This window comes from Lacrimispora sp., assembly GCF_036758025.1.
Classification (GTDB): Bacteria; Bacillota; Clostridia; order Lachnospirales; family Lachnospiraceae; genus Lacrimispora.
Window position 1 is genome coordinate 1 of record NZ_DAIOXM010000009.1, and the last position, 57,671, is coordinate 57,671.

A 57,671-nucleotide genomic window follows, 5' to 3' on the forward strand; every position below is an offset into this window, starting at 1 on the left:
AAGGGAGTCCATGGCACGCTACCTCCGTTCAGCAGCCCCTGACCCTGAATACAGAAGGGGCAGTTCCACATTTTCCAGAAGAGTTAATCTGGGGAGCAGGTTATACTGCTGAAATATAAAACCGATCATCTTATTGCGTATCCGGGCCAGCTGGTTATCGGACATCTCTTCAACCTCCTCACCTCCCAGAAGATATTCCCCTGAGGTAGGCACATCCAGAGCTCCTATAATATTCATAAGGGTGGACTTTCCGCTTCCTGACTTTCCCACAATTGCTACAAACTCTCCCCGGCAGATAGTTAAGGAAATTCCGTCATTTGCCCGCACCTCTTCTTCTCCCATCCGGTATATCTTATAAATATCTCTCAATTCAATTAAAGGCTCTGCCACATCTTTACCTCCTGCTTCCATCAGGGGCGGGAGAAACCGCCGCCGGTTCCTCCGGTTCTGCCGCCTCCGCCGCTGTTTCCTCCTCCGGCTCCGCCGCTTCCTCCTGTCCGGACTCGGACCTCACCGCCAGGGCCCATGCCGCCCGGCATCATCACATTCTGGGACGAGGTTACGGTGGACTGGGCCACATAAACCTCCTGGCCTTCTTCCAGCCCTGACGTAATCTCCACATAATCCCCGCTGATCAGTCCTGTGGTGACTTCAATGGCCCGGAAACCTGCCGGAATATTTCCCTGGGCCTCTTTTACGGTTTCGTCTTTTACATAAACCTGATTTCCACGTATGAGGGCATCGGCGGGAACAGCCAGCACATCCTTGGCCTCAGCCAGAATGATCACTCCGTCCACGTTCATGCCCGGAAGCAAATCTTCCATTCCGTCATTTAAGGCCACTGTCACCGGATAATTGGTCACTCCGTTGGAGGTGGAGCTTTGCAGGCTCACATTGGTAACTATGCCGGAGAAGGTCTTTCCCTCCACCGCATCGGCTGTTACGGCCACGCTCTGGCCCACTTCAACGGATTTTACATCTAGCTCATCCACGGACATCTCAAAGGTATAATGAGACATATCGTAGATGACTGCCAAAGTGGTAGTTCCTCCGGAACTTTTGGCAATCTTATCACCTGCCTTTACAGACTTTGTAATAACCCTTCCGGAAATGGGGGCCGTAATGGTATAGTTGCCGTAAGTATCCTGGGTGCTTTCCAGTCTGCTCTTTGCCGATTCCAAAGACTCCTGGGCTTTATCCAGGGCTTCCTTATAGGTACGCAGCAGCTTCTCTGCCGACTTCTCTTCCATGCGGAAAACAGGGGTTCCCTTTGCCACGTAATCACCTTCATGAACCAAAAGACTTCCCACCTCCACGCCGGAGGACAAATCTGCCTTCATGGTGGTTTCCAGCTTTGGTTCAAAGGTGGCCTCCATGGTGCATACAAAGTCCCCCACCGATGCTGTAGCGGCGGTTTCCGTGGTAAGGCCTCCCGGATTGGCAACTTCTATGGTGACATAGCGGACAATCCTGCCTCCGGTTAAGGTCACATCCATACTGCTGACAGAGGAAACCACGCCGGGAAGCTGTTCTCCGGTGTCCGTAAGGGTTAAAACCGCCCCATTTCCGGCCGTCATAGCGGCTGCCTCTCCCGACAGAAAGGGAACCTTAATCCTCATGGTCTGATCGTCATAGATGGAGGCGATTTCCGTATTGCTGCTGACTTTATCCCCTTCTTTTATGGAAAGGGATTTTATGTAGCCGTTTTCCGTGGATTTATAGGTATTTCCACTGTAATCCTTTAAGGCTGTATTGTAATTATCCAGTGCGATTTCATAGCTTTCCTGGGCTCTTTCCAGGGAATTGCTCACTGATGTCATTTCCGATTCCATGGAAGAGGTGTCGATCTGGTAAAGGATCTGCCCCTTTTCCACCTCATCTCCCTCTTCAAATTCCGCGGCTATGACTTCCCCTTCTGCCAGGGAAGTGATTTCGTAGGTATCTTTTGGAGAAATGGTTCCTGTGGAGGAAAGCTCGGACCTGATATCCTGCTTCGTCACACTGGCTGTTCTGACGCTTTTATTTTCAGCAGAGGCTTCCTTTGATTTTTTCAGGCTCACCCCTGTTATGGCAGCCGCAATCACTCCAACAACGGCAATCAGCAGAAGAAGGGTCCTTTTCTTCTTTGAAAATAATTTCCGGATTATCTTTTTCATTTCCATCTCCCCTGCTAATCCTCAATATAATCAATGACTGTCCGCGTTTCATTTCCTTCTTGATCCATTGCCACCGTATAAACCAGTGTCACCGAATCACCCACCCGTAAATCTCCGTAGGTGGAAAATGCGAACTGCATCTCCGTGCCCTCAAGCTCATAGGTGATGCCGTCATCCAGGATAATGGCGCTTGGAGTCATTAAATCAGCAGAATTATAAACCACGTTTTCAATTTCCCCTGATACGGCGGAACGTCCGTTTTCATTTTCGGTTCCAATAGTGTAAAGCCATACGGTTTTCGACAGACTGTGATAATAAACCAGCACCCCATCTCCGCTTTCCAGTGCAACCGAAACCCTCTCACTGGAATCAGAAACCGGGTCCCCGTCTATATAAACATTAGCCAGCTTGAGTTTAAAGGGAAGATAAGATTCCAGACCGCTTTCGCTTCTTACAATTTTCGGTCCTTTTAAACTGTTATCCACCATGGTAAAGGGATTAATCTCCCCATCTGCTGTCAGTTCGCAGTCCAGACTTTTTCCAAACATGGTTCCTGATTTGGTATCCGTCTTTAACAAGTTGTAAAAGAGACTTATGCAGTCCTTCTTCTGCAGGATATCCATGGCCTCTTTATTGACGCCCTCATTGAGTTCCAGAAAATAGTACTTGGAAAGCCTGGAGCCTGACTGGTCTCCGGTAAAATCAGAGTTAACATATTCCAAAAGAGCCAGAACGCCCTTTACCCCATCCTGAAGGGTAATATATTCCTCTGGCTTAAAATTCCCTCCCAGATACCCGTTCATCCAGCCCTGTTCTGCCGCAATGCGGATCTGTGAAGCATACTCTTGGTTTCTTGGTACATCGGCAAAAACAGAAGTGTTGCTGGTTCCGCTTACTGTGCTCCGGTAAGAAGAAGCATTTACCAGCATGGAGGCGAATTCCCCCCGTGTGACCCAGGCCCCGTCATTGGAGGTATTCATGATACCTGACAGCCCTATCACCTTTTTCTGTAAATCAAAATTAACTGCGGCCTCCGCCATCATAGGAGCTATTGCCTCTGCAGCCAGCACAACAGCCAGGGAAGCCGCTATTTTTCGTCCATTCATCCAGATTTCTCCTCTCGTCATTCCTATCTGCCGCCTATTTTATCAGGTTCCTATGTCCGTTTTGTGACAGTTAGCTGAAATTAGTCTGAAATGCATTCCCGGTTGCCTAAAAAGCCGGTTCAATTTATAATAACTATCAGATGAGTTCATCATAAGGGTAAGGAGATGAAAAAAAGTGAAAATATTGATTGTAGAAGATGAAATCAGGCTGGCTGAAGCCTTGGGACAGATCATGAAGGAACAGCAGTACCAGGCTGATCTTGTGTATGACGGAAGCAAGGGCTTAAGCTGCGGCCTTTCCGGCAGCTATGATGTGATCATTTTAGATGTAATGCTTCCGGGAATGGATGGATTTCAGGTGGTGAAAAACTTAAGGGAAGCCCATATCCAGACTCCGGTTCTCATGCTCACTGCCAGGGATGAAATCTGCGACAAGGTGAAGGGGCTTGACCAGGGGGCCGATGACTACATGACAAAACCCTTTGTTCCCGAAGAGCTTTTAGCCCGCATCCGTGCCCTTTCCCGCCGTCAGGGAGAAGGAACTTCTGAGGAAATGAGATTCGGGGACCTGGTCTTAAACCTGTCTGCCAATGATTTATGCTGCGGTTCCAAATCCATTCATTTGGGCTACAAGGAATCAGAGGTGTTAAAAATCCTCATGGGCAGCTCCGGAAAAATCATTTCCAAGGATACTCTCATATCCAGAGTATGGGGAAACGATTCTGATGCAGAGGACAATAACGTGGAAGCCTATATCTCCTTTCTCCGCAAAAAGCTGTTCTTTGTAGGTTCGGCGGTAGAGATCGGCACCATCCGCAAGGTGGGATACCGTCTGGAGGAAATGGCATGATTAAACGGCTTAGAGGGAAGTTTATCTTAATCAATATGGCTTTTGTGATCAGCATTCTCATTGCAGTCCTTGGCATCTTTTATTATTCCAATGTAAGGCGCATGGAACGTTTGTCTGAAATGGTTCTCATTCAGGCCATTGACCGGGACAGGATGAACCTGGCTCACACCAGGATCATATTCGGACCAAGGCCAAGGAGTGACTCCACTCCCTTTACTCCTGTCTTTGTGGTGACCTTAAATCAGGATCATTCCATCGTGAATATACGGAAAAGCAACATCACTGTCACGGAAGAGCTGGCACAGACCCTTATTCAGTTGACGGAGGACTCCGGACTTTACCGCGGTGTTTTAAAAGACTACTCCCTCCGCTATCTTAAGGTCAAGACTTCGGAAGGCATGAAAATCGCATTTGCAGACCAGAGCTATGAATGGAACAGCTTAAAAGCCCTGCTGGTCAACTGTCTGCTGATTTTCTCTGTGGCGGTCATTTTATTCCTGATTTTAAGCCTGTTTCTTTCCCGCCTGGCTTTAAAGCCTGTGGAAATTGCCTGGAAGCAGCAAAACCAGTTTATTGCAGACGCCTCTCATGAGTTAAAGACGCCCCTGACCGTAATCCTGGCTAATTTACAAATCCTCTCTTCCCACAAAGACCAGACCATCCGGGACCAGGAAAAATGGCTGGATAATACCAAGGAGGAAGTTCGGCGGATGAAACAATTGGTGGAGGAGCTTCTCTTTCTGGCCCGTTCCGATGCAAAGGCCGTCCAGGCGGACCATACAAAAAAAGAACCCCTGGATTTCAGCGACACGGTGCTGAACGGAGTTCTTCTCTTTGAATCCATTGCATTTGAAAATAAGGTGGATTTAAAACATGATATAGAAACCGATATTCCTTTGGAAGGCTGCAGGGACCAGCTAAAGCAATTGGTCACCATACTGCTGGATAACGGGTGCAAGTATGCAGGGAAAAACGGATCTGTCTCCGTGGAATTAAAAAAAGTCTCCCATCATGCCGTTTTAAAGGTTCAGAATACGGGAGAGCTTATTTCTCAGGAGGAACAAAAGCGCATTTTCGAGCGTTTTTACCGGACGGACAAGTCCAGAGCCCGCAAAAGCGGAGGCTACGGCCTGGGTCTTTCCATTGCCAAGACCATTGCAGAATACCACAAAGGAAAGATCGGCGTATCCAGCAGCCCGGAGACGGGAACTGTCTTTACTGTCACTCTGCCTCTGCCCTCGTAATTTACGGGCAGAGGCAGAGGATTTTTTTATGCCTTTTCAGCAGCCGAAACAGCTTCATCAAGCCATGGGGATTCCAGATATTCCGCCAAGCCTCCATCCACTGATTCCGCAATCTTAGGATCAATGGGAATTCTGGCTAATACTTCCAGCCCATGCTCCTGGGCCACCTGATCAATACGGCTCTCTCCGAATACGGAAATCTTTTTGCCGCAGTCTGGACATGACAAATAGCTCATGTTTTCAATTAGACCGAGGATGGGAATATTCATCTTCTTTGCCATGTTGACCGCCTTGGCAACGATCATGGATACCAGTTCCTGAGGAGATGTCACGATGATGATTCCGTCAAGAGGCAGGGACTGAAATACGGTCAGGGGCACATCGCCGGTTCCCGGAGGCATATCCACAAACATGTAATCGATATTTTCCCAGAGAACCTCCTGCCAGAACTGCTTTACAACGCCTGCAACGACAGGGCCTCTCCAGATGACAGGATCTGTTTCGTGATCCAGAATCAGGTTTGATGACATGACTTCAATTCCCGTAGCTGTTGTTGCAGGAATCATAAGATTGTTTGGCGTCACTCCAATGCCCGCAGCCGTAATTCCCAGTGCCTTTGGAATGGAAGGGCCTGTAATATCCCCATCCAGAATGGCAGTCTTATATCCCTTTGCCTGCATGCGCACTGCCATCATGGTGGTGACCAGGGATTTACCCACACCGCCCTTTCCGCTCACCACGCCAATCACTTTTTTCACTGTGCTGACAGGGTTTAAAGGCTCTAAAAAGCTGGTCTGGTCCTCCTGTCTGCTGCCGCAGGTTTCCCCGCAGGTATTGCAGTTATGGGTACAGTTTACATCACTCATTTTCATTCCTCCTATAAAATCTCAAAATTTTAAGGCTTTCATTTTATCCCTGCCGCAGGGCTTTTGCCAATAATTTTAAAGACTCCCATGGTTTCCAGGGTCTTTGTCAGAGTGTAAAAAATCATGGAGTCAATAGGCCACATAATCACATTCTTCAGCGCCCTGGCCGGGAGAAGAACCATGAACCCCTTTCCGTACAGTATGGACAGGCACAAGGTGTTGAGCACCATGTTGCAGACCACTATAACCAAGAGTTTGGTAAGAAACACCCTTTTAAGGGTAATGGGTCTCTTGTAATACATGGTTCCATAGATGATGCCGGATAAAATGGTCACCAGAGTAAAGCCCGGGAAAAAGGCTCCGGTGGGCTTTATCAGATATTTCAAAATATCCAGGCCTCCGGAAAAAAGCCCTCCTACTGCCGGGCCGAACAAATAGGCCATCATTTCATTGGGAATGCCGGAAAATCCAATCCTGATGTAATTTCCCACATCAATGGAAAACACACGGAGGATGATCCCTATTGCGGCAAACATGGCGGCGGCCGTGATGGTTCTTACAGACTTCAGTTCTTCGTAAGAATCGGTGAACAAAGTAACGAATTTTTTCATAAAAAAACCTCCTTTGCAGACCTCATACTACAACGGAGATAAAATGCCTATCTTCTGATGCAGCGGGATGCGACTCGTGTACCGCAAGAAAATCTTTTCGTCCAGCTGACAACTCCCTGTTCAGCCGGCACTTAACGCACACAAGTCTACTCTGCTTAATGTATTTTGTTTTGTAACGCCCTCAGTATAACACAGTTTCAGGAGAAAGCAAACATTTTTTCAGCCGGTCCTTCTCCTCTCCACTGCCCAATGGACAAGGAAGGCAATCAGAGTGCCTAAAATCAGGCCTCCTAAAATATCCGTGGGAAAATGAACAAATAAGTACATTCTGGAAAAGGCAATCAAAGCCGCCAGAACCAGGGCCAAAGTTCCCCATTTCCGGTTATAAAGCCAGATGCTGACCGCTCCCTCAAAGCTTGCAAGGGTGTGGCCTGAGGGGAAGGAATAGTCTTTGGGGTTTTGAATCAGAAGGAGGACGCTGTCATCCAGCCAGATGGGCCTGTCTCTGGCAATGAAATTTTTCAAAAATATATTTCCAATGACGTAGCCTGCTGCCAGGGAAAGCAGTATGCACAGACCTATAAACCTTGTCTTTTTTATGCACAGCAGTCCGATTCCAATTACAATCCAGATAAATCCATGATCTCCCAGACTGGTTATTGTCTTCATGAACAGATCCAGCCATGGAGTGTGTAAGGACTGCAAAAAATACAGGAACTCAAATTCGATTCCAGACATTATATCGTTCAGCTCCTTTTTATTTAATAATGCCATTATACTTCCTTATACAGAAAATTCCAATATTAAAAAAACGGTTTCATAAAATAATTGACAAGTCTTAAAATTAAGTTTAGGATGGGTTTCAGTAAAACACAGATAAAACAGCAGGAGGCTTTGCGATGAAATACATACGTCAATTCAGCATCATTCTTTTCATTTCTTTGATAGGTGAAATTATGCGTCTGGCTATTCCTCTTCCAATCCCCGCAAGCATTTACGGGCTGGTGCTTATGCTGATCGGACTAAGCACAAAGCTCATTCCTTTGGAAGCCGTTGAAGAGACCAGCACATTTCTCATAGAAATTATGCCTGTCATGTTCATTCCGGCCGCTGTAGGGCTTCTGGAATCCTGGGATTCTCTCCGCCCTATTTTGGTTCCGTTTCTGGTCATTAATTTACTTTCCACAGTGGTGGTCATGATCCTGACTGGAAAAGTAACCCAGTCTTTTATGAGGAAACAGAAAAAGGAGGAACAATCATGAACAGTACGGCAGGTGATTTTCTGTTCTTCGGAGCGGTGATCAGTCTTTTGGGATATGAACTGGGGCTTCGCATCAAAAAGCGGTTAAAACTTCCTGTATTTAATCCTCTTTTAATATCCATTGCTATTGTGATGGTATTTTTATCTGTATTCCGTATCGATTACAGTTCATATATTGTCAGCGCCAAATACATCAGCTATCTCCTCACTCCTGCCACCGTCTCTCTGGCCGTTCCCCTTTACCGCCAGTTTGATCTGCTTAAAAAGCACTCCAGAGCCATTGCGGCAGGAACTCTGACAGGCGTTCTCACCACCATGATCACAGTGTTTTTGCTGTCCCTCATTTTTAGCCTCAACCACCAGGAATACGTTACATTTCTGCCTAAATCCATCACTACAGCGATTGCCATGGGAATAACGGAAGAAATGAAGGGGTTTGTGACCATCACAGTTGCAAGCATCGTTGTTACAGGAATTCAGGGAAGTATTATTGCGGAGACTGTATGCAGAATATTTAAAATCACAGAACCGGTTGCCAAGGGACTTGCCATTGGCGCCTCTGCCCATGCCATGGGAACAGCCAAAGCCATGGAAATAGGAGAAATTGAAGGCGCCATGAGCGGTCTTGCCATTGCAACCTCCGGGCTTTGCACCGTTGTGTTTGCTTCTATTTTTGCTAATTTTATTTGAAAACAGATTAGACGGCATAAAAAAAAGAGATCCTGGGATCTCTTTTTTGTTTTATAACTATTTACAGCTCAATGACCACATCCAGTTCTTTTACGTCCTTCCCAGTATGGCATACCATATCGGGGAACTCCTGGTGGTTGCAGATGATGACCGGAGTGACCACTTCGTATCCGGCACTTTTAATGGCTTCTATATCAAATTCTAAAAGCAGATCTCCCGCTTTTACACGATCTCCCTGTTTCTTATGGGAAGTATAATGTTCTCCATTTAATCTGACTGTATCCAGTCCTACATGGATGATAATCTCAGCACCCTTGTCCGTGGTAACGCTGACCGCATGCTTTGTCTCAAACACAACTGTAAGCACACCATCTGCAGGTGCTACAATTTGTCCCTTAGCAGGAAGAATAGCTACCCCTTTTCCAAGTATTTCCTGGCTGAAAGCAGGATCATTGACCTGGCTGAGAGGAATGACAGTTCCTTCTAAAGGAGCTAATATCTTTTCACCCTTTTCTTCATTTCCTCCGCCGAACATTTTTTTCAATGATTGAAACATATGACATTCTCCCTTCTTTTGCTCTCTGAATTTCTTGACAGAAAATCCTCTGCATGGGAATAGTATGCCCTATAAGCTTTTCCATGTCAATAAAAACCAATTTCAAAAGTGAAAAATGTTTTTGCTTCAAATAATCTGCTTATATTCCATCAAATACCTTTCTGCTTCCTCGCACCACACATTCCGGTTCCTGCTGCATATTTCCGCCAGCCCGCGAAACAGCGGATCTTCTTTTCCCAGTTTCCCGAAGTCTGCAATGGCTGTCAGTTCCATATCAATATGAGGATAAATCAGCTTTTTTCCACCGGGAATACTCGGCAGATTCAAAATGGTTTCCGGCACCGCATCCAGTCCCCCGATATGAGTTACCATAAAAGAGGGATTGATTTTCCCGCTGGAGGACAACTCAAGGGACTCCAGCATATCGCCGGTGGACCCCCCTGATGTGCCTGCCAGATGGGTGCTTTCATAATGCACATTATAGAAATTAAAGGGAACCTTAAACCTGTTATCCGTAGGACCTGCAAAGAAATTGAAACAGCCGTCATTGCCTAAAATATCGTCGCCAAGCACCATCAGACCAGAAACGGCTGCAAAAACAAAGACATCATCATATCCCTGGCCTTTTGTCAGCGCCAGTAAAACAGCTGCCCCATCCTGTCCGGAGGTATTTAAATACTGAAGCGTAATTCCCTTGGCCTTGGCATCTTCTACCGTAATCAGCTCAGAAGCCCTTTTAAGGCGTTCTCCGTCAATATCCACCACAACAACCAGGGAGGGATTTACAGGCCCGTTTATGGCATACTCAATAGCTCCCAGTCCCATTGGTCCCGCACAGCCTAAAAGCGCCATTCTGCCGCCTGGCTTGATTCCCATCTGATGCTCATAAACATAAGGTGTGGTATGATAGCTGGCATGAAAAGCTCCGATAATACAGGACATAGGCTCTGCCAGAGAGGCGTCGGCAAAATAAGTTCCATGATAAGGCAATACACAGCCCAAATCAATGGCGATTTTGGGAATGATACAATAGGTGGCGTTTCCGCCAAAGTATTCATAGCTGTACCCTGCCGAATAGCCGGATTCCAGCCCCATGGCCGGCTGCAGGACAAATTTCTGTCCTGCCTGATACCGCCCTTTTAAATTTTCTCCCACCTCTTCTATGATGCCGGCAAATTCATGTCCGGTGATTACCGGGTGCTCGGCCAAATCAGCCGGCACTCTTTTATGTTCTTCTCCCCTGATTGCCGCCTTATAAGTAGACAGACATTTGCTGTTGGATATGATTTTTACCAAAAGCTCATCCTCTGTGATGGGAGGCAGTTCAAATTCCCTGATCATAACCTTCTTTTTACCTGCTAATACTGCTGCTCTTGCCTTCATTTATGCTCCTTATTGTTCTGATTCTGAATTTCTTCCAGTAAACCCTCGATTTGCTCATCTTTCATAAAATTATCTATGGTGACAATTCTTTTATCCGGCCAGGCCATCCTGGTTCTTTTTTCAAGGCTCTTATGAGTCACAATCACGTCAACCGTTTTCGGCACTTTTTCAATGGCATAGTTATCGACTTCCACATCCAATGATTGCTTTTCCAGCCTCTTTTTAAAAGCATTTGCTCCCATTGCACTGCTCCCAAGCCCTGCATCGCATGCGAAAGCAACAAAACGGATCTTTTTCTCAGGGATTTCCCCTTGAGGTACGGAAGCCCCCAGTTTTGAGGATAGAACTGCTTTTCCCTCTGCCTTCATACTCCTGGATTTTTCAATGGATTCTTCCAGGTCATCTTCACTTTCCGTCTTGGAATTTTTCAGTATCAGTGAACTTACCACAAAGCTTACCAGGGCTGCTCCCAAAACTCCGGCAATTACACCCAGGAAATTTCCCTTGGGGGTCAGCATCAGATAGGAGAAAATAGAACCTGGGCTGGGCCCTGCTGTTAATCCCACACCGAACAGGCTGAAAATTAAAGTTCCTGTCCCTCCTCCTAAAATCATACTGATAATAAGAATTGGTTTCATCAATACATAAGGAAAATAAATCTCATGGATACCGCCTAAAAAGTGGATAATAATCGCACCTGGAGCCGTCTTTTTTGATGCCCCTTTTCCAAACATGGTGTATGCCAGCAGCAGTCCAAGGCCGGAGCCTGGATTTGACGCAACCATGAAGTAAATGGATTTCCCCGCTTTCAGCGCATCCTGCATGCCAAGAGGATAATAGATTCCCTGGTCAATCACATTATTCAAAAACAGCACCTTGGCCGGTTCATTAATCAGAGATAACAAAGGTAAAAACCCGGTTTTCACCAATCCCTCGATCATGACGGTAATTCCGTTATTCGCCTGCTGGATTACCGGCCCGATCAGTCCATAGGAGGCCAGGCTCAGTGCCAGTCCGATAAGACCAAGAGAAAAATTGTTTATCACCATCTCAAAGCCCACCGGTATCTTTCCATCAATCATTTTGTCAAATTTGTTTATGATCCAGGCACTTAAAGGTCCCATAATCATGGCTCCCAGGAACATAGGAATATCCGAACCCACAATCAATCCGAAGGTACCGATGGTTCCCACAATTGCGCCCCTTTCTCCGCCTGCCAGCTTGCCCCCGGAATATGCCAAAAGAAGAGGGAGCAAATAGATCACCATCGGTGAAACCATGCTGCCGAAGGCTTCATTTGGAATCCAGCCTGTCGGAATAAATAATGCTGTTAAAAACCCCCATGCAATAAACGCACCCATATTCGGAATAACAATACCTGTTAAAAATCCCCCAAATGCCTGTAATTTGGCCCTATAATTTCTCTCCATTCCAATCTCCTTCTACGGTGTACTCTCCGTTTTCCTGCAGATGAAGCAGTAAATCAGGCTTAAGACGGGAAGAAAGTGCACGGCGGATATTTTTTCCGTCACTTCTTTCATAAAAATCCTCTGCCTGCCGGGCTGTCAGTCCGCCGGTTATTTTGCGCGCAATCAGGCGTTCCTTCAGCATCCTTTCTTCTGCAGTAATAAAAATACTAAAATCAGAATCACAGATGAGTTCTCTCCACCCATCTTCATCAAGGAGAATCCAATTCCCCTCAATTAAAATAATATCCTTTGTTACCAGAAGCGCATCCGGCACCACATCATGCAGAGTCCGGTCGTAAATTGGCCATTTTACGTCACTTCTTTGTAATGCATGAACACTCTTCCTTACTTTTTCTATATCAAAGGTCTCCGGAGACCCCTTAATATCCTTCATGAGAACAAGCTTACCGTCCTTTTTTATTTCATGGGAATCTAAATAGTCCTGGGAATAATGGAATCCATCCAGTCCAATGGCCTGGACTCCCGCCATGCCCCGGATGGAGCCGGATAAATGCTCCAGAAACTGAACCAGTGTTGTCTTACCGGTACCGGGAGGCGCCGCCAGATACACAATCAATCTGCTCCCCTTCTGCAAAAACCGGCGGTTTAACTCAGCCAGAAGGGGAATAAATATCTGCTCAATGTTTTTCTCATCATACTCTGCCTCAACCGGCAGCCCATTTACATGAAATGAAAACCTCTTTTTCTCCATCACAACAGCTCCATAATCTCTTCTGGGACCTTTGCCGCCAGAATTCCATTGACAATATCATCCTCCATCAACACATCTGCCAATTCAGAAATCAGCTCCATGTGCCGGTCAGAATCCTTTGCTGCCAGTATAATCAGCAGCCGGACTTCTATGGATCCCGGAAACACCACACAATTTGAAAGTTTAAGCATGGACAGCCCTGTTTTCAATACTCCGTTTTCCGGCCGGGCATGGGGAATTGCGATCTGAGGCAGGATCACAATGTAAGGACCGTTTTCCTGTACACTGTTAATCATTGCATTTACATATTCCCCCTGAATAAACTGCTCCTCCAGAAGCGGACCCGCTGCAATGCGTATGGCTTCCTGCCATCCCCCCGCCTGATCCATAACCGTAATTTTATTTTTCAGCATTTCTTTTAACATGCTGTCTCCTCTCCACCGCCTTAATCAGGCCAAAATTTATTACCTTTAGTTATCAACTTCATTCACTTTATCCTGAAGATAGGTTCTTAAAAGCTTCTCCGTATATTTTTTGACCGGCTCTTTCCGCCCGGCCCTGATATTGTCAAAAAACATGTCATTTTCAAACAATGCATGGCTGATCACGGATACTGCCAGTGTTTCTCTGGGATCATCATTTGGAATGAGCATAACCACAACCACAGCGGACTCCATAAAATGAGGTTCTGAAAATATGCCTGTTTCCGGACAGATAATAAAGAACTTTGAATTGCTGACTCCCCTTGTCTTTGCATGCAGTAACGTAAACCGTAATTCCGGTATTACCTGAGTGGATAACGCCTCGCGCCTCATTAGATCCTCATAAATCACATTGCTTAAGCCGTCCGTTTCATCAGCGATTTCTGCCGCAAATCTAACCATATCCTGAAAAAATATAGAAGAATGCACCCGGTATATATCCAAACTCTTTAGAATAGAGCGTATTTCCTTGCTGATTAACTCAATTTCATCAATTTTAGAAAAGATATCTTTACCCGCTTCATCCGGACCGGCCGGCAGTATTTTTGTTATGGAATCAATTCCCTCTGAGATAGCGGAAATATCCGCTTCCGTCAGCATAGGGTTTACCCTCAGATATTTATAGGCTGCATCCGGAATTTCAAAAGAAGACACCAGCAGTTCAATATCATTAGGAATGCCTTTTGCTATATTTCCAAGAGTCAGGCTTTTTACCTTTACCTTTCCATGAAACGCCTGGGATATCCTGGAGGCCATAAGTGTGGAAATACCGATTCCGCTGGCACATATAACCCCTACGGCAATTTTTTTCATCAGCTTTTCCCGATTCCCAAGCCTCACCTGCGCTCCTCCGAAATGCAGGGCCAAAAGCCCGGTTTCTTCCGGCGGCACTTCCAATCCCAAGGTATCTTCCAACACCCTGACTGCATTTTCCGTCTTTCGGTAAACCTCCGGATATTCGGACATCACTTCATCCTGGAATGGATTATGAATTCCGATTTCGTATTGTATCCGCACAATCGTAGGGCGCAGATGTGCCAGCAGACCCTTTATTAAAATTTCGTCGTGCTTTAGCTGAAAAGCGATTCCCTGATCGTACTGGTGTATCATTTGAAATATCAGGCATTCCAAGTCGTAAAAACTGCTTTCTGAAATATCATCATTCATGTGCTGGGGCTTTATCCCTTTTAGATAAATATATAAGTGGGTCAGCTCCGGTTCCGAAATTTCAATCTGGAACGTCTGGCTTAAAACTTCTATCAGCCGGATTGCGAGGCTGAAATCCGAAGACTGCCGGTCCTCTTTGGTAAGCAAAACTGCGGAGAGGATGCTCTGATCCCTTCGAATGCGATGTATCATAATACAGAAATAGATCATTAAGTCCGTACAGGAGATTTTTGCCATGTTATTTAGCTTGGCACTGTCTGCCTTCTGTATAGAAGCAGATACTTTTTCAGGGATGTCTTCATCTACAAGATCGCATAGTGTGGAAAAAGGATCATCCATGTTTTGAAAAATATATCTCATACAGGCCTTGCGGTAATCCGGTTCTTCATACTCCAAATAAATGCCCACACCTGCTTTTTTTATAATCGTGATGTGGTTCTTTTGAAACCATGGCTCTGCTCTTTCCAAGTCTTTGCTGATAGTCGTATCACTGACCTGAAACTTGGCTGCATAGGCGTATAGCTTATTTGGCTCTTCCTGCCATAAAAGCTCCTGGATCAACTGATTGCAGCGTTCTTCCCGGTTTTGCGGAACTTTGATTCCAGACCTTTCCAGGCGATCCAACAGTCTCTTTTTTCCCGCTTCCTCTCCCATGATACAGATCCCCTTTTTCGATCTCGTATCCAGGATCAGCCCATAGGCGGCCAACTGCCGGTCTATATAGCTCAGTTCACGGAAAACCGTCCTTTTGCTGCTCTGAATATGCTTTGCAAGGGTTGCCGCCGGGATATGTTCTTCCGTATTAATGAGCAAAAATAATATTTGAATAAGTCTGGGTGAAAATTGCATATCTCTCTTCCTTCCGATATTATGGAGCTCTTTCAACCAATTCCTGAGATTCTGCGCTTAGTATCAACTGATGTGGAATCCCATTATGATATTCCAGGTTGATTTCTCCTTGGATTAATGGATACATATACTCAATCAGCCTTTCCTCCACATCATTCCCCTGCCCGTTAATCCATATTTGAGGCACTTTTCTTTCACTGTTAGCCACGTTCTCTATGGGAACCGAGGTATATGCCACCTCATAGCCGGATTTCTCTCTCCTGCAGAGAGAAGCCATTTCCCCGCTTCTTCCTTCCAGAGCCAGTTGGAGGGCCTTCATACCCAGCATTTCGGACTCTGATAAGTCTGTTTCACTTGCCACATGCATGGCGGATCTCTGCATTAAGTTCAATTCAATGGAACGTACCTTGCAGCCAATCTCATTACGAATGCTCTCTTCCAGAACCTTTGAAGCACCGGCAATGCAGGAATGGCCGAACATGTCGGCAGCACCCTTTGATATGGCGGAAGAAATATAATCCCCATCCTCATTTTTAATCCCCTCGCTGACTGCTATCAGCAGACTTTTTTCTCTGCTTAACTTATTCCCCAAATCATTTAAAAAGGATTCCATATGAAATGGATGTTCACAGAGATAGATGAAGTCAGGTCCTTTGCCACCATTGACCCGTGCCAGGGAAGAGGCCGCCGTCAGCCAGCCGGCATTTCTGCCCATAACCTCTACAATGGTTATGGCCGGTGTATCATACACCATAATATCACGTTCCAGTTCCGCAAAGGTTGTGGCAATATATTTGGCCGCAGAGCCGAATCCCGGTGTATGGTCAATTCCTGCCAAATCATTATCAATCGTTTTCGGCGCTCCGATGATATGGATATCGGTTATATGATTTTCCTTTATATACCGGTCCAATTTCATCACCGTATCCATGGAATCATTACCTCCTATGTAAATAAAATAGGTAATTCCGTAGCGCCGGAAAATGTCAATTACTTTTTCAGAATCCTCCCTGCTGCCAGACTCAAGCTTGTAACGGCAGGAACCCAGAGCTGCTCCTGGTGTATAGGCCAGATGCTTCATGACATTTACATTTTTCATAAGAGGCTGTAAATCCATCAATTGTTCATTTAAGACTCCTTCAATTCCATTTCTTGCCCCATATACCTTCTTCACCTGCCTGGTTACCGCAGCCACCCGGAGAATCCCTGACAAAGTTGCATTGATCGCCGCCGTAGGTCCGCCGGATTGGGCTATTAAAAGATTTCCACTCATAATTATACAACCTTCTTTTTGCTGATGTATTTCCTTCATGGTTTTATTATAAAGGCATTTCCTTCTGAAACTCAAGGAAAAGAAAAAAACTCTTGTCACCTTAAAAAGATGACAAGAGTAATGATTTATCTCTTGCTGTAAGAACCGCAAACCTTGCATATTATCTGGACAACCGGACTTCTACCTGATACTTCATCCCCTTTTCATTTGGAAGAAATTCTGACTCCCATGTTTCCCCGTTGACAGTCATGGTTCTGATGCTGTTACAGCCTCCTTCTTCCTGAATAAACCGAATTTCATAAACGGAACCCCGGAACTCCTTTACTACCGAGCATTCCCTCCAGTCCTTTGGCAGGCATGGTTCCAGCTTAAGTCCGGGCAGTTCCGCCTTCAGCCCCAGCACATACTGCAAAAGGGCTTTGGTCAGCCATGCGCCAGTCGCGCTTCTCCAGGTCTGGCCCGCAGTGCCCAGTCTGTATCCGGTCTCTTCATTGAAATAGGAGTTGCACATAATATAGGGTTCGCACTTTTTCTCATGATATTCATGGTGAAAGGGAAGGATCTTCTTTAAACCCATTTCCACCTTGTCATTGTCCTTCATCATGCTGTCAACAGCCAGCTTCCAGCAGCATGGATGGAGGTATACGCCTCCGTTTTCATGGACTCCTGCCGGTTTCTGGGTCATCTGGCCGATGGTTGGAATGTAATTGTGGTAAGCAGGCCAGGAAACCAGGGTTCCTAAATCAGTTTCCAGATATTTGTCCACTGCCTTTAAGATACTTTCTTTTCTCTCCTCATCGGCCACATCTGCCATGACAGCCCAAAGCTGGGGAATTAAGTATATTTTCCCTTCCTCGCATTCTGAGGAGCCAAGACGCTCTCCCTGATCGTTGATGGCACAGATATAATATTCTCCATCCCACCCAAATTCGTTGATAACAGCCTTCATCTCCTGTCCCCTGAGCCGGGAAAAGAACAAATCTTCCTGTTTTCCCAGAGCTTCCGCCAGAAGGCCAAACTGCCTGTTTGCCTGACACCAGGCAATGGACAGCCACACGCTGACGCCTTTTCCCTCCAGACCCGCCTGGTTCATCATATCATTCCAGTCGCCGCCCCAAAGCTTGATCAGTCCATGTACCCCTTTAAAATTCCAGAGAAATTCTACGGCCCGTTTCACGTGTTCGTATACGCTGGCAGAGGTTTTATCATTGAATTCTACTTTTTCTTCCAGAAAGGAGGGATCGCCCAGTTCCTTTATAATAGAGGCGGCTGCCATGGGAATCCATACGGCACAGTCTGCAAAGTTATTATCCCGGATTTCTCCATCCAACCAGGTTCTTGGGGCATATCCGCTGCCGTATTGATAAGTCAACGCCCGTTTAAACCGTTCCCAGGCCAGTCTGGGGTTGATGGCCGCCAGACACTCACTGTCGCTTACCATGTCCCTGTATCCGTTATGGCGGACTCTGGCCCATCTGCTTCCCATATTAGTCTGGTGCTTTGTCCAGGCATTAATCAGGAAATTCAAGGATTCATCCGGTGTATGAATGGTGACCCCTTTTTCTTCCTCCTCATACTGCTTTTTCACAGCCTCCAGACGTTCCTCTGTCTTTCCTCCGCTGATGCGTTTTGCAGCCTGCTCCAGTTCCTCCGGATGAAGGGCGATTCCAAGAGCATAATGAAATTCTGCCTCTTCTCCCGGCTCCAGGGTCACTGTGTTTTCCAGAACCAGACAGATTTTTTCCGCATTGCATTCGCTTCCTGTACAGCCTCCCAGGTACATGGCATCCGGGTCCTGTTCATTTCCATAGGTTCCTATAAATGCATTTTTCCTGGTGTCATATCCAGTGACTTTCTTATCCCCAAGGAAATAAGCCGATACCTCCTGAAACTGGTTGCTCTCTATCTTTGCATAGGATCTGGTGGCAATACCGTTGTATTCCTCTCTTAAACCGGCTGTATCAACATTGTATCCCTGGGCGCGGTAAGCGCCGTCTGCTTCTGTTTTAGCATAAGGGATGACCTTGACGGTTCTCCGGCGCTGGGAACAGTTTTTCACCTTGACGGTCCAGATTTCTTCCGGTGTCTCCTGGGGAACAAACAGACGCCAGCTTGTGGCTATCCCCTGGAATTGGGAGGATATTTCCGTATACCCGATTCCATGGATGCATTTAAAACTTTCATACTGCTTTCTTAAGGGAAGTCCGTTGGCCGTCCAGAACTCCCTTGTCTCAGCATCGGAAATATACACCTGGCGGCTGTCTACCAGCATGATTCTCCTTCCTAAATATCCCTGGACAATTCCTTCTCCAAATCCCACCTGGGAAGTAAAGGTGATATACTGATCGTTAAACAGATAATTGTACCAATGCCTGGGTGTGTCAGGAGTGGTGATGACAAATTCCCTTCCCTCTTTCTGAAAATATCCGTATTCGCTCATGGCTTCCTCCTTAACCTTTCACTGCTCCTGCTGTAATTCCTTCAATAAAGTAACGGTTCAAAAACAGATAGACCACCAAAATAGGCGCAATAGACATTACCGTTCCTGCCAGCATGGTGCTCCATGCGGCAACGCCGTCTCCCTGGTCCTTTAAAAGCACCACGCCTACAGTTAAGGGGCGCAGTTCTGACCGGGATAAAGTAAAGGCCAGGGGCATCATATAGTTATTCCATGCATCCCGGAAAGCCAGAATTCCCGTGGTAGCCAGAATAGGTTTCATAATGGGAAGCATGATGGTGGTGTATACCTTAAAAAAGCTGGCTCCGTCAATGATGGCAGCTTCATCAATTTCCTTGGAAATGCCGTTGCAGTATCCTAAAACCAGAATACAGAAAAATGGCTGCGCCGTCGCCACCTGGGTGATGACCATTCCCCATACAGAGTCCAAAAGCCCCAGCTTGCGGCACAACTGGAAAATAGGAAACAGGGTTACGGCACCGATAAGAAACATCATAAAGCCAAAGGTTCCGGCCAATAAACTTTTTCCAGGAAAATTACACCGGGACATGGTGTACCCGGTCATGGAAGTGGTGACCATGATTCCCAGCACAGAAGCTGCGGCAAAGAATACGCTGTTAAAGGTATATCTGGCAAAGTTGGCCTGCTTCCACGCCTTTCCGTAATTTTCCGGATGCCAGATCTCCGGAAACACTTTCATGCCGCCTAATAGAAATTCTTCCGTGGATTTAAAAGAACCTCCCACAGCATAAATCAGCGGAAACACCAGCAAACAGATGATTATGGCCAGTCCTGCATAAAGCAGGAACATATTTCTTGTACGATTTGCTTTTCTTGACATTTTTTCCTCCTTGCAAATAAGGCTTAAAGCTTAATAATTCATCTTTCGGGTGCTTCTGATATAAATAAGGGTAACCAGCATGACCAGAACCGTTGACAGGATGCTGACTGCAGAAGCATATCCCTGCTGGGATGTTCCCATGGTCTCAAAAAAATACCGGTAAATATACATGGTCATAACCTCCGTGGAATTTCCCGGTCCTCCGTTGGTCAGCGCCTTTACGGAGTCAAATAATTTCAAGGCATTCATGATGCACAAAGCTGTAATCGTCTGAAACATGCTTCCCATCATAGGAATGGTGATGCGAAAGAATGTCTGGACTCCGTTTGCCCCGTCCACTTTGGAGCTTTCGTATACCTCAGAGGGAATGCTTTGAAGGGCGGATAAAAACAGCACCATATAAAATCCCACTCCGCTCCAGGTACAGAACAGGACAATGACGATTTTTGCCATCAGCCCGTTTCCAAACCATTCAATAGCCTTGTCAATAAGGCCCAGCTTCATCAAAACGCCGTTTACGATTCCGTTATAAGAAGCGAACATGAAGTAAAAAACAATAGCCATAATGGCCGTACTGGTAATATTAGGCACAAAGATTACGGCTCTGGCAAGGCTCTGGCCTCTGAACCGTTTATTCAGCAGTACAGCCAGAAGCAGGGAACATGGAATCTGAACCAGTGGGATGGCAATTCCCATCTGCAGTGTGTTAATGACTGAATTCCAGTAGGTCCCATCGTTGAAAATGCGGATATAATTTCTTAAACCGACAAAGATTGCCGGAGAGAATCCATCGTATTTAAAAAAGCTGTAATAAAACACATAGATAAGGGGGTATATGCCAAACAGCATTACCAAGATTATTGTGGGCAGCATCATCAGATATGGCTGCTTATACGTTCCAAGAGAGGCTAAAAAGCCTTTTTTCCTGTTATTGGTTTTCACTTTACTCACCTTTCCATTTCTGATCCGATCCTATATGTAATACTCCCTGATAAGGCATAAAAACTGCTGCAAAACTGTCCGATCTCACATAAGATTTCTTTTCGTTTTGCAGCAGCTTGATTGTTTTGATTATTTCACACTGCTTTCTGCAATGGAGCCTCCTGAAACCGCATCCTCCAGGCCCTGAGTGTAACGCTTATTCAGATCTTCAATAGCCTCATCCAGGGAGGCGGAAATATCAGCGCCTTCTGCTGCCTTGGCAAAGAGATTGGTAAATACGGCATTTCTGTCGTCTCCTTCCAGGCTGATGAATTTGTGAGGTTCGAATTTCGGAATATCCAGATCATCGGTCTTAAAGCTGTATTCCACGCCCTGCAGGTTCAAATCTTCAATTCCTAAAGCTTCCAGCTCATTGGCTCTGTTGTCATTTCTGGGAACAGGCATGTATTTGTTAGCAATGGTCTGATTGGAGAGCCAGAAGGTATAGAATTTCTTTGCGGCTTCCACGTTCTTGCCGTTGGTAACGACCCAGTTCACGCCGCCTTCTGCCCAATACTTGTCTGCCTTATCTCCTTCAAATACCGGAAGGGGAGCTGCATCCCAGTTGCATTTTGTATCCATCTGAGTGGCATAGCTGCCTGGCATCCAGTTTCCGTCAATATACATTCCAATGGTTCCTGCTGCAAAGTTAGCTCTTAAGGTGTCAATTCCCAGAGTTAAATATCCGGGGAATAAGGAACCGTCTTTCATCAGGTCTGTGTAGTATTCAAAATATCTCTTGTTTGCGCCGAAGTCATAGGACTTGGTTCCCACGTTCCAGCCGTACCGCTGAACATCGCTGGTCGCATAGGAAATAGGATCAATGACACGCTCCCAAATCTGGGCCACACCTAATGGAAGTCCAAAGCCATAGGCTTCTCCGCCTCCTGCTTCTGTGATCTTTTTGGCATATTCCTGCATTTCCTCCAGGGTCTTTGGCGGAGCTGCAGGGTCTAATCCGGCCTTTTCAAAAAGATCTTTATTATAGAGAAGACGATATGCGCTCACTCTTACAGGTACGGAATACTGCTTTCCATCAAGGTAAAATTCCTCAGGGGTGAAGGCGCTGGGATTGTAATTTTCCTTTATCTCATCGGTTAAACAGTCCTCAATGGGAGCCAGCTTTCCCTGCTTTGCCAGAGTCTGAACCGTGATTCCCCCGCTGCACTCCAAGATATCAGGAGCAGAATCACCGGATATAGCCATCTGAACCACGCTGGCATAATTCTCTCCATAATATTCATAGCTTACATGAACCTCGTCCTGAGACTCGTTAAAGGCTTCAATCAGCTTCTGGATTCCCTGGTCAGGGCCGCTGGCCTTGGTCCAGATGCGGATTTCTGTGGTTTCCCCTGACTCTGCGGCAGCAGAGCTTCCTGCCTTTGTCTCTGTCCCTGAAGAGGAAGTTCCCCCGCAGCCCACTGCAGATAACACCATACTGCCTGCCAGAGCACATGCGGCAATTTGTTTCACCTTTTTCATAAATACATCTCTCCTTTATTGTTAGTAGCATCATTATACCCGATTCCCGATTCTTTTTGTGAACCTCCCGTTATGCCTGTATTAACTTTTTGTTAGGTTATAAAAAAAACGCTGCTATATTGCAGCGGCCTTAGACTGTAGATAAATGATTCTCTTTGCTTATCTCTTATTATTTAAATCTTATACAATAGTCCGATATTTGTATAATAATAGCCGTAGGATTGTTCCTACGGCTATTATTATGTAAGTCAGTAAATATCAGTTTTATTAATCGTAATGATTTTGCCACTTGTTTCTTATCCAGCCTTCCTTTAAAATTATGTTATACTTAAATTGGATGTAAGTAAGAAGGAGGGCTATTTTTATGAATATTGGAATCTTTGGAATTTTAACCATTTTAAACGTATTTTTAGTTATAGCAATACCCGTTGGTATTTTTGTCCTTATATATTTCATAATTAAAAGGGCTGTTAAAAATGGTATTTTAGAAGCTTATAACGAAATTCACAAAAAACAGTAATCAAATGTTGGGCTGCTAATTTATTCCATGCAGCCCAAGTAAATCCTGAGTTAATGGAATAGTTCTCTGTTTGCCGGGGGGCATATATCTCCGGCAAATCTTCGTTTACCTGATTTATGGCAATAAAAAAACAAACTACTGAATATTGATAGTTGGTTTAATTTTTATTTATTAAAAATAATCACTTTGAAATTTTTCTTAATATCATCAGGTTTTGGATTTTCGAAGTCTTCCTTTCTCAAAAACTTCCAGTGTACTTCCTTTGACGCTTGATGTAAAATATTCTAAAACATATTAGGAGAATATATCATGTTAAATTCAAATAACAATACTTACAACCAAAACGGTTTGGCTATCGGTGTATGCCTGGGTTTAATACTTGCTTCCATGTTAAATAATCTGGGAATAGGTTTAATATTTGGCTTGTTATTGGGCTTGTTATTAGAAAAAGGATATTTTAATAAAAATAATTGATACATATTAAATCTTAGTTTGTTGGTTACTTATATTCAGCCGGAACAGGAATATCAAACCTCTCGCACAATAGTTTTACATCATGCTCATCATTTTCATCATGCTCATAGCCCAAATGAAATAATACTTGATTTTCAGCATTAATACATCTTACCACTTTATCACTTACTTTGCCAATACCACTAAACACGTCCGGGGGATATGCTTCTCCCTCAAAAACAATGTATCCTTGTTCGTTGAATTTAAATATATGAAGATCAATTATCCTGCCTTTAGTATCCTTCCAAACCGTGTGAAATGTGGTTGTATATGCTTCTGTAAATTCAAAAAAGCCTTTTTCTTTTAATAATTCTATAAACTTTTTACTGTTTCCTGCTTCCACAAATAAATCAATATCGTTGTGTGTCCTTGTCTCCTGCTCTAATAGTGCATCTACACCCCAACCGCCGTCTATCCAAATGTTAATTTCATTTTCTTCGACATATCCTATTATCTCAATGACATCTGTTTTATTTACCATGCAATCCCTCCATTCAAATTTATCTTTCTGATTCTAACATGGCATATTCCAATTCATCTTCCCATATTGTATTGCCATCCTTAATATACTTACATTTTTGTATAAAATGTGCTTCTCTACGCATATTGCATTTTTCTAAAACTCTCCATGAACCGATATTTTCAGGGTGGCATAACGCACAAACTCTATGTACATTTAATACATCAAAACTATAATCAATTAACGCCCTTGTCATTTCTGTTGCATAACCTTTACCCCAATCTTTTTTTAATAGTAACCAGCCAATCATTGCTGTGTCATTTTCATAATCCAAATGAATTCTGGAACGGCCAATTTTTTTCTGATTACACTTTAAAATTACTGCCATTTCAAAATTCAATTGTGGTTTCTCTTCCCAATCACGTATAACATTATTTAAATGCTTTTGAGCTCCCTCCACGTTCATGACATCATTTGGCATATATCTCATTATTTCTTCACTAGAATAAAGACCCATAATAATGTCCAAGTCATCTTCATGAAATGGTCTCATGATTAATCTTTCTGTTTCAATCATTACAATTACACCTCGCCTCTGCAAATTCAAATCTGCTATGGTACAGTATGGCTTTATGCAGTAAATTACAGACTAAAATCATTTATTAGAACCATACTTTGCTAACTCTAATTCCATAACAATTTCATCTTCCTCGATTTCACCCGTTTCTATGAATCCTATGCTTTCGTATAAATGTTTTCCTGCAGCATTGCCAGGAACATAATCCAGCGACACATAATCAAACTTTCCGGTTTCTTTTATCATATTAAGCGTATAGTCTAACACCTTTCTGCCATATCCCTTACCTTGTTGATGCTCTGCTATCATCAATCTCCATATACCGCATTTACGCTCTTTTTCATTCCAATCCAGCATAATAAACCCTATTACCTCTTCATCATTATAAATAGCGTAGGGTTTTGCTATTTCAGAATAAAGCCATGCTTCCGCTAATGAATAGACATTTGAGGCTACATACTTACTTTGTTCCTCATTTAATTTCATCCCCACAATTGTCCTAAAATTGCTCTCATTAATTTCTTTTAAAGATACCATTTTATCCCCTGCTATAATTTTATATTCTTTTCGTTATTATTATTTTCCATCCATCATACCATATCTTTGAGGTGATACAATGAAAAAAACTTATCAAAACTACTTTTTAAAAGTCCCCACACCAGATGTCCCTTTATAACACTTCCAATATAATTACAGATAATGTCACACGAATTTCTTCTTATACTCCACAGGCAGAAACCCCGTATACTTTTTAAATGTTCTGGTGAAATGCTGGTTCGAGGTGTAACCCACCAATTCTGCAATGTGATGAATCTTATAGCTGGTTTCCTCCAGCATTTTCTTCGCTTCTTCCATACGGATGCGGGTCATATATTCTGTAAATACTTCCCCTGTCTCCGCTTTAAATAATTGACTTAAATAAGAAGGATTGAGGAAAAAGTAATCCGCAACATTCTGTCTGGTGGCTGTTCGGTAATTTTTAGAAATATAAAATTTAATCCGGTCAATCAGGTCCGAGGATTCTGAAGGCTCTTTCTTTAGAAATTCCATTACCTGAGCGGTGACCGTTTCAAACCAGCTTTGCAGCTCTTTTCCTAATTTAAACTGGTAAAGATATTCCGGCTGAAGCACCTGGAGATTTTCATAGGTTCCCTTCTGGCTCTGGTGATTGAGAAGGATTCCCTGATACCCCATTAAAAGCCGCTTCACTTCATTATAGATATCTTCCAATTCCATGGATGAACCCAGCATCAGATGAAAAATCCGCCTCAAGTACATCTGAACCATCTTTTCCTCCTGGCTGCTGACGCCGTTTAAAAGCTTTTCTCCGCACTCCCGCAGTTCTTTAAAAGAGACTTCCGTTCTGACCACAGCTCCCTTGTAAATATGCATGGAAACGGACTCGTAAAACCGTTTTTCCAAAGCCTGAACGGCCTCCCCATAGGCTTCCTTTACGTCGGAAGGAAAGGGATGAGCCGAGCTGATGCCTGCCGACATCCGGATTTTGCAAAACTGTTCTACTGTTTCCTGTATTTTACCGATAACAATAGCCGCTTCCCTCTCCCCGCCATCTTGACCGCACATCATAAATATGGCGGAGTGCTCGTCTCCCAAAGAAACGCTTTCCAGGTTTTCAGACATGCCGCAGATCTCTTCAATAATATTGTCAATGGCAAATTTGATGACAGAGCCTCCTGCATCCTGCAAAGGAGTATCCGCCCCCAGGACGATTGCAGTCACGTATTCTTCGGGTCTGCACAGCTTCATTCCCTCCCACATCTTTTTGATGTAGGCATCAGACATCTTCTCTTTGATCAGCTTTCTGAGAAAGTTCTCCCTCGCTCCCCGTTCCATCTGATAAAGGCGGACTGTGATTTCTTCCTCTTCCTGCTTTTTCTGTCTTTTTTCTTCCAGCTTTTTTACAGCCTGGGCCAGCCTCTCTGTCAATTCCTTTTCCAGCACCGGCTTTAACATATAGCAGGCAGCCCCTTTTTCCAGAGCTTGATGGGCGTATTCGAAGTCGCTGTATCCGCTCATAATCATGATGACAATATGGGGAAACCGCTCTTTTACATAATCCAGCATTTCCAGCCCATTCATAGCAGGCATCCGGATGTCCGTGATCAAGATATGGGGCTCGACCTCATTGACAATGTCAAGAGCTTCATCCCCGTCATAGGCAACGCCCGCCACCTCACATCCAAGAGACTGCCAATCCACCAGCTTCTGCATTCCTTCAATGATCAATTCTTCATCATCCACTAAAACCACTTTATACATCGTTTCCTCCGATCCTGCCGGAGCTTTGTCTGGGCAGATGCAGGGTCAGCTTTGTTCCTGCATTTTCTTCGCTGTCAATGGTAAGCCCATACTCTTTTCCGTAGTGCAATTTCAGCCTTATGTTAATATTGTTCAGTCCGATATGTTCACTCTCCTGCATCTGAGGATCTTCCAGGGTTTTTCGGATTTCCTGGAGCCGTTCCAGGCTGATTCCCTGGCCGTTGTCATATACGATAATGCGGACAGCTTCCTCTGTCAGCTCCGAACTGATGCGGATTTGACGGTCTATTTTCCTCTTTTCCAGGCCATGATGAACGGCATTTTCAATCAAGGGCTGGAGAGAAAACTTGGGAATCACCAGCTTGCTGACTTCCTCCGAAATATCTGTAATGAGCTGGAACTTATACCGGAAGCGGAGGTTTTGCAAATCAATATAGGAATTGACATACTCCAGTTCCTCCCTGACCGTCACTTCCTCTGTCTTTAAATCTGTGGTTCTCCGCAGCAGAACACTGAGCTTTTCAATCATTTCAGCGGCCTCGTGATCCTGATTCAGCAGGGCCTTCATGCGGATTCCATCCAGGGTGTTGTACAGGAAATGAGGCCGTATCTGCCTCTGAAGCATCATCATTTCCGCTTCCTTCCTCTTTACCTCAATCTGGGACTTTTCTTCCATTAATATTTTGATCCGTTTGACCATGTGGTTGAGCCCCCCGGCGATGGTGCGTATTTCATCATTGCTTTCCACCTCAATCTCTACATCCAGGTTTCCAGCTTCAATGGCCTGCATTCCCTGCATCACCTTGCCCACGCCCCTGCTCATCACACGGGAGGCACCCACTGCCAGACCAATGCCTGCACTTCCTCCCAGAAAAAGGAGGAGTACGGCAATCCGGTTCAAATCATTGAGACCGCTCATCAAAACATTCTGAGGGACAACGTATACAATGTACATATCCAAATATTCGGAATAATTTAAGCTGATATTCAGGGCTTTCCTGCCACCTAAAACTTGAAAGTTTCCATTTTCCGGAGACAGTTTCTTTGTGATTTCCGTTATTTCTCTCTCATCCGGTTTTTCACCGGACACATAAAACAGTGCCTTATCCCTGTCAAACAGCAGTACGCTGTTCTGATTTAATCTGGTCTTATTGCATATTTCATCAAGAAGCCTCTTTTTCATGTCAATGCAGACAATACCATTTACCTTCATTTCTTCATAGCTTCTCAATTTTCTCGCAATGGAGAATACCTCCATAGCATTGGTTTTCCTTAATGGCATAATCTGAAACATCTTCTCTGACTCTAAAAATTCCTGATACCATTTTTCCTTTGAAATGTTGGCACCGTCACTATAGGAAGCATTGGGTCCTCCGGCTATTACTCTTCCAAAGGAATCCACAATAAGAATCCCTTCCATATCGATCCTGATGTTCAGCATCTGTTCAATGGAATACCGGACCCTTCTATAGTAATCCCCATATTCCGGAAGTTCCTTTGGTATCCCCTTCCCCAGATCCCGGATCATGTCATTCTGCAGCAGAAAAGTCATGCTCAGACGGTCTATTTCCTGGATCATATTTGTAATGGAGCTGCTGATGCTGTCCACATATATTTCTGAATAAGCGATCATATTTTTTCGGATCATGGTTCTGGAAATATTATAATAGGCCGCATAAATTGCGCCGAATAAACATGTAATTCCCAGAAATATCCCCAGTAGCTTTACCTGAAAACTAAGCCTTCGGTACTTTTTCATATTATCCTGCCCTTTCCGTTGGGTCTGACCTTTACCAGGATTCAGTATAACATAAATTATTCTTGAACAGTAGTATTTTATTTTGCATAGCACCCCTGTTCCAAAGGGTCAGTTTATTAGATTTTTTATTCTAACGCCAGAAACTTCTGCCATAACCCCAGTCACGCCAACGACCGTCATCACGGCCATGCCTGCAATCTCTGCCGCCAGGACCGCAGCGGTCTCTGTCACGGTCTCGTCTGCAATTCCATCCGTCAGGGCCGCAGCGGCCTCTATCTCGGTCATGTCTGCAATTCCAGCCATCAGGACCGCAGCGGCCTCTGTCATCCCACCTGTTATAACTCATATATTACACTTCCTTTCAATTATATTCATACTGTATAATATAGGAAATACAGACAAGATGTGAAAATACGGGCAGAAATCCCCACCGCTTTGGTAAAAGCAATGCAAATAAAAAAGCAAAGACAGTTGCCCGTCCTTGCTTTTTTATAGTCTAAATCTATCTGCAAAGCTTATTAAATTCATCTGCCACAAACTGTACCTGTGTTCCCACAACTACCTGAACACTGGTTTTTCCCGGTCTGATTACGCCGGCCACACCGGCTGATTTGATCTTCTTCTCATCTACCAGACTATAATCCTTGATTTCAAGTCTTAATCTTGTAATACAGTTATCAACACTGGTAATGTTGTCTTTTCCGCCCAGACCCTCTAAAATAATGGAAGCAACCTGAGTATAGTCACTGTTGGCAAGAGTGACAATTGATTCATCTGCGTCGTCATCCTCGCGTCCGGGAGTCTTGAAGTCAAACAACTTAATTGCCAAACGGAATACAACGTAATAAATGATTGCGTAAGCACTGCCCAGGGGAATAATAAGCAGAGGATTTACAGCCATTGGAGCTTTAAAACTTAAAAACCAGTCAACAAATCCTGCGCTGAAGTTGAATCCTACACGTACCGGAAGCAGAGCGCAAACGGTCAAAGAGATACCTGTCAAAATTGCATGAATTAAGTAAAGTCCCGGTGCAAGGAACATAAATGCGAATTCCAGGGGTTCTGTTACTCCTGTAAAGAAGGAGCAGACTGCTGCCGCCAGTAACAGACCGTATGCATTTTTCTTTTTGCCCGGCTTTGCCGTGTGATACATGGCAAGGCTGGCTGCCGGAAGTCCGAACATCATTACCGGGAAGAAGCCTGTCATATACTGACCGGTTTGGCCCAGAACTCCTGTACCTGCCCAGAAGTTTCCAAGGTCATTCACACCTGCAACATCGAACCAGAATACAGAGTTCAAAGCATGATGAAGCCCAACCGGAATCAGAAGACGGTTGAAGAGGCCATAAATACCTGCTCCTATGGCGCCTAAGCCTAAGATTCCCTTTCCAAATGCAACCAGTGCGGAATATACCACCGGCCATATAAAGAATAAAACAAGACAAGCGACCAGGGAAATCAGGGTGGTTACAATGGCTACGGAACGTTTTCCGCTAAAAAAGGCCAGAGCATCCGGAAGCTTGGTGTTCTTAAATCTGTTATAACAGGAAGAACCAATGACACCGGATAAGATACCGATAAACTGATTGCTGATCTTTCCAAAAGCAGCATTTACTTCACTGACATCAACACCCTTTAACATGGCGACCACACCTGGAGATAGAATTGTCTGAATCATCAACCAGGAAACAATTGCTGCCAGAGCAGAAGTACCTTCATGATCATCTGCCATTCCCACACCTACACCGATGGCAAAGAGAATTGCCATATTGTCAATGATGGCTCCTCCTGCCTTGATCAAAAAGGCTGCAATGGCGCTGTTGGCTCCCCAGCCTGTGGGATCGATCCAGTATCCGATTCCCATCAAAATTCCCGCTGCCGGAAGACACGCTACCGGAAGCATCAATGATTTCCCCAATTTCTGCAAATACTTCATCATAATAAAGAAACCCCTTTCTCTTTGTCCTGCGGACATTCTTATCCATTCCTGCGAAAATGCAGGTTCAGATCAAATAATTTTTCAACTCCTTCATTCAGCCGGCTGCAGTTCAATGACCGGGTCAAGCTCTTTCACCTGCACCCCTGTATGGCACAGCATATCCGGAAAGTTCTGGACATTGCAGACCAGAACCGGTGTGATCACCTCATATCCTGCTTCCTTGATTGCCTCTATATCAAATTCCAGAAGAAGGTCTCCTGCCTTCACCCGCTCCCCCTGTTTTATATGGGCGGTGTAATATTCGCCCTTTAAATTGACCGTATCCAACCCCACATGTACAATAATCTCGGCTCCTTTGTCTGTGGTAACGCTGACCGCATGCTTTGTCTCAAACAAAACCGTAACCACTCCGTCAGCCGGTGCCACAACCCTTCCCTTTTCAGGAATGATGGCAACCCCTTTTCCGAGAATTTCCTGGCTGAAAGCCGGGTCATTGACCTCACTTAAAGGTACTGCCCTTCCTTCTATTGGCGCCAGAATCTGCTCTCTCCCCTTCTCACTGCCTTTTCCCAGCATCTTTTTCCATGAGTGAAACATACTCATCACCTCTCCTTTTTTCTACATTCTCAGCCTCTTGATGTGAACCGCCAGGTATGCGGTCTCTTCCTCCGTTACGCTATAATGGTAGGTCTCAATGATATAATCCCTGACCTTTAAGCTGCATTGATACTCCTCCGGATACATTCCAGATATTAAACTGTTAAATTCCGCATTTTCATTATCCAGCATCTTCCCTGAAACAATCCTCTGAGCAAGAAACTTCAAATGAGTGGCAAACCGCTGGTAATTCAAAGAAGTTTCATCCGGTTCCATAGTGAAATACTCCTTCACGATTTTTACCACGTTCTGAATCAGATTGGTAATGTCAATGGTATCCCGCATCACGTTGTTTAGCTCTGCATTTACAATATGAAGGGCTATAAATCCCGCCTCATCCACCGGAAGGGTCACACCCACCCTCCGCTCAATCAGAGCCACTGCATATTCACCCACCAGATACTCTTCCTTATAAAAAGTCTTTATCTCATTGAGGAGAGGATTCCTGAATATGGTCTTTTGCTTAAAGCGGTGAATAGCAAAACTAATATGGTCTGTCAGCGTGATGTAGATATTCTGGTTAAGACTTCTGTTTAAAACCAGATTGGCGTAATTAATGATTTCCGTTGAAACCTGGATGTGCTCCAGGGGCAGATTTACCAACAGCTCCTTAAATTTATCCATGCTGTTCTGACTATCCAGACGGAACACCTTTTCGATTTTGCTCTCGGGAATTTCCTTTCCCGCTTTTGCACCAAACCCGATTCCTCTGCCCATGATGACCACTTCTTTTCCATCCGGCTCCAGCGCACTTACAATATTATTATTGATGATCTTATCAATCTTCATATCACCCACCCTGCAAATAAAAAAACCAATCCTGATTTTGAAATAATATATTATTTCTTCAATCAAAATTGGTTTTGCCTGCTTTCCAGTAACAATCCATGTGTTATTAACTTATAGACACTATATCAGCTTTTCAGAAAAAAGTCAATAGAATTTCATACTTTTTATACATTTTTTATAAATAACTTTAATCTCTTATAAGAACCTGTGCTAATTGAATAAAAAATACCAAAGTTCGCAGGAAAAACACACACCCTGCAATCAAATGAATCCAGGGAATGTTTAAAGCTCCCAGCGCCCACAAAAACAGCAGCACAACAGCAGCATCCCCCATATACCGCCCAAACAAAACACCTGCTTTTTCTTCCTTAGGCGACAGGCACGGCTCAGTGCTTATGAGCCGGTGACGCCTGGGAGAAGAAAAAACAAAAGATAAGGAAGCAAAAAGCAAAATTCCTAAAATCATCAGATCAATCCGCTTTCTTTCAAGAACTCTCTGGCCACATCAGCGGGGGATTGCTGAAGTTCATCTACTCTATAATTCAGTTCAGCCATAACATCATCGGTTAAAACCGGTGCCAGTTCTTCTAAAACCACCGCAATTTCCGGATATTCTTCCAAAGTATCTGCCCGGACAACGGGAATGGCATAATAAGGCGGAAAGAATCCCTTATCATCTTCCAGTGTTTTTAAACCGAATTTTTTAAGAAGTCCGTCGGTTGCAAAAGCATCAACAATATTGATCTCTCCGTTTTTCAAAGCCGTATATCGGGGAGAACCGTCCAGAGTAATATTTTCTTTCATCTGAAAACCGTATGTTTTCAAAAGCCCGGGCAATCCATCCTCCCGGTTGGAGAACTCAAAGGTAGTGCCTGAAACCAGAGTATCAGCAATTCTGGAAAGATCACTCATTTTCTCCAGGTTGTTTTCCGCTGCCATCTCCTGGGTGACTGCCAGTGTATACGTATTATTAAAGCTCATCTGTTTAAGCACTTCCAAGTCAAACTGATCCTTTAGCTCAGCCTTGGCTGTCTGGTATACCAGCTCTACATCACTGATAGGCGTATGCTTAAGAACATCGCTGTATACCGTTCCGGTGTAATCAATATAAAGGTCAATATCTCCTGTCTGTATAGCACCGAAGCACACCTGGGACCCACCCAGACTCAGCCTTCTGTTTACAGAAATATCAGTTCTGTCTTCGATTAAATCCGCCACCAGATTACCCAGAATCTCCTGCTCGGTAAAGTCTTTGGAACCGATTGAGACAGTACGTGTATTTTGTGCGGTACCGCCTACTGAGGTTAAAACAAAGACCACTGCAAGAAGCCCTGCAGCCCCTGCAAGCGTTATCTTCTGGGCTTTCCGTCTTTTTTTCTTTAGAGAATTATCGCCCTTTTGAAGGCTGATAGGCGTTACCAGTTTTTCAACCAGACCAAGGATAAAGTCTACCATCAGTGCCAGCACGCAGGCAGGAATGGCTCCCGCCAGGATCTGATTGTTATTGACCGTACGTATACCGGAAAAGACCAGATAGCCCAGACCGCCTGCACCGATAAATGCAGCCATGGTCATCAATCCAACTGCCGTTACAGAAGCAATTCTCACACCGGCCATAATAACGGGAAGGGCAAGAGGAATCTGTACCTTGGTCAGCACCTGAAAAGGTGTTAAGCCGATTCCCTTGGCAGCCTCAAGAGTCTGGGGGTTGATATTTTCAATTCCTGTATAAGTATTCTTAATAATAGGAAGCAGAGAATAAAGCACAACTGCAACAATGGCAGGAACAATACCGATACCCAGTAAAGGAATCATGGCGCCGAGAAGAGCCATGCTGGGAATGGCCTGAATGATATTGGCAACCGACAAAACAGGCTTGCTGGATTTGGCCGCATAAGAAATAAGAATACCAAGGGGTACACCGATTAAAATAGCCAGACCTACAGATACTGCGGTCAACTTCAAATGGTCAACCAGCAGTGAAAGAATCTGTGGATAATTACCTGATATATAATTTAAAAATTTCATTCTGTCTCTCCTCCTTCATAGTCAAAATACTGCTGACTTAAAGTGGTCACCAGACTGCTTCGTGTTATAAGGCCCATAAGCCGCCTTTGATCGTCCACAACCGGAACTGTGGACACTTGATTTTCCGTCACAATTTTTAAGGCATCCAGAATGCACTGTTCCGGCAAAAGAGTCGGAAAGTCCTCATACATATACTTCTCTGCCAACTGAGTCCTGTCTTCCACGCCCCTGAGCTTGCCTGCCTTGACAATCCCTGCCAGACGCCTGCTGTCCCGCTCCACGATGAGAAGGCTGTCAACCTTATTCTGGCGCATCTTGTCAATGCATTTCAGTACTGATAAGTCTCTGGAAGCAGTGACCGGCCGGTCAATCATGATATCGGATACCTTAATAAATTCCGGCGATGACCATATCCTGTTTTTTCCTACGAAATTGGAAACAAATTCATCCACCGGATTGTTTAAGATATTTTCCGGTGTATCGTATTGGAGGATATCTCCATCTTTCATAATGCAGATCATATCTGCGATCTTAATGGCTTCATCCATATCATGTGTCACAAAAACGATGGTCTTTTTCAGCTTTGCCTGGAGCTGCACCAGCTCATCCTGAAGATCTGATCTCGTTATAGGGTCCAGAGCAGAGAACGGTTCATCCATCAGAATAATGTCCGGATCAGTGGCAAAGGCTCTGGCCACCCCTACACGCTGCTGCTGTCCTCCACTGAGCTCCGTTGGGTAGCGATGTAAAAACTCATCGCAGTCAAGTCCCACCATCTGCATCAGCTTCCTGGTGTTGTCTTCCATTTCACTGGGAGACATGTTTTCAAGCTTTGAAATCAGTTCAATATTTTCTTTGACCGTCATGTGAGGAAACAGACCTGTCTGCTGGATTACATATCCTATTTTCCTTCGCAAAGCCACTTCATCCATGGTGCTGATGTCTTTATCGTCAATATAAATCTTACCTGATGTTGGCTTAATTAAACGGTTGACCATTTTTAAGAGCGTTGTCTTTCCACATCCGCTCTCACCAATAATAGCAACTAAGCTTCCATCTTTTATCGAAAATGTAACTTGATTCAAAACCTTTTTTGTCTTATAAGATTTTGAAATCTGTTCAAAATGTATCATGTTTTATCCCTCCTTTTACCAAAGTAACAACTTAATTATATTGCAAAGTTGTCACTTTGTCAAATTTTTAAAAAAATAACGCCTGAAGCCAATGGGCTTTAAGCGTTATTTTGAAGTTCCTATTTAGGAGAATATAAAAATTCTTTTACCCTGTCTGCAGTGTCATCCTGGGTTATAAAATATATGGTATCACCTTCAGAAAGAGCCACATATGGTCCGGGGGACTTTATGATAATATCATTCTTGCTGACCGCAATGACCGTTGCCCCGGTCCTCTGCCAGAATTGGATTTCTGTCACTGTCTTATTTAAGTAATTGCATTCCTTCGTGATGCGTATTTCAAAGGGCATAAAGGGATTCATTGAACGAAAGTGGGCCGATGTCTCTATGAGATCTTTCAGGCAGTCATTTAAATACTCCATTTCCAGTTTTTGACGGCTGACACTTTTTAAAAGATTCTCTTTGATCGTATCAATGGTCTGGCGTTTTCCATTTTGCTGAATGTACTCCGCCGCCTTTTTCTGGGACTTAATGATGATCCCGTTGCCTTTTTCCGTGGAAACGATCCCTAAGTCACTAAGTATGCAGATCGCCCGCCGCGCAGTCTCCGGTGATACGCTGTATTGACTGGCAAGGGATGAACGGGCGTAAATTTTTTCCCCTTCCTGATATTCCCCATTGGCAATCCGGGATGCCACCTCTACCGCAATTTGCTGATAGCGGGGTATCGCTGTCTTATGTTTTGTTTCTATGTCCATGTAATTCTCATTTCCTTTTCCTGTTATGATATAGCTTATGAGAAGCTGGTTTTCAGCTTCTCATAAAAAGCGCTGTATTTAGCGCCGTCCATCGGATTCAGTATAGCCTAAAACTCATAACAGTGCAAGGTGGGAACTGCAAAATATATTCTTCTGCTACACACCACTTTTTTTCAATTCTGCCCTAAGGCGCTCCAGTGCTTTCTTTTCCAGCCTGGATACATAGGATCTGGAAATTCCCATCAGATCGGCAATCTCTCTCTGGGTGTATTCCTTTCCCCCTTTCAGCCCATACCGCATGCTGATTATGGTTTTCTCATTATCCTTTAAGCAGCTGTCAAATGCTTCATACAGTTCCTTAATATCCTGCTTTAAAATAATAGTCTCCAAGGTCTCCTTGTTTTCCATTTCAATCACATCCACAAGGCTTACAGTCTCCCCATCCTTGTCTACGCCTATGGGTTCAAACAAAGAAACCTCTTTTGAATATTTCTTATTTGCACGAAGCAGCATCAGTATTTCATTTGCAACCGTCACATGGCGGCTCTTCTGAGCCAAACAAATACAGATGGACAGTTTCTCCATCCCATAAAACTTTTTTTACAAGCCTGCGGATGGCCGCCCTCTTCTGCTTTACATCAGCCATTTCAAATGCTTCCCCAAAAGAGGACAGGCTTTGCTTTAAAATCTGAAATTCCAGTTCAGACAGCTCACGGCTTGCAAAAACCTCCTCCAGTTCCCTGATCCTCTGTCCGATCTCTTCTTTTTTCTTATGCAGTTCCTGGATCTGGTTTACAATATACTCCGCCGCCCCGGTTCCTGAGGCCTTGCCAAGAGAAGATACCAGTCCCTTGATCTGCTCTCCTATTTCCTTCTCCTGGTCCTTTAAGCGGATTTCCTCTGCTTCCAGCTCCTGCCCGCTCTGTTCCAGAAGCTTTATGCTCTGATTTAACTGCCTTTTAAATTCCTCCCCATCCTCGGAAATTCTCTTAATTTCCTCCACTACCATGGCATCCAGACTGTTTCCGTTGGGATTTTTCATTGCACAGCATTTCATCCGGCTTTTTTCCTTCATAGCACAAAGATAAGAATAGATCTGTTCCCCCTGCTCATTATATCGTCCTGACAGCTTCGGTCTCATATAGTCCCCGCAGTTTCCGCAAAATAAAATCCCGGACAGCAAGGCCACATTGCTTCTGGGCTTCCGGTAGTTCTTGGACTTATTCTGTTCCAGCAGCCGTTGGGCGCTGACCCAAATAGAACCTGGAATCAGCCCTTCGTGCTTTCCCACAGCCACGATCCACTCCTCCATATCCTTCTTCTCGTGGGTCTTACCCTGTCTTTGAAGAGTTCTGTTGTAGGCAATCACCCCGAAACGGCCGTCAAATTCTTCCGGACCGGCAAATAAATCCACCTTTTTTTCAGATAAATATTCGTAAGCCTCCTGATCTGCCATCATATAAACCGGATTTGCCAATATCCCCTTTATGGCAAACCGGCTGAACAACCGCCCAAACTTAGTCCTGTATCCATTTTGAACCAGATACGTCTCTGTCTGGGTCAGGGAACCTGTTTCTAAAAACTTCCGGAAAATAAGCCGGATTACTTCCCCTTCCTCTGGAATCAACTGCAGCTTATATGCTTTTTTCACCTTTCCTTCAATGGTCACAGAGGTCATGCTTTCTGACTTATAACCTGTGGGAGTATTTCCCCCCAGCCACCTTCCGCTTTTGGAAAGTTCCAGCATGTTGTCTCGGATTCGCTCGGCTATGGTTTCCCGCTCCAACTGAGAAAATACGGATGCAATATACATCATGGCCCTTCCCATGGGGGAAGAGGTATCAAACTGTTCTTTTATGGAGATAAAAGAAATTTCCAGTTCATTGAGTTCTTCAATGAGATTGGCAAAATCACCGATGTTGCGGCTGATCCTGTCAAGACGGTAACAGACAATAGCCGTGAATTTCTTCTTTTTTGCCTCCTGCATCATCATTTTAAACTGGGGCCTTTCCAGATTTCCTCCGGAAAAGCCCTCATCCTCATAAATATAAGCACTGCCTGCAAAGTCATCTCCATAGTGAGACGATATGTACTGCCTGCACAGCTCGATCTGGTTTCCTATGCTCTCTCCTTTGCCTGTAAACTTTGACTTTCGGGAGTAAACAGCAAACTGCTTTTTCCTGACTTCCACCTAACACTCTCCCCGGCCCTATCCCAAACATACAGGACATGGGTCATATCATACATTATAATAATTACATACTCCAAGGCTTCCAATGAATATGATCGTATATCGCCCGGAAACAGAAACAGATAAAAAGGAACTGAAAAAAAGAGCTGCTGTCATACATAACCAGGAAGTGCTTCTGTATGTACGGCAGCTTTCCTGTCCTGATTACCAGAAGCAGGCCCTTATAAAAGCAATTCTGGAAGAGCTCTCATCGCCTTAATATAAATATCCCACTACAGGCAGCATCCGAAGCACCATGGCACCCGGATGGCAGGTGGCGAACTGCTCTGTCAGATCATTTCCCGCCTCAAGGCCAAAATGGGGACCTCCCCTCCAGACCGAATTATTGGTCACATCATACACAACCCCATTGACCGCAACATACGCCGGAGCGCCATTTTGTCCATTATAAGAAGCCAGTTCTTCCAAAGTAAAATACCTTGTAGGAACCTCTTCTTCCGGCTCAGGCTCTGTCTGGCTCACCTGGACCGGCTCATAGGCCGGCTGTATATTCTCCAGACCAAGCTGATTGGCTTCAATAAAATACCGGATATGATGCTCCAGCATAACTGCCTCACTGCTCAAACGGTCCAGGACATGACTGCCCTCTCCCTGGCTTAAGTGAAGCTTTCCTACATCACTGCTGATTTTTCTGACGCTGTTACTCACAAAATCCAGAAATAAGTTTAATTCCATGAAAAAACCTCCGCTGATTATTGATGGAACACAGATGCTTGACCGAAGGATGAGCCCCGGTCATGCAGCAGCGTTTTTTTCAATATATGAGGGAGGCAGGCTTTTTAAACCTGATTTCTGGCAGCCGGCAGGGAGTCGCTTTGATAGGATACCATTTTCTACACATTTGGCCGCATAAGTGGCCAGTCTTGAACCTCTGTCCGGGTGAAAGGTGTTAACTGCCTTAATGAGTCCAATGGTTCCTACTGAAAGAAGATCTTCCATATCGTAATCTGTATTCTGATATTTTTTAGCCACATGGGCCACCAGGCGCATATTCCGTTCGATGAGTGTGGCTCTCGCCTCCTGATCCCCTTCCTGGTATCGTTCCAGACACTCTCGTTCCTCTCGCGCAGTTAAAGGTTTCGGAAAAGTTTTCAAAGAAAGCCACCTTAAACTTACTTACTCTCATTTTATGCCAGCCTGCGGGTTAAAGTGCTTTTACAAAAAATATTGGCTGGTACTTATTTTAATGCTGAAAAAGACGAAGACCTGTAAATGCCATAGCCATGCCGTATTGATCGCAGGTTTCAATCACCTGATCATCCCGGACAGAGCCTCCGGGCTGTGCCACATACTTGACTCCGCTCTTATAGGCCCGGTCAATGTTGTCCCCAAAGGGGAAGAAGGCATCAGAGCCTAAGGACACACCTGCCATACTGTCCAGCCACTTTCTTTTTTCTTCCTGGGTAAATACGTCAGGCTTCACCTTAAAAATGGATTCCCACCTTCCGTCTGCCAGCACATCCATATAATCCTCTCCAATGTAGGTATCAATGGCATTGTCCCGGTCCGCCCGACGGATTTCATCCACAAACGGAAGTTCCAGAACCTGAGGAGACTGGCGCAGAAACCAGTTGTCAGCCTTGTTTCCGGCCAGTCTGGTGCAGTGGACTCTGGACTGCTGTCCTGCTCCGATTCCAATGGCCTGTCCTCCCTTTGCAAAACACACGGAATTGGACTGAGTGTATTTTAAGGTGATCAGGGAAATGATCAGATCCAGTTTGGCTGACTCCGGGATATCCCGGTTCTTTGTCACCACATTATTAAAAAGGTCTTCCTTGATTTTCTGTTCATTTCTCCCTTGCTCAAAGGCGATTCCATAAACCTCTTTTTTCTCCAGAGGTTCCGGCTCATAGTCCGGGTCTATCTGGATCACGTTGTATTTGCCGTTTTTCTTGGCATTTAAAATCTGCAAGGCCCCCGGCTCAAACCCCGGTGCAATAACTCCGTCAGACACCTCCCGTTTGATCAGTCTGGCAGTGGAAACATCACAGATATCAGACAGGCAGATAAAATCCCCAAAAGAGGACATCCGGTCCGCCCCTCTTGCCCTGGCATAAGCGCAGGCCAGGGGAGAAAGCTCTTCCAGATCATCTACCCAGCAGGCTTTGGCAAGAACACTGTCAAGAGGAAGTCCGACTCCCACACCTGCCGGAGAAACGTGTTTAAAGGAAGCCGCCGCAGGCAGACCTACCGCCTCCTTTAACTCCTTTACCAGCTGCCAGCCGTTAAAGGCATCTAAAAAGTTAATATACCCAGGGCTGCCGCTTAACACTTCAATAGGAAGGTTTTCTCCGCCCGGCATAAAGATTCTGGACGGCTTCTGGTTTGGGTTGCATCCGTATTTTAACTGTAATTCCTTCATCTTCTGTACTCCTGTCATTTGTTTTTATTTACAATCCGTGTCTCGTAAAGACCTGATTCCACGTCAATGTATCTTACAAAAAGGGAAACCTTGTTTTGTTCATTGAGGCTTTCCCAGATCATGGCAGTAAAGTCTTCTATACTGTCAGAAATCTCCACCGGCTTAGGCTCTCCCTCAAAGCTGGGAAGAGGATTTCCGTCATGCATATAAGTATGAATAAAACGGCCTTCTCCTGCCAAGGGATTTTCGTAGGCAAAGGTATACCGGCAGCAGGAATCAGGGTTGCCGTGATTGCTCTTTAAAATGGACATGGCATAGTTAAAATGGTTTTTCTCCATGTGGATGATGCCGGAAATGCGAGGTGTATAGTTAGGGCTGTCCGGCTCAAATTCCCTGGACCTTAAGGACTGCTCAAAGGTCAGCTGCCTGTCCATACCCTCATAGATGGTGTCAGTCTGATCCCCGTTGGTCACAATGGTCTTATTTCCCATGACACGCACAGGCGCATAAATGATCAGACTTGGGTCCACCAGCTTTAAAGGATCAAAGGCCTGGGTCCGTATTCCCTCTCCCTCTTCCACAAAGATACGGTTCCGGCTGTTGTCACTTCTTCCCATAATAAAGTAAGCGGCCACCGCCTTTCTTCCATCAGGTGTCCTTCCCATAATGATCCCTCTTCCCGGATAGGAATTGTTCATTAAATCCTCTCTTAAAGAAACCACATTCATCCTCCTTTTCCGTGTAAAAACACAAAAAACCACCTGGGCATCCCATAGAAATGCCCAGGCGGTCGGCTTTTTGTATCGTGCTCCCTGTGGTTTAATCCCACTGATCCGCCAGTCGCACGTACTTTTCCAATATCATATAATATTGCTGCTTAAAATGCAAGCACAAATTAAACTATTCATTCCGTATGGCAGCCAACGGACTCAGCTTCATAGCCCGCAAGGCCGGGAAGAATCCCGCAGCCATTCCCACAAATACGGCAAACCAGATGGCTGTCATTCCAAGCCAGGGAGGAATTCTCGATAAATCTCCCGGCACACCTCCCATAAACCGTCCGGCAAGGATTTTATTAATAAGAAGGGATACCCCGTAGCTGAAGAGAATTCCCGTTATTCCTCCTAAAAAGCCGATAAAGCCTGACTCCAGAAGAAACATGTTCCTGATATTTCTCATATCACATCCCAAAACCTTTAAAATTCCGATTTCCTTTGTTCTCTCGTAAATGGACATCATCATGGTATTGGCAATTCCGATAGCAGCTACAAACAGGGAAACAGCTCCGATTCCTCCCAAAAGGGCCTGAACCATCTTAGCCTGCTTCTGGGACTGCTCCAGCCACTCCATATTGCTGTTGGCCTGATATCCCATATCTGTAATGGTCTTCTGCACTTCGGTCACATTGGCCATATCATCCACTTCCACAATGGCCTGCTGGTAAATGAAATAATTATAAGGCTTTCCTTTTTTATTGGTTGGCTGATTGGGTATAGGCTTCTTTTTAAATATCTGCTTCAGCTGGGACTTTAAAGCCTCCAGATCCACATAAACCCCATAGCTGTAATTGTTCCAGTCTTCCAGCCCTCCCTCCACAAGCCCTGCAGTGGAAAGAAGATACTTTTTGGGAGGCTTGACAGGATTGCCATCCGGTCCGGTGCCCCCGCCCTGGGAATTGTAATAGGCATCTGTGTCAAAAATCACAAACAGGGGCTTATTAATAAAATCAACATCAGGAACAGAAGAAAAGTCTTCATAATAGCCATAACCGGAATTCATTTTCTTTGGGTTATGGAACTGCCTGGCTACCATGTTTCCAATAACCATCTTCAGTTCTTTATTTCCAGGTTCCGGATGGGTTCCTTCTTTTAAGGCGATGTTCTTCATATACCCTTCGCTGACACCCATGATATTGATATTGGCCTGATAAGACCCCTGAAACATAAGGACATTGGTTTCCAGCAATGGAGAAGCGTCATTGACATGAGGAATCTGCTTAAACTGGCTAATCACCTCATCAGTCATATAATCAGGCTCACTGCTGCCGTCATTTCCGCCCCACATGGCATTGGAATATACGGTAATTTCCGTAAGGCTTCCATAAGAAGCAATTTGTTCCATAGTAAGCTCATTAAAACCAATACCTAAAGACACCATAACCACAATGGAAGCCGTACCGATCAAAACTCCCAGAACTGTTAAAAATGTTCTCAGCTTCCTGCGTCTTAAATTGTTTACACTCATGGAAAGCAAATCGCTAAATCTCATTATCTGTTTCCTCTCCCAGCTCCTGTGCCTTCTTTTTCCGCTTTTTCAGTACGAAAACAATTCCTCCCGCAGCAGCAATCACCACGACTGCCAGCACCGGAATAAGGATTTTACTAAGTCCCGATGTGCCCTGAGCATCTCCGTCTACGGGAAATTCCCCGGGATCTTCTATATCAAAGCCAGGGTCCATAGGCTCTGTTACCATCAGGGTCAGTTCCTTTTCGATAGGCTCGCTGACCACTCCGTTTTCATCCTCATAGGTGATGAGAATTTTCACCTTTCCGTCATCCATAGTAGGTGCGGCACCGGAGAGCATAATATCCACATTTCCGGTCTCTCCCGGCTTAATATTTCCCACGTAGCTGCTGTTCTGCTGAATGCTGTCCCCCACAAAGGATACCATGACATTGTAAAGAAGGACCTTTCCCGTGTTGTTAATGGGGAACATGACATTGGTTTCTGAGCCTACGTTGATAGAATCCGGCATCACTTCAACGGTTCCCGTATTCAGACGGGCTACCTGCCTGACCGGAATGTTTACTGTTACCTTTTCTTCGGCATTTTTAAATTCAGGGCTGTCATATTTTTCATTGATGGTTATGGCGTAGGTTCTCTGGTCCACCCAGGCCCCTGCCTGCAGTTTTACCTTTAAATCTGTTGTCTGCCCTGCGCCAAGGTGATTCACTACAAAGGAGGAGGAGCCTGCATCTGTGGTAAATACCGCACTGTCAGTCACCTTTTCCGATTCCAGGCTAAGCAGAATGTTGCTGGCTGCAACGTGGTCGGAAGCATTTTTCATATGAAGAATCAGTTCAAATTCTTCTCCTGCATAAATGGTTTCCGGAATGGTTTCAAAACCGTCTACTATAATTCTGGCCCTTGTTCTGTCATTGGGGTCAAACTCTCCTGTGTTTTCTTCTCTCTCTTTATTCTGCACCTTCACATAAAAAATCTGCTCTGTTTTTTGAACTTCTCCTTCTGTGCTTTCCCGGTATTCTATGGTAAAGGTAATGGGGTAATACCCGCTGTATACATCTTTGCGGATGGCCATGCTGTAGGGCACTGCAACCGTCTCTCCGCCGCTGATCTTATCGTAATGCCTGTTGTAGCTTCCGTCGTTGATGTCAAAAGGAAATTTGGTGCTGTCCTGGTCAAGACCCATGCGGATGTTTACATCAAAGGCCGTAATATTAGAGGAATTGCGGAAGTTGATGTCAAAGTTCATGACTTGGGGGTAAACGCCAGAGGGTGTATTCTGTCCCTCTCCCAGTTCAAACCGGATATCTCCTTCTGATTCGTCCGGATCTGTGGTTGAGGTGGATTTTGTGATCCAGATATTAATTTTTTCACGGGCCAGACCGCTTCCATCATTTTTAGCAGTGGCATTTGTTACAATCTCCAGAGGAACGGAATAATAGCCGTCTGCTATGTCTCTCCGGACCCTTGCTGTGAGAGAGACTGTCTTAGAGCTTCCGCTCTTCACATTTCCAATCTTTTTATTATCGAAGGTATCGGTGGTGATTTCAAAAGGAAAAACGCTTCCGGTGAAGGTTTCCCCATCCTCAAAAGCATCGCTTTCCTGGTTTGCCAATCCTTCGTCAAAACGAATTGCCACGCCCTCCAAATCAATATCATCAATATTTGTGAAAACCATGCTAATGGTCATGTTCTGTCCTGATTTTCCGCTGGGGATTTTTTTCACATCAATATAACGGTCGTATCCCGGCCTTGCAAAAGCTGTCACCGGTACAGACGAAATAATCATAATGACCGCGAGCAGCCATAAAACTCCTTTTCTAACCCTCTTCATTCCCTGTATCCTCCTCTGCATCCTCATGGTGCTGTTCTTCAATCTTAAAAATCTTTCCATCTACAATATGAAACTGCCTGTCAGCAAATTGGGCGATATAATTATCATGGGTAACCATGATTAATGTCTGATTCTGTTCCCTGACAATCCGCTGCATCAGATTCAATATTTCCTTGGTGGTCTTAGAATCCAGATTTCCCGTAGGCTCATCGGCAAAGATGATCTGAGGGTCTGAGGCCAGAGCTCTGGCAATGCCCACTCTCTGCTGCTGTCCTCCTGACATTTCATTGGCCAGATGCTTCATCTGTTTTTCCAATCCAACCAGCTTTATGTATTCCTTTGCTTTTTCATTTCTGATCTTCTTTGGCACTCCCCGAAAGGAAAGGGGAAGAGCCACATTTTCCACTGCATTCATGGTCTTTAACAGGTTATAGGACTGAAAAATAAATCCCACATGCTTTCTTCGGAACGCAACTAAATGATTTTCCGAAAGCTTTTCAATATGCTTTCCGGCAATGACGATCTCCCCCTTTGAGGGCTTTTCCAGACCTGCCATCATATTCAAAAGGGTGGATTTACCGGAACCGGAAGGACCTACAATCGCACAGAACTCTCCTTTATATATGGTAAAATCCACGCCGTTTAACGCATAAACCTTGGTATTTCCCACTTGATACACCTTATATAGATCCTTGACCTGGATCATAGGCGTTTTGCCTTTCACCAAAGCGGATACCTCCTTACTTCAACTTGTATACACATTATACAACAAGATATTGGAATCAGCCATCCTTAATTTTCTTACACTTTATTACATATTCCTTACAAGGAAAATGGTGGAAAAATAATTATATTATAATTTTAAAAAAAGTGTGGAAATATTTGAATGAATACTATATAATGGGATAGACTTTGAAATCACAGTAACAGATAAAGGAGATTCTTATGAGACATTTATTAAACCCTTTAGACTTTAGTGTTGAAGAAACACAGCATTTATTAGACCTATCAAAGGATATCGAAGAAAATCTTCCAAAATATTCCCATGTGTGCGATGGAAAGAAATTAGCCACATTATTTTATGAGCCAAGTACAAGAACCCGTCTGAGTTTTGAAGCTGCTATGCTGAATCTGGGTGGCAGTGTACTGGGCTTTTCTTCTGCCGACTCCAGTTCCGCTGCAAAAGGAGAAAGCGTTGCAGATACCATCCGTGTCATTTCCTCTTATGCTGATATCTGCGCCATGAGACACCCCAAGGAAGGTGCTCCTTTGGTAGCTGCCAATTATTCAACTATCCCGGTCATCAATGCAGGTGACGGAGGCCACCAGCATCCAACCCAGACCCTGACTGATCTGCTTTCTATTAATTCTTTAAAAGGCCGTTTAAACAACTTAACCATCGGCCTCTGCGGTGACTTGAAATTCGGCCGTACGGTTCATTCTCTGATCAATGCGCTTGTACGCTATGAAAACATCAAGTTTATCTTAATTTCCCCTCCGGAGTTACGGGTTCCTGAATACATCAGAGAAGATGTGTTGCGGGCCAATAATATGGAATTCGTCGAAATGGACAACCTTGACAATGCCATGCCTGAACTTGATATCCTTTACATGACCCGTGTTCAGAAGGAACGTTTCTTTAATGAGGAAGATTACATCCGCTTAAAAGACTGCTACATTCTGGATAAGAAAAAAATGAAACTGGCGAAACAGGATATGTTCGTGCTCCATCCTCTTCCCAGAGTCAATGAAATCTCCGTAGAAATCGATAGTGACCCGAGAGCAGCTTATTTCAAACAGGCACAGTACGGTGTTTATGTGCGAATGGCTCTTATCATGACATTATTGGAGGTAGAAAAATCATGTTAAATATCAGCGGATTAAAAGAAGGAATTGTATTAGACCATATTGAAGCCGGAAAAAGCCTGGATATTTATTATAACCTGGGACTGGACAAGCTGGACTGCCAGGTGGCTATCATCAAAAATGCCAGAAGCAGCAAGATGGGAAGAAAAGACATCATTAAAATAGAAGGCGGCCTGGACCACATTGACTTAAATATTCTGGGCTTTATCGACCACACCATTACCGTTAACATTGTGCGGGATAATGCCATCGTGGAAAAGAAAACCTTAAGTCTTCCTAAAAAGATCACCAATGTAATTCACTGCAAAAACCCACGCTGTATTACCTCCATTGAGCAGGAACTGCCTCACACCTTCTATCTCACTGATGAGGAAAGCGAAACCTATCGCTGCAGATACTGCGAAGAAAAATATACGAAATAATTTCATTGTACCTGGAACCTCCTGATTGGGAGCTTCCAGGTGTTTTTTTTGGATCATGACTTTTGTCCTACGACTGTAACACTGCCACACTTCCGCTTTTCCAATTATCCAGTTATAGATAATATGCATTGCCGGGTAATCAAGGTTTAATAGGGGGTGGAGGTGACAATACATGATTGTCTATGATAGATTATGGGAAACCATGAAAAAGAAAAATATCAGCCAGTATCATCTGATCAAATACTGCAAAGTCAGTGCCGGGCAGATCGGACGCCTGAAAAAGAATAACTTTGTTTCCACTCACACCATTGATATGCTCTGCAGAATCCTGGATTGCAAGGTGGAAGAAATCATGGAATACCGGGTTGATATTGCGGAAGACAGTAAGAAATCCGAAGAAAACAAATAACAAGAGCCGGATTCCCCAAAAACGCCTGCCGCTTAAGTGATTACTTAGGCAGCAGGCGTTTTTAATTATATACTCAATTCTCCCAAAACACCGACATCAATTCCCTGATCGCCCGTTCCGCATCCACATCCACAGCAAAATTCACATATTCCGCAGCAAATGTATGTTCCCTTAGATCCGTCACAACCATGCCTCTGCAGTAAGTGCCCCCGCATTCGATTCTGGCCTTTTTCTTCTCTATGGAAAACAGCTCAGGGGCCAGGGCACATATAACAGCCAGAGGATCATGGAGGGGACAGTCACCCATACAGTAATTCTGAGTCTGATTTCCCTTTAAGTAGTGAACCAGTGCCTTACTCATATAATCCACAGACTGCTCACAGACCGGCCTGCAGCAGCCTGCCAGCCAGTCTATATGCTCTTTCCTTAACCTTGTCTTCATAGTCACATCCAGGCCGGCCACTGTGATATCCATACCAGACATAAAAACCTCATCACAGGCTTTTGGGTCACAGGCAAAATTTGCCTCTGCCACAGGAGAAACATTTCCTCTCATGGATAAGGTACCGCCCATCATAAAAACATGCTTTACCTTTCCTGCAAATTCAGGAAAGCGCCTCAGTGTACGTGCGATATTGGTCAGAGGACCCAGAGTAATTACCACCAGCTCCCCTTGGTACTTGTCAGCCAGCTCCATGTGAAACTGGCTGACATCCTGTTTCTTAAGCTGTCTGCTGGTGTCCGGGAGCGTGACATTCCCCAGGCCATTGTCTCCGTGGATGAAAGAAACACGTCCTTCCCATTCACCGCATAAGGACTTTTCTTCACCTGCTACTACTGGTATGGAAGGCGCTCCTGCCAGATCCAGGATCTTTAAGGTGTTTTCTGCAGCCAGCCATGCTTCCACATTGCCGCATACAGTAGAAATACCCACCACCTCCACATGAGGGTGAAACAGGGTATAAAGAAGGGCAATGGAATCATCCACACCCGTATCTGCATCTATTAACACTTTTAATTTCTTCATTCCTCTGCCTTCCATAAAGCCACATGAAGCGCACAGCGGATCATCATATCCAGCTTCTGTTCCCGTTCTTCATTGGTCAGGGCCCTGTCGCTGTGAAGGCTGCTGCCTGCCGTCAGTATGCTTAAAGCCTTTTTTCCTGCCCTGGCTGCTGTGGTATATAAGGACAGAGTTTCCATCTCCTGGACAAGAACGCCCATTTTGGCCCATTGTGCCTTTTCTCCCTGCTGATCCTCATAGAATACATCCGAGCTGAGGACATTGCCCACATGGTAAGGGGCCTTGACCTTCTCTGCCTCATCTGCGGCTGCTTTTAACAACCCGAAATCAGCTATGGGAGCAAAGCTTCCGGGCAGGTGATACTGGGATGCAAAGTTGGAATTGGTACAGCAGCCCATAGCCATGATAATATCCCCAACCGCAACCTCTTCTCTGATGGCTCCTGCCGTTCCTACACGGATGATGGCATTGACTCCATATGTATGATACAGCTCATAGGCATAGATTCCCATAGAAGGGATGCCCATGCCGCTTCCCTGGACAGATATCTTCTTCCCTTCATAATATCCGGTGTATCCGTTCATTCCCCTGACCTTATTATAACAGACTACATCCGTTAAATATGTTTCTGCAATATATCTGGCACGAAGGGGATCTCCAGGCATCAAAACCGCCTTCCCGATCTGGCCTTCCTCTGCCTCGTTATGAAAAGTCTTCATACTTTTTACTCCGCTTTCTTTATATTGGTCCTGTCATTCTTTCTGCGTATGCTCAGTTCATGCTGGCCGGCACCAAAGAACATCTTCTGGGACAATACAGGGGTGTCATACTCTGAATACAGGACCTCCTCCAGTATCAGAATCGGCTCGCCCTCTTCCATAGAGAGGATGTTAGCCAGACGTTCCCGCACCTGCCCCAGTCTGATCTTGGTATCGCTGTACAGGACGCCGGTGGACAAAAGCTCTGTGTAGAACTCATAAACCGTATCCGTATTCTCAAGCTCCACATTGCTGCCAGCCAGGATCTCATGAGGCATATACACCATGACAAAGCCTACTGGTGTATGAGCTGAATAATAAGTAATGTCTATAACAGCCACCACACTGGAGGGCCTCAGCTTTAACACCTGCTGATGCTTCTTCGTAGCAGGCTGAAAACCAATGGTAGTCTCCACCCTGTCTACAGGTTCACTGGAAAAATCTGCAATAGGATTTCCGATCTTCTCAAGTCCGTTTTTACTCATATCCTGGTTGGAGAGGACGATGTTGCCCTTACCCTGATGATTGCTGATCAGTCCGTCCTCCTGAAGAAGAAGCATGGCCTGGCGCAGGGTCCCCCTGCTGACCTTCAGCTGCTCAGCCAGTATATTCTCTCCGGGAAGCTTCTCCCCTGCTTTGTATTTCCCTTCCATCAGCCACTGGCTGATGGTCTCATAGACAGTCACATATAACGGTATCTTCACATCTTTCTCATTTACAGCTGTATCCCTCAACGGTCTAAATACTCCTTTCATATGCTTCTGGTTTTGTTCTCATTTTTTAAGTATAGAACTAATCCACCAATTTGCCAAGTGCTTCCGGACCTTTTACTCTTTTTCCTACAAACAGCAGAACCACCAGTGTTACCACATAAGGCAGCATCTGCACAAACTGAGATGGAATAGCCGCATCAGTTAAGTAGAACCTGGCTGCCTGTGCTACGGCAAAGACCATACCGGCTCCCATGGAACCGAGAGGCTGCCAGCCTCCGAATATATTCGCAGCCAGACCCATAAAGCCTCTGCCTGCAGTCATATCTGATACGAACAGATTGTTCTGGGAGATGGAAAGGTAAGAACCTGCCAGTCCCGCTATGGCTCCTGCTGTAATCATGGCTATATAACGGTATCTGTTGACAGGTACACCTGCAGTCTGTACCGCATGGGGCTGATCCCCAATAGCTCTGTATCGAAGCCCGAATTTCGTCTTATAAAATATCACCCATACAGCAGCCACAATCAGGAACATGGCATACAGATAAGGAGACTGATCCTTGAAAAATGCTCCGATTACCGGTACATCAGAAAGCCCGGGCACTGTTATGCTGGCAATGGATGGCACTGATTGCGACATACCTTCCGTTTGCCAGATGGCCTTCAGCATCACAGCGGTGAAACCGCTGGCAAACAGGTTTACACCTACTCCGACTACTGACTGATGAGCCTTCCATTTGATACAGAACATGGCGTAAATAAAACCGATTAGGCCGCCCAGTACAATTGATAAAACCACTCCTGCAAAAGCTGAGCCCGCTGCATAGGAGCCTGCTGCTCCTGCAAAAGCCCCGATCAGCATGATTCCCTCCACACCCAGTAAAATCACACCGCCTCTTTCGGCTATGGTTCCGCAGAGCGCCCCTAGGATGATGGGGACTGACAGCTGCAGGGTAAGTGCGATAAAATGATTCATCACGTTCATCTATTGTCCTCTCTTTCTGCTCCATTTAATCAGTTCAGGAGCTGCAACCAGAAGAATTACCAGGCTCTGAATCACTGTCACCATGTTGGTGGAAACCATAGTCTCCCTGCTCATACGCAAAGAGCCCATATCCATGATACCAAACAGCAGCGCAGTCAGCAGCACACCGGCCGGATGATTTCTGCCAAGTATAGCTACTGCAATACCAGTAAATCCAAAGGAAGGAGAAAATCCTTCAATAAAACGGTGATATTTTCCGAATATCTCTGTAATACCTGCCAGAGCAGCAATACCTCCGCTGATGGCCATGGACATGATGAAGTAAACATTAACACGGATGCCTGCTGTTCCAGATGCGAAAGGATTTGCCCCCACCGCCCTCAGCTGATAGCCTACGGAGGTCTTCCATAAGAATATGTACATCAGCAATGCCACAATCAGCAGGAGGAACAGCGCATAGGTCAACTGTGTCCTGGGAAGCAGCTTCCCAAACCAAAGCCCCTCAGAAATCAGTTCTGTCTGGGCAGTGGAGCCCTCTGTTTTGAAGGGGCCATTTACCAGATATGAGGTAAACAGTATACAGATATAATTCAGCATAATCGCTACAATCACTTCATTGGTACGGAATTTGGCCTTGAAAATACCTGGTACACTTCCCACTGCCATTCCTGCCAATATACCTGCCAGAATACTGACAATCATCAACAAAGGAACCGGAAGGGAAGAAAAAAACAAAGCAGTGATAACAGATGCCATGGCACCTGCATGAAGCTGGCCTTCTGCACCGATATTGAGCATACCGCATCTGGAGCCCATGGCTACTGCCAGCCCGGTAAAGGCCAGAGGGATACTTTTACTGATGGTATTCGCTATGGACTGGGGCGTACCAAGAGCTCCCCTGATCAGAGAGCCATAGGCCTTTACAGGAGACTCTCCTGATATCAGGATAAACAGAGCACCGATGAGAAGTGCAATCCCTATGGCTGCTGCAGATTTGCCGATCTCAGCCGCATTTTTCTTACACATCTGTTTCATGATCTCTTACCTCCTGTTTCTTGCCTGCCATGTACAGCCCGATCTCTTCTTTCGTATAGGAGCCATTATCAAACGCGGCACTGGTACTGCCTTCATAAAACACGGCTATACGGTCGCTTAGATTCATGATCTCTGACAGCTCCGCTGATATAAGCAGAATGGCTTTTCCCTGCTCCTTCAGTTGCAGCAGAGTTTTGTGCACCTTTTCAATGGCTCCGATATCCAGGCCTCTTACAGGCTGTGCTACCAGTATCAGACCCGGATCATGGCTGATCTCCCTTCCCAGGATTACCTTCTGCTGGTTTCCTCCTGAGAGTTGTCCGATCTCCTGTTCCACACCTGCAACTTTGATCTCAAAGTCTTCTATCTGTTTCGCTGCATCCTGTTTTAGCTTATCATAGCTGATAAAACCTCTGCTGCAGTATTCCTTTGCTCCCTGATAGCCTAACAGGAAATTCTCGGTGATGGAAAAGCTGGAAATCATGGCATTTTTATGACGGTCAGAAGGGATATAGCCCAGTCCCATAGCCTTCCTGTCTTTGACAGGCATCTGACTCACATCGGTTCCATTAATAAAAATCTGCCCTTCCGTCACCTTTCTGTTGCCTACAATCATCTCCTCCAGCTCCTGCTGGCCGTTGCCGTCTACACCTGCTATCCCCAGGATTTCACCTGCACGTACACTCAAGCTGACAGTCTCACCTGCGCGCTCATGAAGGCGTACACCCTTCAGTTCCAGAACCACAGGCCCCGTTTTCTGACCCTTTTTAACCACGATATTCTCTACCTGTCTGCCTACCATCTGGGTGGCCAGCTCTTTTTCACTGGTGTCGGATGTATTGCAGTTAAATACCACTTTACCTTTACGGATAACTGTAATCCGGTCTGACAGTGCCATAGTTTCATTCAGTTTATGTGTTATGAATACGATGGTTTTTCCCTTTTCTCTCAGCTGTCTCAGTATCTTAAACAGTTCATCTACCTCCTGAGGTGTCAGAACTGCAGTAGGCTCATCAAGTATGATGATGTCGGCTCCTCGGTACAGTGTTTTTAAAATCTCCACTCTCTGCTTCATACCTACTGATAAATTGGCAACCTTTTCCTGAAGCTCCAGCTTAAACCCAAACCGCTCCACCAGTTCTTCCACACGCTCCCGGCTTTCTTTTCTGTTTAAGAAGAAGCCGCCGGATTCCTTACCCAGGATGATGTTCTCTAATACTGTCAGCTGGCTCACCAGCATAAAATGCTGGTGTACCATACCAATTCCCAGATTATAGGCATCGTTGGGGCTTGAGATAGAGACCTTCTTTTCATTAATCATAATCTCACCTGCATCCGGGTGGTAAAGCCCGAAGAGAATGTTCATCAGAGTACTTTTTCCTGTGCCGTTCTCTCCCAGTAAACAGTGGATTTCTTTAGCTGCCACAGTAAAGTCTATACCATCGTTGGCCCGTACAGGCCCGAAACACTTGACAATACCTGTCATTGTGATTGCGTTCATATCCGTATCTCCTCTCAGTTCAGTTCTGAAGGAACCTCGATCTCTCCGGCAATAATCTTCTGCTTCAGCTCCTCCAGCTTTGTCAGAATATCATCAGATACCGTTATATTGCTGCCTTCTGCAGTTACTTCCACACCACCGTCACTAAGTCCCAGTACCTGATTTTCACCCGTATAGGTTCCTTCTACAATACTGGTGATAGCATGGTAAGCACAGGAATCCAGCTTTTTCAGCATACTGGCCATGATAAAGTCAGGAGCAATGCCGTTCTGGTTTAAATTCACGCCTATGGCTACAAATCCCTTTTCTTCAGCGGCCTGGAACATACCCATACCTGAAGCACCTGCTGCATGGAAAATTAAATCTGCGCCCTTTTCCACAAATGTGTTGGCTATGGTCTTGGCTGTAGTCGGATCGTTAAAGCCGCCTGCATAGTCAATTAAAACCGTCATATCAGGATCCACATACTGGGCACCTGCCTGATAGCCTGCTGCAAACCTGTTAATCAGAGGATTATTCACACCTCCGATAAATCCGATGGTTTTGCCGTCTCCCAGCTTGTCATCGATCTTTTCAGCCTTGGCCATAGCTGCCAGAGCACCAGCCAGGAAAGCACCTTCCTGCTCTTTACAGGAATAGGAAGCTACATTGGATAAATCTGAAGCGGCATCTAAAAGTGCGAATTTCTGCTCCGGATATGTATTTGCCACATTAGTCAGTGCATCCACCTGCTCTGCACCTACACAGATGATCAGATCATATTCTCCTGAAGCAGCCATCTCGTCCTGTATGATTTCCTCATCTGATACTGACTTCGGTTCTACCTCATCATAGGTAATGCCATAATCCTCTGCAGCCTTCTTAACACCTTCCAAAGCCAGGTCATTAAAGGAGTTGCCGCCTAAGCCAGCCTCTGTAAATATGATTCCTATGTGTGCGCCGCTGCCGTCTACTGCCTCTGATGTCTTGCCGCTTTCTGCCTGCTCCTGACCTTCAGCCTTTCCGCTTTCAGCCTGACTGCTTCCTTTCTGGGCAGAACTGCTGCAGCCTGCCATCATGCTGCCTGCCATGGTAACTGCCATAAAAATCGCTGCCCAGTTTCTGATTGATTTCCTCATAAATAGTATCCTCCATTTTTATACTTGTTTAGTAACTTTTTGAATATGTTTGCTAACTTGTTTAACAAGTTAGTTGTAATGTAGCACGTTTAATATTGTTTGTAAACAGTATTTTTCTGTTTTATATTAAAATCGTTAGTTTTCAACAAATTACTCCATTTTTTTTGTGCACTTTTCTTATGTCCTTATTGCTGTTTTGGGTGTGTCTTTCTAACTGATGCAGGGGAAGGCTTGTGTAATTTTGAAAATAATATAAAAAACAAGTCCATGATATGTCCATTCTTGACACTATATTCACAATATGGTATATTCAACTTGTATAATATAAAAAGGTGGAGGTATTATTTCGTATGTCACTTAAACATGGGCTTCTAGGGCTTTTGAATTATGGATCTATGACAGGCTATGAATTGGATAAAGCGTTTAAAGATTCTCTTTCTTTTTTCTGGCAGGCAAAAACCAGCCAGATTTACCGTGAATTAAACACCATGGAGCAACAGGGCTGGCTGACCAGCCAGCGGGTCATACAAAACGAAAAACCAAATAAAAGAGTATATACCATAACCGGCACCGGAAAAGAAGAACTGAAAAACTGGCTCTCCACACCGGAAGCCGATATTTCGGATGCGATGAGTGTTAAAAGTGCATTTTTGATGCGTGTATTTTTTGCCGGAGAAACCAGCACAAAAGAAGCTTTGAACATGCTTTACGCATACCGGGAAGAATGCTCTGAACAGATTAGGAAGATGAATGCTGCCCGTGACGCAATCTCAGAATATGGGGCAATTGTAAAGGATGATCAAAGAATCAAATACTGGAAAATAGCAGCGCTTTATGGAGATGAGTTTTTTCAGGCAGGTCTTAACTGGGCGGATAAAGCAATCTCCCTTTTAGAGGAGGTGGAATCATGAAAGTTTTGGTCATAAACGGTTCTCCAAAAGGGGACTCCAGCAATACCATGCATCTGACCCGCGCCTTTTTAAAAGGTGCAGGCTGGACAGATGCAGAGATCATCCATGTGGCAAAGGCTGATATAAAGGGCTGCTTAGGCTGTTTTTCCTGCTGGAACAAAACCCCCGGGGCATGTGTCATACACGATGACATGACTGAAATCCTGGCTAAGATCATTGATGCCGATGTGATTATCTGGTCTTTTCCCTTATATTATTTCAGCGTTCCCGGCAGCCTTAAAAACCTTATTGACCGCCAGCTCCCCTTAAATCTTCCCTTTATGGAAGGGGAAAGCGACAGCGGCTCTCATCCGCCCAGGTATGATCTGGCTGATCAAAAGCATATTGTTATCTCCACCTGCGGCTTTTGGACACCAACGGGGAATTATGATGCAGTTACCTCCATGTTTGACCACTTCTGCGGAAAAGGCCGTTATACAACAATCCTCTGCGGACAAGGAGAACTGTTTCGTGTACCGGAGCTGAAAGGCCGCACTGACGGGTATCTGGAACTCATCCGCCGGGCAGGTGCCCAATATGCCGCCGGGGGAATTGATGCCAAAACCCGGGAGGAAATTGAAAAGCCCCTGTTTCCCCGTGATGTGTTTGAAAAGGCTGCTGACGCTTCCTGGGGTATTTCTAAAAGCAAAGATTCAGGCAATCCAAAAGACGACAGCCTTCTCTTTACAACCCAGATGACGGCTTTCTATCAGCCGGATGGGGTGGAGCGGGTTCTGGAGTTTTTCTATACAGACATTGATAAAACATATCAGATTTTACTGACAAAACAGGGAGCAGAGGTCATAACAGACGGTTTTAAACCATACACCACCAGAATCGAAACGCCCTACAAGGTCTGGCGTGCCATTTCCTGCAATGAAATTTCAGGACAGGAGGCGCTGTTTCAGCGCATGTATAAGGTCTTCGGTGATTTTAACCTGATGCTTCAATGGGATAAATTATTTCCCCTGCTCACCCCTATAAAACCAGAAGGAGAAAAAACACAAAGAAAAGCCAGCATGATGGTCCTTCTCCTGCCATGGCTTGTGATCTGGACAGTTATTGCAGCCGATCCTGTAACCGGCGGAGCAGCAGGCATTATCGCCGCTTCCCTTACCCCTTTATTCTGGCTTATATTCCGGCCCGTTGTATACGAGCAGGCCGCCATCCCAATCACGGCTTGTCTTTCCCTTGCCGCTTTGCTGGGTACAGATACCAGGCTTGTGATTCCCGGCAGCTATTTACTGTTTGGACTGATGTGGATTTCCGGTGCATTTGCCAAAATCCCTTTGACCGCTCATTACAGTGCCAGGAGCTACGGAGGAGAAAGTGCCTTTTCCAACCCTCTCTTTATAAAAATAAACCGCATATTGACCGCGGCATGGGGAGGGCTGTATCTTATAACTCCTATCTGGACTTACTTAATCATGGGAACCAGCCTCTCTGCTTTTATCGGCTTAATCAATTCCGCACTTCCTGCTTTGATGGGTATTTTTACAGCATGGTTTCAGAAATGGTATCCCGCCCGCTATGCCAGAAGCTAGAAACATGTTCTGCTATAACTTTTATCTATTTGCAAAACCCGGGCCAATGGATTTAAAATACTTTACAGAGCTATCACATTTTACCGAAAGGATACAAAAATGCCAACTTCCAATACAGAAGAACAATTAATTATGCTGGGTACGGGCAATGCAACCGCAATTCACTGCTACAACACCTGTTACTTAATCTGCAATCCTGACTCCATGATTCTGGTTGACTGCGGAGGGGGAAATGGAATCCTGCGGCAGCTTCACGATTCCGGCATTGATTACAGAATGATTCATGATATTTTTATCACCCACGGCCATGCAGACCACCTCTTTGGATTGTTCTGGCTCATCCGGGTCATAGGAACCAGCATGAACAAAGGGGATTACACGGGGGATCTGCATATATACTGCCATAATGACCTCATCCCTGTCATCCGCACAATCGGCGAACTGACCATTCAGCCCAAGTTCTATAAACATGTGGATAAAAGGATATTCCTCATAGGTGTTGAAGATAAGCAAGTCCTTCCTATCTGCGGATATGAATTTCATTTTTTCGATATACAATCAAAAAAGATGAAACAATTCGGGTTTGCCACTACCTTAAAAAACGGTAAGAGACTTACATGTCTCGGCGACGAACCGTGTACCGATGCAGGGCTTCCCTATGCCGCAGGAAGTGACTGGCTGCTTCGTGAGGTTTTATGCCTTTACAGGGATAAGGACATTTTTAAACCTTATGAAAAAAATCACGACACTGTAAAAGATGCCTGCACCTACGCAGAACAATGGCAGGTTAAAAACCTTCTTCTCT

56 protein-coding genes, 3 pseudogenes and 2 riboswitches (1 of these 61 running past the window's edge) are annotated in these 57,671 nt (G+C 44.9%); of the genes and pseudogenes, 13 read left to right on the forward strand and 46 right to left on the reverse strand.

Going from position 1 to position 57,671, the window contains the following annotated elements; all coding sequences use genetic code 11:
- Positions 1–21: 21 nt before the first annotated feature.
- The 3 genes and pseudogenes from V7M78_RS09375 to V7M78_RS09385 form a co-directional block, all read right to left on the reverse strand.
- Positions 22–411: pseudogene (locus V7M78_RS09375) on the reverse strand (ABC transporter ATP-binding protein); the annotation flags it as partial.
- On the reverse strand, positions 411–2,156 hold the full coding sequence (locus V7M78_RS09380) for an HlyD family efflux transporter periplasmic adaptor subunit (protein ID WP_333648766.1): 1,746 nt from the start codon (positions 2,154–2,156) through the stop codon (positions 411–413). The pseudogene V7M78_RS09375 and the gene V7M78_RS09380, both read right to left, overlap by 1 nt.
- A gap of 14 nt (positions 2,157–2,170) precedes the next feature.
- Positions 2,171–3,262, reverse strand: coding sequence for an S-layer homology domain-containing protein (locus V7M78_RS09385; RefSeq protein ID WP_333648768.1), 1,092 nt, complete (start codon positions 3,260–3,262; stop codon positions 2,171–2,173).
- A gap of 175 nt (positions 3,263–3,437) precedes the next feature.
- On the opposite strand from V7M78_RS09385, the gene V7M78_RS09390 reads away from it, so the two are divergent.
- A complete protein-coding gene (locus V7M78_RS09390) occupies positions 3,438–4,112 on the forward strand; it encodes a response regulator transcription factor (RefSeq protein WP_333648770.1) in 675 nt (224 codons plus the stop codon).
- The gene (locus tag V7M78_RS09395) at positions 4,109–5,356 is read left to right on the forward strand and encodes a sensor histidine kinase (RefSeq protein WP_333648772.1); all 1,248 of its coding nucleotides are present in this window, start codon (positions 4,109–4,111) and stop codon (positions 5,354–5,356) included. The genes V7M78_RS09390 and V7M78_RS09395 overlap by 4 nt, the downstream gene beginning before the upstream one ends.
- Positions 5,357–5,382: 26 nt before the next feature.
- Here the strand turns inward: V7M78_RS09395 and V7M78_RS09400 are convergent, their stop codons facing one another.
- The 3 genes from V7M78_RS09400 to V7M78_RS09410 form a co-directional block, all read right to left on the reverse strand.
- Positions 5,383–6,222: an Mrp/NBP35 family ATP-binding protein gene (locus V7M78_RS09400; protein WP_333648775.1), complete on the reverse strand. Its 840-nt coding sequence runs from the start codon at positions 6,220–6,222 to the stop codon at positions 5,383–5,385.
- A gap of 38 nt (positions 6,223–6,260) precedes the next feature.
- Positions 6,261–6,833: a folate family ECF transporter S component gene (locus tag V7M78_RS09405; protein ID WP_333648777.1), complete on the reverse strand. Its 573-nt coding sequence runs from the start codon at positions 6,831–6,833 to the stop codon at positions 6,261–6,263.
- A gap of 58 nt (positions 6,834–6,891) precedes the next feature.
- A riboswitch (THF riboswitch) is annotated at positions 6,892–6,989 on the reverse strand.
- A 63-nt stretch (positions 6,990–7,052) separates the two neighbouring features.
- Positions 7,053–7,571, reverse strand: coding sequence for a phosphatase PAP2 family protein (locus V7M78_RS09410; RefSeq protein ID WP_333649044.1), 519 nt, complete (start codon positions 7,569–7,571; stop codon positions 7,053–7,055).
- Between the two features lie 161 nt (positions 7,572–7,732).
- Here V7M78_RS09410 and V7M78_RS09415 point away from each other — a divergent pair, with 161 nt between their 5' ends.
- Together V7M78_RS09415 and V7M78_RS09420 are read left to right on the forward strand one after the other, a co-directional pair.
- The gene (locus tag V7M78_RS09415; RefSeq protein WP_333648779.1) at positions 7,733–8,095 is read left to right on the forward strand and encodes a CidA/LrgA family protein; all 363 of its coding nucleotides are present in this window, start codon (positions 7,733–7,735) and stop codon (positions 8,093–8,095) included.
- Positions 8,092–8,784, forward strand: coding sequence for an LrgB family protein (locus V7M78_RS09420; RefSeq protein WP_333648781.1), 693 nt, complete (start codon positions 8,092–8,094; stop codon positions 8,782–8,784). Before V7M78_RS09415 ends, V7M78_RS09420 begins: the two co-directional genes overlap by 4 nt.
- A 61-nt stretch (positions 8,785–8,845) precedes the next feature.
- On the opposite strand, the gene V7M78_RS09425 is transcribed toward V7M78_RS09420, so the two are convergent.
- The 11 genes from V7M78_RS09425 to V7M78_RS09475 all read right to left on the reverse strand — a co-directional run bounded on the left by V7M78_RS09425 (position 8,846) and on the right by V7M78_RS09475 (position 22,437).
- Positions 8,846–9,340, reverse strand: a complete 495-nt coding sequence (locus V7M78_RS09425; protein ID WP_333648783.1) for a PTS sugar transporter subunit IIA — start codon at positions 9,338–9,340, stop codon at positions 8,846–8,848.
- Positions 9,341–9,466: 126 nt separating this feature from the next.
- Positions 9,467–10,723, reverse strand: a complete 1,257-nt coding sequence (locus tag V7M78_RS09430; protein ID WP_333648785.1) for a zinc-binding dehydrogenase — start codon at positions 10,721–10,723, stop codon at positions 9,467–9,469.
- Entirely contained in the window at positions 10,720–12,153 is a 1,434-nt protein-coding gene (locus V7M78_RS09435) for a PTS mannitol transporter subunit IICB (protein WP_333648787.1), read from the reverse strand. The genes V7M78_RS09430 and V7M78_RS09435 overlap by 4 nt, the downstream gene beginning before the upstream one ends.
- Entirely contained in the window at positions 12,137–12,904 is a 768-nt protein-coding gene (locus tag V7M78_RS09440) for a nucleoside/nucleotide kinase family protein (RefSeq protein WP_333648789.1), read from the reverse strand. The genes V7M78_RS09435 and V7M78_RS09440 overlap by 17 nt, the downstream gene beginning before the upstream one ends.
- Entirely contained in the window at positions 12,904–13,329 is a 426-nt protein-coding gene (locus V7M78_RS09445) for a PTS sugar transporter subunit IIA (RefSeq protein WP_333648791.1), read from the reverse strand. The genes V7M78_RS09440 and V7M78_RS09445 overlap by 1 nt, the downstream gene beginning before the upstream one ends.
- A 45-nt stretch (positions 13,330–13,374) precedes the next feature.
- Positions 13,375–15,402: a BglG family transcription antiterminator gene (locus V7M78_RS09450; RefSeq protein ID WP_333648793.1), complete on the reverse strand. Its 2,028-nt coding sequence runs from the start codon at positions 15,400–15,402 to the stop codon at positions 13,375–13,377.
- Positions 15,403–15,421: 19 nt separating this feature from the next.
- The gene (locus V7M78_RS09455) at positions 15,422–16,675 is read right to left on the reverse strand and encodes a 6-phosphofructokinase (protein ID WP_333648795.1); all 1,254 of its coding nucleotides are present in this window, start codon (positions 16,673–16,675) and stop codon (positions 15,422–15,424) included.
- Positions 16,676–16,835: 160 nt separating this feature from the next.
- Positions 16,836–19,115 carry a GH36-type glycosyl hydrolase domain-containing protein gene (locus V7M78_RS09460; RefSeq protein ID WP_333648797.1) on the reverse strand — a complete coding sequence of 760 codons (2,280 nt, stop codon included), beginning with the start codon at positions 19,113–19,115 and terminating at the stop codon, positions 16,836–16,838.
- Positions 19,116–19,125: 10 nt separating this feature from the next.
- A complete protein-coding gene (locus V7M78_RS09465; protein ID WP_333648799.1) occupies positions 19,126–19,974 on the reverse strand; it encodes a carbohydrate ABC transporter permease in 849 nt (282 codons plus the stop codon).
- Positions 19,975–20,004: 30 nt separating this feature from the next.
- Positions 20,005–20,916, reverse strand: coding sequence for a carbohydrate ABC transporter permease (locus V7M78_RS09470; RefSeq protein WP_333648802.1), 912 nt, complete (start codon positions 20,914–20,916; stop codon positions 20,005–20,007).
- Positions 20,917–21,045: 129 nt separating this feature from the next.
- Complete coding sequence (locus V7M78_RS09475) at positions 21,046–22,437, reverse strand: ABC transporter substrate-binding protein (RefSeq protein ID WP_333648804.1); 1,392 nt, start codon at positions 22,435–22,437, stop codon at positions 21,046–21,048.
- A gap of 364 nt (positions 22,438–22,801) precedes the next feature.
- Here V7M78_RS09475 and V7M78_RS09480 point away from each other — a divergent pair, with 364 nt between their 5' ends.
- Together V7M78_RS09480 and V7M78_RS09485 are read left to right on the forward strand one after the other, a co-directional pair.
- A complete protein-coding gene (locus V7M78_RS09480) occupies positions 22,802–22,957 on the forward strand; it encodes a DUF6019 family protein (protein WP_333648806.1) in 156 nt (51 codons plus the stop codon).
- Positions 22,958–23,266: 309 nt separating this feature from the next.
- Positions 23,267–23,431, forward strand: a complete 165-nt coding sequence (locus V7M78_RS09485) for a hypothetical protein (protein WP_333648808.1) — start codon at positions 23,267–23,269, stop codon at positions 23,429–23,431.
- 25 nt (positions 23,432–23,456) lie between these two features.
- On the opposite strand, the gene V7M78_RS09490 is transcribed toward V7M78_RS09485, so the two are convergent.
- The 15 genes and pseudogenes from V7M78_RS09490 to V7M78_RS09560 all read right to left on the reverse strand — a co-directional run bounded on the left by V7M78_RS09490 (position 23,457) and on the right by V7M78_RS09560 (position 38,041).
- Positions 23,457–23,951, reverse strand: coding sequence for a nucleotidyltransferase domain-containing protein (locus V7M78_RS09490; protein WP_333648810.1), 495 nt, complete (start codon positions 23,949–23,951; stop codon positions 23,457–23,459).
- A 19-nt stretch (positions 23,952–23,970) separates the two neighbouring features.
- On the reverse strand, positions 23,971–24,507 hold the full coding sequence (locus tag V7M78_RS09495) for a GNAT family N-acetyltransferase (RefSeq protein WP_333648812.1): 537 nt from the start codon (positions 24,505–24,507) through the stop codon (positions 23,971–23,973).
- 78 nt (positions 24,508–24,585) lie between these two features.
- Positions 24,586–25,044, reverse strand: coding sequence for a GNAT family N-acetyltransferase (locus V7M78_RS09500; RefSeq protein ID WP_333648814.1), 459 nt, complete (start codon positions 25,042–25,044; stop codon positions 24,586–24,588).
- 165 nt (positions 25,045–25,209) lie between these two features.
- Positions 25,210–26,787, reverse strand: a complete 1,578-nt coding sequence (locus tag V7M78_RS09505) for a response regulator transcription factor (protein ID WP_333648816.1) — start codon at positions 26,785–26,787, stop codon at positions 25,210–25,212.
- Positions 26,780–28,546 (reverse strand): sensor histidine kinase, encoded by a 1,767-nt coding sequence (locus tag V7M78_RS09510; protein ID WP_333648818.1) that lies wholly within the window; start codon positions 28,544–28,546, stop codon positions 26,780–26,782. The genes V7M78_RS09505 and V7M78_RS09510 overlap by 8 nt, the downstream gene beginning before the upstream one ends.
- 108 nt (positions 28,547–28,654) lie before the next feature.
- Positions 28,655–28,873 (reverse strand): hypothetical protein, encoded by a 219-nt coding sequence (locus V7M78_RS09515; protein ID WP_333648820.1) that lies wholly within the window; start codon positions 28,871–28,873, stop codon positions 28,655–28,657.
- Positions 28,874–29,048: 175 nt separating this feature from the next.
- Positions 29,049–30,485 carry an N-acetylglucosamine-specific PTS transporter subunit IIBC gene (gene nagE, locus V7M78_RS09520; RefSeq protein WP_333648822.1) on the reverse strand — a complete coding sequence of 479 codons (1,437 nt, stop codon included), beginning with the start codon at positions 30,483–30,485 and terminating at the stop codon, positions 29,049–29,051.
- Between the two features lie 90 nt (positions 30,486–30,575).
- Complete coding sequence (locus V7M78_RS09525; protein WP_333648824.1) at positions 30,576–31,082, reverse strand: PTS sugar transporter subunit IIA; 507 nt, start codon at positions 31,080–31,082, stop codon at positions 30,576–30,578.
- Positions 31,083–31,103: 21 nt separating this feature from the next.
- Positions 31,104–31,931, reverse strand: a complete 828-nt coding sequence (gene licT / locus V7M78_RS09530) for a BglG family transcription antiterminator LicT (RefSeq protein ID WP_333648826.1) — start codon at positions 31,929–31,931, stop codon at positions 31,104–31,106.
- Between the two features lie 187 nt (positions 31,932–32,118).
- Positions 32,119–32,397: a hypothetical protein gene (locus V7M78_RS09535; protein WP_333648828.1), complete on the reverse strand. Its 279-nt coding sequence runs from the start codon at positions 32,395–32,397 to the stop codon at positions 32,119–32,121.
- Positions 32,397–33,959, reverse strand: coding sequence for an ABC transporter permease/substrate-binding protein (locus tag V7M78_RS09540; RefSeq protein WP_333648830.1), 1,563 nt, complete (start codon positions 33,957–33,959; stop codon positions 32,397–32,399). The genes V7M78_RS09535 and V7M78_RS09540 overlap by 1 nt, the downstream gene beginning before the upstream one ends.
- Positions 33,956–35,092 carry an ABC transporter ATP-binding protein gene (locus V7M78_RS09545; RefSeq protein WP_333648832.1) on the reverse strand — a complete coding sequence of 379 codons (1,137 nt, stop codon included), beginning with the start codon at positions 35,090–35,092 and terminating at the stop codon, positions 33,956–33,958. The genes V7M78_RS09540 and V7M78_RS09545 overlap by 4 nt, the downstream gene beginning before the upstream one ends.
- 119 nt (positions 35,093–35,211) lie before the next feature.
- Positions 35,212–35,850 carry a TrkA C-terminal domain-containing protein gene (locus V7M78_RS09550; RefSeq protein WP_333648834.1) on the reverse strand — a complete coding sequence of 213 codons (639 nt, stop codon included), beginning with the start codon at positions 35,848–35,850 and terminating at the stop codon, positions 35,212–35,214.
- 156 nt (positions 35,851–36,006) lie between these two features.
- Positions 36,007–36,381, reverse strand: a pseudogene (locus V7M78_RS09555) (sigma-70 family RNA polymerase sigma factor); the annotation flags it as partial.
- Complete coding sequence (locus tag V7M78_RS09560) at positions 36,371–38,041, reverse strand: recombinase family protein (RefSeq protein WP_333648836.1); 1,671 nt, start codon at positions 38,039–38,041, stop codon at positions 36,371–36,373. The gene V7M78_RS09560 and the pseudogene V7M78_RS09555, both read right to left, overlap by 11 nt.
- Positions 38,042–38,126: 85 nt before the next feature.
- Between V7M78_RS09560 and V7M78_RS09565 the strand changes: the two genes are divergently transcribed.
- Positions 38,127–38,300, forward strand: coding sequence for a hypothetical protein (locus V7M78_RS09565; protein WP_333648838.1), 174 nt, complete (start codon positions 38,127–38,129; stop codon positions 38,298–38,300).
- Here the strand turns inward: V7M78_RS09565 and V7M78_RS09570 are convergent.
- From V7M78_RS09570 to V7M78_RS09600, 7 genes and pseudogenes are all read right to left on the reverse strand, one after another.
- A complete protein-coding gene (locus tag V7M78_RS09570; protein ID WP_333648840.1) occupies positions 38,297–38,776 on the reverse strand; it encodes a cytochrome b5 domain-containing protein in 480 nt (159 codons plus the stop codon). The genes V7M78_RS09565 and V7M78_RS09570 overlap by 4 nt on opposite strands.
- A 144-nt stretch (positions 38,777–38,920) precedes the next feature.
- A pseudogene (locus V7M78_RS09575) lies at positions 38,921–39,196 on the reverse strand (sigma-70 family RNA polymerase sigma factor); the annotation flags it as partial.
- A gap of 88 nt (positions 39,197–39,284) precedes the next feature.
- On the reverse strand, positions 39,285–40,463 hold the full coding sequence (locus V7M78_RS09580; protein WP_333648842.1) for a phosphoribosylaminoimidazolecarboxamide formyltransferase: 1,179 nt from the start codon (positions 40,461–40,463) through the stop codon (positions 39,285–39,287).
- A gap of 14 nt (positions 40,464–40,477) precedes the next feature.
- A complete protein-coding gene (locus tag V7M78_RS09585; RefSeq protein ID WP_333648844.1) occupies positions 40,478–41,191 on the reverse strand; it encodes an IMP cyclohydrolase in 714 nt (237 codons plus the stop codon).
- A 45-nt stretch (positions 41,192–41,236) separates the two neighbouring features.
- Positions 41,237–41,317: riboswitch (ZMP/ZTP riboswitch) on the reverse strand.
- 46 nt (positions 41,318–41,363) lie between these two features.
- The gene (locus V7M78_RS09590) at positions 41,364–42,731 is read right to left on the reverse strand and encodes an ABC transporter permease (RefSeq protein ID WP_333648846.1); all 1,368 of its coding nucleotides are present in this window, start codon (positions 42,729–42,731) and stop codon (positions 41,364–41,366) included.
- Positions 42,721–44,541: a COG1361 S-layer family protein gene (locus V7M78_RS09595; RefSeq protein WP_333648848.1), complete on the reverse strand. Its 1,821-nt coding sequence runs from the start codon at positions 44,539–44,541 to the stop codon at positions 42,721–42,723. Before V7M78_RS09595 ends, V7M78_RS09590 begins: the two co-directional genes overlap by 11 nt.
- Positions 44,528–45,247, reverse strand: a complete 720-nt coding sequence (locus V7M78_RS09600) for an ABC transporter ATP-binding protein (RefSeq protein WP_333649046.1) — start codon at positions 45,245–45,247, stop codon at positions 44,528–44,530. Before V7M78_RS09600 ends, V7M78_RS09595 begins: the two co-directional genes overlap by 14 nt.
- A gap of 239 nt (positions 45,248–45,486) precedes the next feature.
- Between V7M78_RS09600 and pyrB the strand changes: the two genes are divergently transcribed.
- The 3 genes from pyrB to V7M78_RS09615 all read left to right on the forward strand — a co-directional run bounded on the left by pyrB (position 45,487) and on the right by V7M78_RS09615 (position 47,238).
- Positions 45,487–46,410, forward strand: a complete 924-nt coding sequence (pyrB, locus tag V7M78_RS09605; protein WP_333648850.1) for an aspartate carbamoyltransferase — start codon at positions 45,487–45,489, stop codon at positions 46,408–46,410.
- Positions 46,404–46,829, forward strand: coding sequence for an aspartate carbamoyltransferase regulatory subunit (locus V7M78_RS09610; protein ID WP_333648852.1), 426 nt, complete (start codon positions 46,404–46,406; stop codon positions 46,827–46,829). Before pyrB ends, V7M78_RS09610 begins: the two co-directional genes overlap by 7 nt.
- Positions 46,830–47,001: 172 nt before the next feature.
- Positions 47,002–47,238, forward strand: coding sequence for a helix-turn-helix domain-containing protein (locus tag V7M78_RS09615; RefSeq protein ID WP_333648854.1), 237 nt, complete (start codon positions 47,002–47,004; stop codon positions 47,236–47,238).
- Between the two features lie 73 nt (positions 47,239–47,311).
- Here V7M78_RS09615 and V7M78_RS09620 read toward each other — a convergent pair whose 3' ends face one another.
- From V7M78_RS09620 to V7M78_RS09650, 7 genes are read right to left on the reverse strand one after another with little or no spacing between them, the layout of a single operon-like run.
- Complete coding sequence (locus tag V7M78_RS09620; protein ID WP_333648856.1) at positions 47,312–48,265, reverse strand: nucleoside hydrolase; 954 nt, start codon at positions 48,263–48,265, stop codon at positions 47,312–47,314.
- Positions 48,262–48,981, reverse strand: a complete 720-nt coding sequence (gene deoD / locus V7M78_RS09625; protein WP_333648858.1) for a purine-nucleoside phosphorylase — start codon at positions 48,979–48,981, stop codon at positions 48,262–48,264. The genes V7M78_RS09620 and deoD overlap by 4 nt, the downstream gene beginning before the upstream one ends.
- Before the next feature lie 5 nt (positions 48,982–48,986).
- The gene (locus tag V7M78_RS09630) at positions 48,987–49,775 is read right to left on the reverse strand and encodes a GntR family transcriptional regulator (protein ID WP_442914639.1); all 789 of its coding nucleotides are present in this window, start codon (positions 49,773–49,775) and stop codon (positions 48,987–48,989) included.
- A gap of 37 nt (positions 49,776–49,812) precedes the next feature.
- Entirely contained in the window at positions 49,813–50,718 is a 906-nt protein-coding gene (locus V7M78_RS09635; RefSeq protein WP_333648862.1) for an ABC transporter permease, read from the reverse strand.
- Positions 50,719–51,753, reverse strand: a complete 1,035-nt coding sequence (locus V7M78_RS09640; RefSeq protein WP_333648864.1) for an ABC transporter permease — start codon at positions 51,751–51,753, stop codon at positions 50,719–50,721.
- Positions 51,737–53,254: an ABC transporter ATP-binding protein gene (locus V7M78_RS09645; protein ID WP_333648866.1), complete on the reverse strand. Its 1,518-nt coding sequence runs from the start codon at positions 53,252–53,254 to the stop codon at positions 51,737–51,739. Before V7M78_RS09645 ends, V7M78_RS09640 begins: the two co-directional genes overlap by 17 nt.
- Before the next feature lie 14 nt (positions 53,255–53,268).
- On the reverse strand, positions 53,269–54,372 hold the full coding sequence (locus tag V7M78_RS09650) for a BMP family lipoprotein (protein WP_333648868.1): 1,104 nt from the start codon (positions 54,370–54,372) through the stop codon (positions 53,269–53,271).
- Positions 54,373–54,722: 350 nt separating this feature from the next.
- On the opposite strand from V7M78_RS09650, the gene V7M78_RS09655 reads away from it, so the two are divergent.
- From V7M78_RS09655 to V7M78_RS09665, 3 genes are all read left to right on the forward strand, one after another.
- Positions 54,723–55,283, forward strand: coding sequence for a PadR family transcriptional regulator (locus V7M78_RS09655; RefSeq protein ID WP_333648871.1), 561 nt, complete (start codon positions 54,723–54,725; stop codon positions 55,281–55,283).
- Positions 55,280–56,866: a flavodoxin family protein gene (locus V7M78_RS09660; RefSeq protein ID WP_333648873.1), complete on the forward strand. Its 1,587-nt coding sequence runs from the start codon at positions 55,280–55,282 to the stop codon at positions 56,864–56,866. Before V7M78_RS09655 ends, V7M78_RS09660 begins: the two co-directional genes overlap by 4 nt.
- A gap of 99 nt (positions 56,867–56,965) precedes the next feature.
- Positions 56,966–57,671, forward strand: partial view of an MBL fold metallo-hydrolase gene (locus V7M78_RS09665; RefSeq protein WP_333648874.1) — the 5' portion only. 116 nt of this gene lie beyond the right edge of the window; only the first 706 of its 822 coding nucleotides appear in the window; its start codon is at positions 56,966–56,968; its stop codon lies off the right edge, out of view.

Bases quoted from the DNA above. Each gene is read 5' to 3' on its own strand.
- V7M78_RS09380 (WP_333648766.1), bottom strand. From the start codon at position 2,156: ATGAAAAAGATAATCCGGAAATTATTTTCAAAGAAGAAAAGGACCCTT.
- V7M78_RS09385 (WP_333648768.1), bottom strand. From the start codon at position 3,262: ATGAATGGACGAAAAATAGCGGCTTCCCTGGCTGTTGTGCTGGCTGCA.
- V7M78_RS09395 (WP_333648772.1), top strand. From the start codon at position 4,109: ATGATTAAACGGCTTAGAGGGAAGTTTATCTTAATCAATATGGCTTTT.
- V7M78_RS09400 (WP_333648775.1), bottom strand. From the start codon at position 6,222: ATGAGTGATGTAAACTGTACCCATAACTGCAATACCTGCGGGGAAACC.
- V7M78_RS09405 (WP_333648777.1), bottom strand. From the start codon at position 6,833: ATGAAAAAATTCGTTACTTTGTTCACCGATTCTTACGAAGAACTGAAG.
- V7M78_RS09410 (WP_333649044.1), bottom strand. From the start codon at position 7,571: ATGTCTGGAATCGAATTTGAGTTCCTGTATTTTTTGCAGTCCTTACAC.
- V7M78_RS09415 (WP_333648779.1), top strand. From the start codon at position 7,733: ATGAAATACATACGTCAATTCAGCATCATTCTTTTCATTTCTTTGATA.
- V7M78_RS09420 (WP_333648781.1), top strand. From the start codon at position 8,092: ATGAACAGTACGGCAGGTGATTTTCTGTTCTTCGGAGCGGTGATCAGT.
- V7M78_RS09425 (WP_333648783.1), bottom strand. From the start codon at position 9,340: ATGTTTCAATCATTGAAAAAAATGTTCGGCGGAGGAAATGAAGAAAAG.
- V7M78_RS09430 (WP_333648785.1), bottom strand. From the start codon at position 10,723: ATGAAGGCAAGAGCAGCAGTATTAGCAGGTAAAAAGAAGGTTATGATC.
- V7M78_RS09435 (WP_333648787.1), bottom strand. From the start codon at position 12,153: ATGGAGAGAAATTATAGGGCCAAATTACAGGCATTTGGGGGATTTTTA.
- V7M78_RS09440 (WP_333648789.1), bottom strand. From the start codon at position 12,904: ATGGAGAAAAAGAGGTTTTCATTTCATGTAAATGGGCTGCCGGTTGAG.
- V7M78_RS09445 (WP_333648791.1), bottom strand. From the start codon at position 13,329: ATGTTAAAAGAAATGCTGAAAAATAAAATTACGGTTATGGATCAGGCG.
- V7M78_RS09450 (WP_333648793.1), bottom strand. From the start codon at position 15,402: ATGCAATTTTCACCCAGACTTATTCAAATATTATTTTTGCTCATTAAT.
- V7M78_RS09455 (WP_333648795.1), bottom strand. From the start codon at position 16,675: ATGAGTGGAAATCTTTTAATAGCCCAATCCGGCGGACCTACGGCGGCG.
- V7M78_RS09460 (WP_333648797.1), bottom strand. From the start codon at position 19,115: ATGAGCGAATACGGATATTTTCAGAAAGAGGGAAGGGAATTTGTCATC.
- V7M78_RS09465 (WP_333648799.1), bottom strand. From the start codon at position 19,974: ATGTCAAGAAAAGCAAATCGTACAAGAAATATGTTCCTGCTTTATGCA.
- V7M78_RS09475 (WP_333648804.1), bottom strand. From the start codon at position 22,437: ATGAAAAAGGTGAAACAAATTGCCGCATGTGCTCTGGCAGGCAGTATG.
- V7M78_RS09480 (WP_333648806.1), top strand. From the start codon at position 22,802: ATGAATATTGGAATCTTTGGAATTTTAACCATTTTAAACGTATTTTTA.
- V7M78_RS09485 (WP_333648808.1), top strand. From the start codon at position 23,267: ATGTTAAATTCAAATAACAATACTTACAACCAAAACGGTTTGGCTATC.
- V7M78_RS09490 (WP_333648810.1), bottom strand. From the start codon at position 23,951: ATGGTAAATAAAACAGATGTCATTGAGATAATAGGATATGTCGAAGAA.
- V7M78_RS09495 (WP_333648812.1), bottom strand. From the start codon at position 24,507: ATGATTGAAACAGAAAGATTAATCATGAGACCATTTCATGAAGATGAC.
- V7M78_RS09500 (WP_333648814.1), bottom strand. From the start codon at position 25,044: ATGGTATCTTTAAAAGAAATTAATGAGAGCAATTTTAGGACAATTGTG.
- V7M78_RS09505 (WP_333648816.1), bottom strand. From the start codon at position 26,787: ATGTATAAAGTGGTTTTAGTGGATGATGAAGAATTGATCATTGAAGGA.
- V7M78_RS09510 (WP_333648818.1), bottom strand. From the start codon at position 28,546: ATGAAAAAGTACCGAAGGCTTAGTTTTCAGGTAAAGCTACTGGGGATA.
- V7M78_RS09515 (WP_333648820.1), bottom strand. From the start codon at position 28,873: ATGACAGAGGCCGCTGCGGTCCTGATGGCTGGAATTGCAGACATGACC.
- nagE (WP_333648822.1), bottom strand. From the start codon at position 30,485: ATGATGAAGTATTTGCAGAAATTGGGGAAATCATTGATGCTTCCGGTA.
- V7M78_RS09525 (WP_333648824.1), bottom strand. From the start codon at position 31,082: ATGTTTCACTCATGGAAAAAGATGCTGGGAAAAGGCAGTGAGAAGGGG.
- licT (WP_333648826.1), bottom strand. From the start codon at position 31,931: ATGAAGATTGATAAGATCATCAATAATAATATTGTAAGTGCGCTGGAG.
- V7M78_RS09535 (WP_333648828.1), bottom strand. From the start codon at position 32,397: ATGATTTTAGGAATTTTGCTTTTTGCTTCCTTATCTTTTGTTTTTTCT.
- V7M78_RS09540 (WP_333648830.1), bottom strand. From the start codon at position 33,959: ATGAAATTTTTAAATTATATATCAGGTAATTATCCACAGATTCTTTCA.
- V7M78_RS09545 (WP_333648832.1), bottom strand. From the start codon at position 35,092: ATGATACATTTTGAACAGATTTCAAAATCTTATAAGACAAAAAAGGTT.
- V7M78_RS09550 (WP_333648834.1), bottom strand. From the start codon at position 35,850: ATGGACATAGAAACAAAACATAAGACAGCGATACCCCGCTATCAGCAA.
- V7M78_RS09565 (WP_333648838.1), top strand. From the start codon at position 38,127: ATGAATATGATCGTATATCGCCCGGAAACAGAAACAGATAAAAAGGAA.
- V7M78_RS09570 (WP_333648840.1), bottom strand. From the start codon at position 38,776: ATGGAATTAAACTTATTTCTGGATTTTGTGAGTAACAGCGTCAGAAAA.
- V7M78_RS09580 (WP_333648842.1), bottom strand. From the start codon at position 40,463: ATGAAGGAATTACAGTTAAAATACGGATGCAACCCAAACCAGAAGCCG.
- V7M78_RS09585 (WP_333648844.1), bottom strand. From the start codon at position 41,191: ATGAATGTGGTTTCTTTAAGAGAGGATTTAATGAACAATTCCTATCCG.
- V7M78_RS09590 (WP_333648846.1), bottom strand. From the start codon at position 42,731: ATGAGATTTAGCGATTTGCTTTCCATGAGTGTAAACAATTTAAGACGC.
- V7M78_RS09595 (WP_333648848.1), bottom strand. From the start codon at position 44,541: ATGAAGAGGGTTAGAAAAGGAGTTTTATGGCTGCTCGCGGTCATTATG.
- V7M78_RS09600 (WP_333649046.1), bottom strand. From the start codon at position 45,247: ATGATCCAGGTCAAGGATCTATATAAGGTGTATCAAGTGGGAAATACC.
- pyrB (WP_333648850.1), top strand. From the start codon at position 45,487: ATGAGACATTTATTAAACCCTTTAGACTTTAGTGTTGAAGAAACACAG.
- V7M78_RS09610 (WP_333648852.1), top strand. From the start codon at position 46,404: ATGTTAAATATCAGCGGATTAAAAGAAGGAATTGTATTAGACCATATT.
- V7M78_RS09615 (WP_333648854.1), top strand. From the start codon at position 47,002: ATGATTGTCTATGATAGATTATGGGAAACCATGAAAAAGAAAAATATC.
- V7M78_RS09620 (WP_333648856.1), bottom strand. From the start codon at position 48,265: ATGAAGAAATTAAAAGTGTTAATAGATGCAGATACGGGTGTGGATGAT.
- deoD (WP_333648858.1), bottom strand. From the start codon at position 48,981: ATGAAGACTTTTCATAACGAGGCAGAGGAAGGCCAGATCGGGAAGGCG.
- V7M78_RS09630 (WP_442914639.1), bottom strand. From the start codon at position 49,775: ATGAAAGGAGTATTTAGACCGTTGAGGGATACAGCTGTAAATGAGAAA.
- V7M78_RS09635 (WP_333648862.1), bottom strand. From the start codon at position 50,718: ATGAACGTGATGAATCATTTTATCGCACTTACCCTGCAGCTGTCAGTC.
- V7M78_RS09640 (WP_333648864.1), bottom strand. From the start codon at position 51,753: ATGAAACAGATGTGTAAGAAAAATGCGGCTGAGATCGGCAAATCTGCA.
- V7M78_RS09645 (WP_333648866.1), bottom strand. From the start codon at position 53,254: ATGAACGCAATCACAATGACAGGTATTGTCAAGTGTTTCGGGCCTGTA.
- V7M78_RS09650 (WP_333648868.1), bottom strand. From the start codon at position 54,372: ATGAGGAAATCAATCAGAAACTGGGCAGCGATTTTTATGGCAGTTACC.
- V7M78_RS09655 (WP_333648871.1), top strand. From the start codon at position 54,723: ATGTCACTTAAACATGGGCTTCTAGGGCTTTTGAATTATGGATCTATG.
- V7M78_RS09660 (WP_333648873.1), top strand. From the start codon at position 55,280: ATGAAAGTTTTGGTCATAAACGGTTCTCCAAAAGGGGACTCCAGCAAT.